At 66.1% G+C, this 55,435-nt stretch carries 55 protein-coding genes and 1 tRNA gene (2 of these 56 only partly in view); 26 read left to right on the top strand and 30 right to left on the bottom strand.

Going from position 1 to position 55,435, the window contains the following annotated elements:
• Positions 1-278, bottom strand: partial view of a winged helix-turn-helix transcriptional regulator gene (locus tag HLA98_RS13605; RefSeq protein WP_057500577.1) — the 5' portion only. Its footprint begins 70 nt before the window's first position; only the first 278 of its 348 coding nucleotides appear in the window; the start codon lies at positions 276-278; its stop codon lies beyond the left edge, outside the window.
• Between the two features lie 103 nt (positions 279-381).
• Between HLA98_RS13605 and acuI the strand changes: the two genes are divergently transcribed.
• Entirely contained in the window at positions 382-1,371 is a 990-nt protein-coding gene (gene acuI, locus HLA98_RS13600; RefSeq protein ID WP_057500578.1) for an acrylyl-CoA reductase (NADPH), read from the top strand.
• A gap of 116 nt (positions 1,372-1,487) precedes the next feature.
• A complete protein-coding gene (locus HLA98_RS13595; protein ID WP_232015505.1) occupies positions 1,488-1,820 on the top strand; it encodes a hypothetical protein in 333 nt (110 codons plus the stop codon).
• A 69-nt stretch (positions 1,821-1,889) separates the two neighbouring features.
• Here the strand turns inward: HLA98_RS13595 and HLA98_RS13590 are convergent, their stop codons facing one another.
• Positions 1,890-2,099: a hypothetical protein gene (locus tag HLA98_RS13590; RefSeq protein ID WP_232015504.1), complete on the bottom strand. Its 210-nt coding sequence runs from the start codon at positions 2,097-2,099 to the stop codon at positions 1,890-1,892.
• Between the two features lie 178 nt (positions 2,100-2,277).
• Between HLA98_RS13590 and HLA98_RS13585 the strand changes: the two genes are divergently transcribed.
• Both HLA98_RS13585 and HLA98_RS13580 read left to right on the top strand, forming a co-directional pair.
• On the top strand, positions 2,278-5,031 hold the full coding sequence (locus HLA98_RS13585) for a UvrD-helicase domain-containing protein (protein ID WP_057500580.1): 2,754 nt from the start codon (positions 2,278-2,280) through the stop codon (positions 5,029-5,031).
• A gap of 188 nt (positions 5,032-5,219) precedes the next feature.
• Complete coding sequence (locus HLA98_RS13580) at positions 5,220-5,585, top strand: DUF6713 family protein (RefSeq protein WP_057500581.1); 366 nt, start codon at positions 5,220-5,222, stop codon at positions 5,583-5,585.
• Here HLA98_RS13580 and HLA98_RS13575 read toward each other — a convergent pair.
• On the bottom strand, positions 5,579-5,923 hold the full coding sequence (locus HLA98_RS13575) for a hypothetical protein (RefSeq protein ID WP_331852468.1): 345 nt from the start codon (positions 5,921-5,923) through the stop codon (positions 5,579-5,581). The two genes, HLA98_RS13580 and HLA98_RS13575, sit on opposite strands and share 7 nt — an antisense overlap.
• A gap of 377 nt (positions 5,924-6,300) precedes the next feature.
• Between HLA98_RS13575 and HLA98_RS13570 the strand changes: the two genes are divergently transcribed.
• Positions 6,301-6,522 (top strand): hypothetical protein, encoded by a 222-nt coding sequence (locus tag HLA98_RS13570; RefSeq protein WP_129550508.1) that lies wholly within the window; start codon positions 6,301-6,303, stop codon positions 6,520-6,522.
• 665 nt (positions 6,523-7,187) lie between these two features.
• Here HLA98_RS13570 and HLA98_RS13565 read toward each other — a convergent pair.
• On the bottom strand, positions 7,188-7,793 hold the full coding sequence (locus HLA98_RS13565) for a hypothetical protein (protein ID WP_057500644.1): 606 nt from the start codon (positions 7,791-7,793) through the stop codon (positions 7,188-7,190).
• A 13-nt stretch (positions 7,794-7,806) separates the two neighbouring features.
• Here HLA98_RS13565 and HLA98_RS13560 point away from each other — a divergent pair, with 13 nt between their 5' ends.
• Positions 7,807-8,022: a helix-turn-helix transcriptional regulator gene (locus HLA98_RS13560; protein ID WP_057500583.1), complete on the top strand. Its 216-nt coding sequence runs from the start codon at positions 7,807-7,809 to the stop codon at positions 8,020-8,022.
• A gap of 65 nt (positions 8,023-8,087) precedes the next feature.
• Here the strand turns inward: HLA98_RS13560 and HLA98_RS13555 are convergent.
• A tRNA-Ser gene (locus HLA98_RS13555) sits at positions 8,088-8,177 on the bottom strand.
• Positions 8,178-8,301: 124 nt separating this feature from the next.
• On the opposite strand from HLA98_RS13555, the gene HLA98_RS13550 reads away from it, so the two are divergent.
• The gene (locus HLA98_RS13550) at positions 8,302-9,372 is read left to right on the top strand and encodes a DUF4241 domain-containing protein (RefSeq protein ID WP_057500584.1); all 1,071 of its coding nucleotides are present in this window, start codon (positions 8,302-8,304) and stop codon (positions 9,370-9,372) included.
• Between the two features lie 55 nt (positions 9,373-9,427).
• On the opposite strand, the gene HLA98_RS13545 is transcribed toward HLA98_RS13550, so the two are convergent.
• Positions 9,428-10,420 (bottom strand): LysR family transcriptional regulator, encoded by a 993-nt coding sequence (locus HLA98_RS13545; protein WP_005410175.1) that lies wholly within the window; start codon positions 10,418-10,420, stop codon positions 9,428-9,430.
• Between the two features lie 126 nt (positions 10,421-10,546).
• Between HLA98_RS13545 and HLA98_RS13540 the strand changes: the two genes are divergently transcribed.
• Entirely contained in the window at positions 10,547-11,134 is a 588-nt protein-coding gene (locus HLA98_RS13540; protein ID WP_057500585.1) for an FMN-dependent NADH-azoreductase, read from the top strand.
• Between the two features lie 215 nt (positions 11,135-11,349).
• The gene (locus HLA98_RS13535; RefSeq protein ID WP_057500586.1) at positions 11,350-11,700 is read left to right on the top strand and encodes a hypothetical protein; all 351 of its coding nucleotides are present in this window, start codon (positions 11,350-11,352) and stop codon (positions 11,698-11,700) included.
• A 195-nt stretch (positions 11,701-11,895) separates the two neighbouring features.
• Here HLA98_RS13535 and serS read toward each other — a convergent pair whose 3' ends face one another.
• Positions 11,896-13,176, bottom strand: a complete 1,281-nt coding sequence (gene serS / locus HLA98_RS13530) for a serine--tRNA ligase (protein ID WP_057500587.1) — start codon at positions 13,174-13,176, stop codon at positions 11,896-11,898.
• A 113-nt stretch (positions 13,177-13,289) separates the two neighbouring features.
• Here serS and HLA98_RS13525 point away from each other — a divergent pair, with 113 nt between their 5' ends.
• Positions 13,290-13,928, top strand: coding sequence for an energy transducer TonB (locus HLA98_RS13525; protein ID WP_057500588.1), 639 nt, complete (start codon positions 13,290-13,292; stop codon positions 13,926-13,928).
• Positions 13,929-14,047: 119 nt separating this feature from the next.
• Positions 14,048-14,620, top strand: coding sequence for an energy transducer TonB (locus tag HLA98_RS13520; RefSeq protein WP_057500589.1), 573 nt, complete (start codon positions 14,048-14,050; stop codon positions 14,618-14,620).
• Between the two features lie 212 nt (positions 14,621-14,832).
• Here the strand turns inward: HLA98_RS13520 and aroA are convergent, their stop codons facing one another.
• The 4 genes from aroA to HLA98_RS13500 all read right to left on the bottom strand — a co-directional run bounded on the left by aroA (position 14,833) and on the right by HLA98_RS13500 (position 19,641).
• A complete protein-coding gene (gene aroA / locus HLA98_RS13515) occupies positions 14,833-16,140 on the bottom strand; it encodes a 3-phosphoshikimate 1-carboxyvinyltransferase (RefSeq protein WP_057500590.1) in 1,308 nt (435 codons plus the stop codon).
• A gap of 76 nt (positions 16,141-16,216) precedes the next feature.
• On the bottom strand, positions 16,217-17,416 hold the full coding sequence (gene pheA, locus HLA98_RS13510) for a prephenate dehydratase (protein WP_057500591.1): 1,200 nt from the start codon (positions 17,414-17,416) through the stop codon (positions 16,217-16,219).
• A gap of 51 nt (positions 17,417-17,467) precedes the next feature.
• Positions 17,468-18,553: a 3-phosphoserine/phosphohydroxythreonine transaminase gene (serC, locus tag HLA98_RS13505; protein ID WP_057500592.1), complete on the bottom strand. Its 1,086-nt coding sequence runs from the start codon at positions 18,551-18,553 to the stop codon at positions 17,468-17,470.
• A 281-nt stretch (positions 18,554-18,834) separates the two neighbouring features.
• On the bottom strand, positions 18,835-19,641 hold the full coding sequence (locus HLA98_RS13500; protein ID WP_049448556.1) for an FHA domain-containing protein: 807 nt from the start codon (positions 19,639-19,641) through the stop codon (positions 18,835-18,837).
• Between the two features lie 125 nt (positions 19,642-19,766).
• On the opposite strand from HLA98_RS13500, the gene HLA98_RS13495 reads away from it, so the two are divergent.
• The 3 genes from HLA98_RS13495 (at position 19,767) to HLA98_RS13485 (ending at position 21,863) form a co-directional block, all read left to right on the top strand.
• Positions 19,767-20,042, top strand: coding sequence for a polyhydroxyalkanoic acid system family protein (locus HLA98_RS13495; protein ID WP_005417302.1), 276 nt, complete (start codon positions 19,767-19,769; stop codon positions 20,040-20,042).
• A gap of 80 nt (positions 20,043-20,122) precedes the next feature.
• Positions 20,123-20,614, top strand: a complete 492-nt coding sequence (locus HLA98_RS13490) for a phasin family protein (RefSeq protein ID WP_049448558.1) — start codon at positions 20,123-20,125, stop codon at positions 20,612-20,614.
• 238 nt (positions 20,615-20,852) lie between these two features.
• Positions 20,853-21,863 (top strand): restriction endonuclease, encoded by a 1,011-nt coding sequence (locus HLA98_RS13485; RefSeq protein WP_057500593.1) that lies wholly within the window; start codon positions 20,853-20,855, stop codon positions 21,861-21,863.
• A 146-nt stretch (positions 21,864-22,009) separates the two neighbouring features.
• Here the strand turns inward: HLA98_RS13485 and HLA98_RS13480 are convergent, their stop codons facing one another.
• The 4 genes from HLA98_RS13480 to HLA98_RS13465 all read right to left on the bottom strand — a co-directional run bounded on the left by HLA98_RS13480 (position 22,010) and on the right by HLA98_RS13465 (position 24,815).
• Positions 22,010-22,402 (bottom strand): type II toxin-antitoxin system HicB family antitoxin, encoded by a 393-nt coding sequence (locus HLA98_RS13480; protein WP_057500594.1) that lies wholly within the window; start codon positions 22,400-22,402, stop codon positions 22,010-22,012.
• A gap of 8 nt (positions 22,403-22,410) precedes the next feature.
• On the bottom strand, positions 22,411-22,593 hold the full coding sequence (locus tag HLA98_RS13475) for a type II toxin-antitoxin system HicA family toxin (RefSeq protein WP_080392887.1): 183 nt from the start codon (positions 22,591-22,593) through the stop codon (positions 22,411-22,413).
• Positions 22,594-22,687: 94 nt separating this feature from the next.
• Positions 22,688-23,416, bottom strand: a complete 729-nt coding sequence (hutC, locus tag HLA98_RS13470) for a histidine utilization transcriptional repressor HutC (RefSeq protein WP_057500595.1) — start codon at positions 23,414-23,416, stop codon at positions 22,688-22,690.
• 28 nt (positions 23,417-23,444) lie between these two features.
• Positions 23,445-24,815, bottom strand: coding sequence for a formimidoylglutamate deiminase (locus HLA98_RS13465; RefSeq protein ID WP_057500596.1), 1,371 nt, complete (start codon positions 24,813-24,815; stop codon positions 23,445-23,447).
• Between the two features lie 67 nt (positions 24,816-24,882).
• On the opposite strand from HLA98_RS13465, the gene hutI reads away from it, so the two are divergent.
• The 6 genes from hutI (at position 24,883) to HLA98_RS13435 (ending at position 34,085) form a co-directional block, all read left to right on the top strand.
• Positions 24,883-26,106: an imidazolonepropionase gene (gene hutI / locus HLA98_RS13460; protein WP_057500597.1), complete on the top strand. Its 1,224-nt coding sequence runs from the start codon at positions 24,883-24,885 to the stop codon at positions 26,104-26,106.
• Positions 26,103-27,644: a histidine ammonia-lyase gene (gene hutH / locus HLA98_RS13455; protein WP_057500598.1), complete on the top strand. Its 1,542-nt coding sequence runs from the start codon at positions 26,103-26,105 to the stop codon at positions 27,642-27,644. The genes hutI and hutH overlap by 4 nt, the downstream gene beginning before the upstream one ends.
• Positions 27,641-28,495 carry an N-formylglutamate deformylase gene (gene hutG, locus HLA98_RS13450; protein ID WP_057500599.1) on the top strand — a complete coding sequence of 285 codons (855 nt, stop codon included), beginning with the start codon at positions 27,641-27,643 and terminating at the stop codon, positions 28,493-28,495. Before hutH ends, hutG begins: the two co-directional genes overlap by 4 nt.
• Positions 28,492-30,159 carry a urocanate hydratase gene (hutU, locus tag HLA98_RS13445; RefSeq protein WP_057500600.1) on the top strand — a complete coding sequence of 556 codons (1,668 nt, stop codon included), beginning with the start codon at positions 28,492-28,494 and terminating at the stop codon, positions 30,157-30,159. The genes hutG and hutU overlap by 4 nt, the downstream gene beginning before the upstream one ends.
• 188 nt (positions 30,160-30,347) lie before the next feature.
• Positions 30,348-31,784, top strand: a complete 1,437-nt coding sequence (locus HLA98_RS13440) for a serine hydrolase domain-containing protein (protein ID WP_057500601.1) — start codon at positions 30,348-30,350, stop codon at positions 31,782-31,784.
• Between the two features lie 189 nt (positions 31,785-31,973).
• Positions 31,974-34,085 carry a TonB-dependent receptor family protein gene (locus HLA98_RS13435; RefSeq protein ID WP_057500602.1) on the top strand — a complete coding sequence of 704 codons (2,112 nt, stop codon included), beginning with the start codon at positions 31,974-31,976 and terminating at the stop codon, positions 34,083-34,085.
• Between the two features lie 46 nt (positions 34,086-34,131).
• On the opposite strand, the gene HLA98_RS13430 is transcribed toward HLA98_RS13435, so the two are convergent.
• The 3 genes from HLA98_RS13430 to HLA98_RS13420 all read right to left on the bottom strand — a co-directional run bounded on the left by HLA98_RS13430 (position 34,132) and on the right by HLA98_RS13420 (position 35,916).
• A complete protein-coding gene (locus HLA98_RS13430) occupies positions 34,132-34,650 on the bottom strand; it encodes a hypothetical protein (RefSeq protein ID WP_057500645.1) in 519 nt (172 codons plus the stop codon).
• Between the two features lie 254 nt (positions 34,651-34,904).
• On the bottom strand, positions 34,905-35,288 hold the full coding sequence (locus HLA98_RS13425; protein ID WP_057500603.1) for a nuclear transport factor 2 family protein: 384 nt from the start codon (positions 35,286-35,288) through the stop codon (positions 34,905-34,907).
• Positions 35,289-35,340: 52 nt separating this feature from the next.
• Positions 35,341-35,916 (bottom strand): TetR/AcrR family transcriptional regulator, encoded by a 576-nt coding sequence (locus HLA98_RS13420; RefSeq protein ID WP_057500604.1) that lies wholly within the window; start codon positions 35,914-35,916, stop codon positions 35,341-35,343.
• Positions 35,917-35,985: 69 nt separating this feature from the next.
• On the opposite strand from HLA98_RS13420, the gene HLA98_RS13415 reads away from it, so the two are divergent.
• Positions 35,986-36,531 (top strand): thioesterase family protein, encoded by a 546-nt coding sequence (locus HLA98_RS13415; protein WP_057500605.1) that lies wholly within the window; start codon positions 35,986-35,988, stop codon positions 36,529-36,531.
• Between the two features lie 6 nt (positions 36,532-36,537).
• Here HLA98_RS13415 and HLA98_RS13410 read toward each other — a convergent pair whose 3' ends face one another.
• Entirely contained in the window at positions 36,538-37,671 is a 1,134-nt protein-coding gene (locus HLA98_RS13410; RefSeq protein ID WP_057500606.1) for an agmatine deiminase family protein, read from the bottom strand.
• A gap of 103 nt (positions 37,672-37,774) precedes the next feature.
• Here HLA98_RS13410 and HLA98_RS13405 point away from each other — a divergent pair, with 103 nt between their 5' ends.
• Positions 37,775-38,659, top strand: coding sequence for a LysR family transcriptional regulator (locus tag HLA98_RS13405; RefSeq protein ID WP_049445581.1), 885 nt, complete (start codon positions 37,775-37,777; stop codon positions 38,657-38,659).
• Here HLA98_RS13405 and HLA98_RS13400 read toward each other — a convergent pair.
• The gene (locus tag HLA98_RS13400; RefSeq protein WP_057500607.1) at positions 38,634-39,422 is read right to left on the bottom strand and encodes an SGNH/GDSL hydrolase family protein; all 789 of its coding nucleotides are present in this window, start codon (positions 39,420-39,422) and stop codon (positions 38,634-38,636) included. The genes HLA98_RS13405 and HLA98_RS13400 overlap by 26 nt on opposite strands.
• A gap of 49 nt (positions 39,423-39,471) precedes the next feature.
• Positions 39,472-40,437, bottom strand: coding sequence for a DUF2268 domain-containing putative Zn-dependent protease (locus HLA98_RS13395; RefSeq protein WP_057500608.1), 966 nt, complete (start codon positions 40,435-40,437; stop codon positions 39,472-39,474).
• A 138-nt stretch (positions 40,438-40,575) separates the two neighbouring features.
• On the opposite strand from HLA98_RS13395, the gene HLA98_RS13390 reads away from it, so the two are divergent.
• Positions 40,576-41,559 carry a hypothetical protein gene (locus HLA98_RS13390; protein WP_057500609.1) on the top strand — a complete coding sequence of 328 codons (984 nt, stop codon included), beginning with the start codon at positions 40,576-40,578 and terminating at the stop codon, positions 41,557-41,559.
• A 13-nt stretch (positions 41,560-41,572) separates the two neighbouring features.
• On the opposite strand, the gene HLA98_RS13385 is transcribed toward HLA98_RS13390, so the two are convergent.
• The 4 genes from HLA98_RS13385 to HLA98_RS13370 all read right to left on the bottom strand — a co-directional run bounded on the left by HLA98_RS13385 (position 41,573) and on the right by HLA98_RS13370 (position 45,848).
• The gene (locus HLA98_RS13385) at positions 41,573-41,893 is read right to left on the bottom strand and encodes a hypothetical protein (RefSeq protein ID WP_057500610.1); all 321 of its coding nucleotides are present in this window, start codon (positions 41,891-41,893) and stop codon (positions 41,573-41,575) included.
• Positions 41,894-42,011: 118 nt separating this feature from the next.
• Positions 42,012-42,767, bottom strand: coding sequence for a hypothetical protein (locus HLA98_RS13380; protein ID WP_232015503.1), 756 nt, complete (start codon positions 42,765-42,767; stop codon positions 42,012-42,014).
• A 121-nt stretch (positions 42,768-42,888) separates the two neighbouring features.
• Positions 42,889-45,351, bottom strand: a complete 2,463-nt coding sequence (locus tag HLA98_RS13375) for a S9 family peptidase (RefSeq protein WP_057500612.1) — start codon at positions 45,349-45,351, stop codon at positions 42,889-42,891.
• A 167-nt stretch (positions 45,352-45,518) separates the two neighbouring features.
• Entirely contained in the window at positions 45,519-45,848 is a 330-nt protein-coding gene (locus HLA98_RS13370; protein ID WP_005413891.1) for a hypothetical protein, read from the bottom strand.
• Positions 45,849-46,087: 239 nt separating this feature from the next.
• Here HLA98_RS13370 and HLA98_RS13365 point away from each other — a divergent pair, with 239 nt between their 5' ends.
• Positions 46,088-46,864: a HipA family kinase gene (locus HLA98_RS13365; RefSeq protein WP_057500613.1), complete on the top strand. Its 777-nt coding sequence runs from the start codon at positions 46,088-46,090 to the stop codon at positions 46,862-46,864.
• Positions 46,842-47,234, top strand: coding sequence for a DUF3037 domain-containing protein (locus tag HLA98_RS13360; protein WP_049445598.1), 393 nt, complete (start codon positions 46,842-46,844; stop codon positions 47,232-47,234). Before HLA98_RS13365 ends, HLA98_RS13360 begins: the two co-directional genes overlap by 23 nt.
• A 16-nt stretch (positions 47,235-47,250) precedes the next feature.
• On the opposite strand, the gene HLA98_RS13355 is transcribed toward HLA98_RS13360, so the two are convergent.
• The 3 genes from HLA98_RS13355 to HLA98_RS13345 all read right to left on the bottom strand — a co-directional run bounded on the left by HLA98_RS13355 (position 47,251) and on the right by HLA98_RS13345 (position 50,203).
• A complete protein-coding gene (locus HLA98_RS13355; protein ID WP_057500614.1) occupies positions 47,251-48,681 on the bottom strand; it encodes a serine hydrolase domain-containing protein in 1,431 nt (476 codons plus the stop codon).
• A gap of 64 nt (positions 48,682-48,745) precedes the next feature.
• The gene (locus tag HLA98_RS13350; protein WP_226053544.1) at positions 48,746-49,234 is read right to left on the bottom strand and encodes a DUF4952 domain-containing protein; all 489 of its coding nucleotides are present in this window, start codon (positions 49,232-49,234) and stop codon (positions 48,746-48,748) included.
• 63 nt (positions 49,235-49,297) lie between these two features.
• Positions 49,298-50,203 carry a LysR family transcriptional regulator gene (locus tag HLA98_RS13345; RefSeq protein ID WP_057500615.1) on the bottom strand — a complete coding sequence of 302 codons (906 nt, stop codon included), beginning with the start codon at positions 50,201-50,203 and terminating at the stop codon, positions 49,298-49,300.
• A gap of 119 nt (positions 50,204-50,322) precedes the next feature.
• Between HLA98_RS13345 and HLA98_RS13340 the strand changes: the two genes are divergently transcribed.
• Positions 50,323-51,312 (top strand): zinc-dependent alcohol dehydrogenase family protein, encoded by a 990-nt coding sequence (locus HLA98_RS13340; protein ID WP_049445603.1) that lies wholly within the window; start codon positions 50,323-50,325, stop codon positions 51,310-51,312.
• Between the two features lie 43 nt (positions 51,313-51,355).
• Here the strand turns inward: HLA98_RS13340 and HLA98_RS13335 are convergent, their stop codons facing one another.
• Complete coding sequence (locus HLA98_RS13335; protein ID WP_057500616.1) at positions 51,356-53,884, bottom strand: membrane-bound PQQ-dependent dehydrogenase, glucose/quinate/shikimate family; 2,529 nt, start codon at positions 53,882-53,884, stop codon at positions 51,356-51,358.
• A gap of 131 nt (positions 53,885-54,015) precedes the next feature.
• Positions 54,016-55,435, bottom strand: partial view of a DNA gyrase subunit A gene (gene gyrA / locus HLA98_RS13330; protein WP_057500617.1) — the 3' portion only. Its footprint extends 1,295 nt past the window's final position; 1,420 of the gene's 2,715 nt are visible here — the last part of the coding sequence; its start codon lies off the right edge, out of view; the stop codon is at positions 54,016-54,018.

Here is a 55,435-nt window from a genome sequence, read left to right as displayed (position 1 = left end):
GGCACCAGCGTGCGGCCGAACTCGGAAAGCTCGTACTCCACCTTCGGCGGCACTTCCGGGTACACGTGGCGGATCACCACGCCATCGGCTTCCAGTTCACGCAACTGGCTGGTGAGCATGGACTGGGTGGCATTGGGCACCCGCCGCGTCAGTTCCATGAAACGCCGCTTGCCCATCATCAGGTGGAAGAGGATGACGGGCTTCCACACGCCCCCTATCACCGACAGCGTGACCTCCACGGCGCACCCGCTCTTGCCGTCCCAACGCTTGCTACGCATGAATACTCCGGAAAACCATAGTACCTACGGAAAATCATCGTTCTTGTTGCGATAACGGTGCGAGCCTAGCATGGGCTCATCCACTGAACGTGAGCCCCCCACCATGAGTTTCAAGGCACTGCTGACCCGCAAAACGAACGACGGCGTATCCACGGAACTGGTCGATTTCGATGATGCCAACCTGATGGACGGCGACGTGCTGGTGCAGGTCGAGTACTCCACACTCAACTACAAGGATGCGCTTGCCCTCACCGGCAAGAGTCCGGTCATCCGTAAGTTCCCGCTCATTCCCGGCATCGATCTGGCAGGCGTGGTGCTGGAATCCAGCACGCCCGACTTCAAGCCTGGCGACCGCGTTGTACTCAATGGCTGGGACCTGAGCATGGGCCACCATGGCGGCCTGGCACAGCGCGCCCGCGTGCGAGGCGAATGGCTCAACAGGATTCCCGGCAACCTGACCACCCGCGATGCCATGGCCATCGGTACCGCCGGCTACACCGCCATGCTGTGCGTGCTGGCCCTGGAACATGCCGGGGTGACGCCCGACAAGGGCGATGTGCTGGTGACCGGCGCCAACGGTGGCGTCGGTTCGATCGCGGTGGCAATCCTTTCCAAGCTGGGTTATCGCGTGGTGGCTGCCACCGGCCGCCCGGAACACGCCGAGTATCTGCACAGCCTGGGCGCGGCCGAGATCATCGATCGCGCACAGCTTTCAGAGCCGCGCGACCGGCCGGTGAGCGCCGAGCGCTGGGCCGGCGTGGTGGATGTGGCGGGTGGCCCTACCCTTGTCAACGCGATTGCCGAGACGAAATACCGCGGTGCCGTCGCCGCCTGTGGACTGGCGCAAAGCGATGCACTGCACGGCTCGGTGCTGCCCTTCATTCTTCGCAACGTGACCCTTGCGGGCGTAGATTCGGTGAATGCGCCGCAGGACGTTCGCCAACGTGCGTGGGACCGGCTTGCCACCGACCTGGATCCGCAGAAGCTGGAAAGCACGGTGCAGCTGATTGGGCTTGCCGACGTGCTTGAGGTCTACGAGCAGATCATTCCGGGCAGGGTGCGCGGGCGGATTGTCGTGGATGTGAATGCTTGAGGAAGTTTCCCCAGCGCATTCCATCCGGCGACGAATGGTGAACACGTCATGAAACCATGCGGGCGGCGGTGGTCGCTTGCCACTGCCGCTCGCATACGCTCAGGTTTCCGCCGACTGTGGACACCGCCATGTCAATGACTGCACTCGCACTTGCGACCGCTCTTTCCGGCCTGCCCGACATTGCCTGGGAGCGCGAGCGCGGTGAAGACGCACACCAGCTGATGCTCTGCCAGATCCATCGCGATGAGTTGATGCAGGATGACGCGAAGAACGATGCCTACCAGCGCGCCAAGGCGGTCTGCGATCTTCTGGGGCGTGAGTACAGGAACAAATGGGATTTCGATGCGCAGGAGGCATTGGCAGCATCGGCCGTGGATCTGGATGAGCTGATCCGGCGGGGAGACCTGGTTGAGGTGCCTCCCACAAGGCGGGACCGCGCCTACGAGTGATTCCGTGCTGGCAGGTGCTGGCACCCGGAGTTGCCGCAGGCTAACCGGGTCCAGCGCCAATCGGTGCGGCTAGCGGATGCGACTCCGCGCCAATGCCAGGCGCCTGATCTCGTCTGGCAGAAGGACGACGCCGTCTTCCATCTCGATGCGCATCTGCGAGACATCACCCTCGTGCCCCTGCATTGCAGCGGTCACCAGACTCTTCAGTGCATCCGTGCGGATATCGTAGCCGCCGGCGGTGTGCTTCAAGGTACCCACACGGTTCCAGTCGATTTCCATTATCGGCGTCCACATCCACAGGCTTCATGCTGGCAACGGCTTTCGCCCACGTCAATGAAGCCGGTCGCACGGCCTACCGTGAAACGAAAGGCCACGCGCGTCGTCAAGGCCCCTTATCATGGAGGCGTAAGGGTCCTGCAAGCCCAGTTGACGTACGCAAGGCAATATCTGGATGTCTATGGAATGGCGCCCCTCTGGCTGGGGCCTACGTGTGACCCGCTCGCCGGACTGGCAGCTGTGGCTTGACGGCGAACATGTTGAACTTTTGATTGAAGGCCGCCAGTACCGGCAGCTGGTGGCTGACGACGAGCGCGTGCAGGTCGTTCCTGGGCTCTTCTGGGCCAAGGTCATGCTGCAGACCCGGGGCGACGGCGTTCTGACCATGGATGGACTGCCCAACGGCCAGGCCTCCCGGCTTGAGACAGCGCTGCAGCAGGTACGCTTTGCGAGTACCACGCGAGGGCGCAGGGCACTGTTCGACACAATTCTGGAGCAGATCCAGTCGTGGCTGGCCGAAGCAGATGCCCTCACCGACCGATGCGCTACCGGCCGCCGCTGGATCAGCCACGAACAGCAGCAAGCGCTGCTGGCCGACCGCCCCGCCCTGCCCCTTCAGCCAGACGAACTGGAACGGCTGTTCCTCGATGAGAACGTGCACGAGGACCTGCATTCGCCCGTCCACCGCGCCGCACTGGACGCCCTGCACGACTGGCAGTTGGACTGGCCCGCCGTGTGGGCCGACGCCAACGCGACCATGGCCACACGCGAACTGGAGCTTGCCAGGGACTTCCTGGACCGGGTCGAGAGCAAGCCCCTGACCGAAGAACAGGCCCGCGCCGTCATCTGCTTCGACAACCGCGTGCAGGTCGTCGCCTCCGCCGGCTCTGGCAAGACCTCCACGATGGTCGCCAAGGCCGCTTATGCCATCGATCGCGGCTTTGTCGAACCCGAACGGATCGTGATGCTCGCCTTCAACAAGGACGCCGCGAAGGAGCTGGAAGAGCGCGCGCAGCGATGCTTCGACCGGCTCGGCATGGGCAACACCGTAGTGGAGGCCCGGACCTTCCACGCCCTGGGCCTGGCCATCATCGCCAAAGCCACAGGGCGCAAGCCCGACATCCCGGAATGGGCGGTCGACGCGACGCTGGGCTTCAACAAGCTGGCCGAACTGGTGGACGACCTGAAGGATCGCTCGACCCACTTCCGCACCCAATGGGACATGTTCCGCCTGGTGTTCGGGCGCGATCTGCCGCCATTCGGTGCGGAAATGGATGCCGATGGTTACGACCGCGATGGCTCGCCCTATATCCGCACGCTGCAGGGTGAGCGGGTAAAGAGCCTGGAAGAATGCGTGATCGCCGACTGGCTCTTCTACAACGGCGTGACGTACGACTACGAGCGACGCTACGAGTTCGATACCGCGACAGACACCCACCGCCAGTATCGCCCCGACTTCTATTATCCGGACGCCGGGCTGTATCACGAGCACTTTGCACTGGATGCCGATGGCCAACCGCCGAAGCACTTTTCGAACTACGCCGAAGGCATGCACTGGAAGCGCCAGCAGCATGTGGCGCGCGGCACGGCCCTTGTCGAGACGACCTCGTTTGGCCTGCGTAGCGGACATGCCCTACTGGACCTCGCAGAGAAGCTTGGCGAGTTTGACATCGAACTCGACCCGAACCCGGATCGTGAGCTGCCCGATCAGGGCGCCAAGCCGATGCCGGACGCGGACCTGATCGGCCTGATGCGCACCTTCATTGCCCATGCCAAGAGCAACTGCCTGACGCTGGACGATATGGCCGCACGCCTGCGGCAGATGCCCGAGGATCAGTTCAAGGAGCGACACCGTCGCTTCCTGGAAATCGCAGGGCCGGTTTTCCAGGCCTGGGACAACGCACTGGCTGACGAGCGCAGCATCGACTTCGAAGACATGCTCAACATGGCGGCCGGGCTGCTGGAACAGGGCCACTATGAATCACCCTACGAACTGGTGATGGCCGACGAGTTCCAGGACGCATCGCGCGCCCGTGCGCGCCTCTGCCGCGCCTTGGTCAGCCAACCGGGCCGCCATCTGTTCGCGGTGGGCGATGACTGGCAATCGATCAATCGCTTCGCCGGTGCCGACGTTTCGGTGATGACCGGATTCCGCGAGTGGATGGGGCATGGCCAGGTGCTGAAACTGGAACAGACGTTCCGCTGCCCGCAGGCACTGTGCGATGTGTCCAGCCGCTTCATCAGCCGCAATCCCGCGCAGATCACCAAGGAAGTTCGCTCTGCTGCGCCCGCAATGGGCCCGGTGCTGCAGGCGTTCCAGATGCACCGGCGTGAGGAGGTGCAGGATGGCGTTCGCCAATACCTCGCCACGTTGCATCAGCAGCTGCTGTCCGGTGCCGTTCCACAGGGCCGCAACGGGCGCGTGACGGTCTTTGTTCTGGGGCGCTACCGCGCGGATCGGGGTGCAGTGCCTTCGGATTGGAAGACGGCCTTCGGCAGCATGATGGACGTCGAGTTCCTCACGGTCCATCGGTCGAAGGGACGCGAGGCGGACTACGTTGTTCTGCCGGGCATGGTCAACCGCAGCTTTCCGAGCCTGCGCGCGGATGACCCGGTGCTTTCGCTGGCGATGCCGGATGGGGATACCTACCCATTGAGCGAAGAGCGGCGGTTGTTCTATGTCGCGCTGACGCGTGCGCGACGCTCGGTTGCGATGTTCACCCTGCAGGGGAAGCACTCGCCATTCCTGGATGAGCTGGTGCGGGACGGCGCGGTGGAAGTGACCGCGATTTCGGGCGCGGCCATTCACGAAGAGCGCTGCCCGGTGTGCAAGGTGGGCGTGTTCGTGGACCGGAATGGGCCGCATGGGGCTTTCCGGTCGTGCTCCAGCTATCCGTTGTGCCATAACAAGCCAAAGGGTGTGCGGCGCGGGTAGCCGGGTCGGCGGCAGGGGTGTTGGGGTGCCGGTTGGATCGAAGCGCTATCGATCATCTTGGCAACGGCGCCACGCAGATGAAAGTCAGGATAGAACCTGGCCGCGCACCTGGGCCCGGCATAACGCTTGCCCTGCTCTTCAGCGGAACCCGGCTGCTAGACTTCGCACACTTTTGGATGGAACTCCCCATGGAACGGTGGTATCTGGCAACACTGCTAGCCTTGATCCTGCACCAGATCGACGCCGCCTTCTGGCATGAATGGGACATGTTCAGTGTCCCGGGCGGGATCCAAGGGTTCCTGGTCTTCAACCTGGCCGCTGTGGGCGCCCTGCTGCGCGGGTATCGCCAGGTCGCGCTGGCCAAGCCGTCCGCGCGAGCGTATGCCCGCCTATGCGGGTTGGTGGGTGCCGGCACTGCGGCAATCCACGTCGCATTTGCAATTGCTGGGCGTGAGGAATTCCATCTCCCTCTGTCCATCGCAGTCCTAGCAGCATGTCTCATCGCCGGCGCCGGCCTGCTGCTTAGCAGCCGGAAGCCGGCCACTGGTCAGTAGCCACGGCGGAGCTGGGCCTGCGCCGCCCCGACCCACGCCTTCATGGGATCCTTTGCCTTGGGCTTGGTCTCCCTCGGCGGTCGGCGCGGTTCCAGCGCCGCCTTGATCCGCTCGACCTCCTTCGCTCCGGCCTCGGCCAAGCGCCGAGCCTGTTGCTGCTGCTCGCGGGTCGGTGGCAGACCGGGCGGCGGCGGCGGCTGGATCGGGCTGCTGTCGGTCAGCCGGGCAACGGCCTCACGCAGAGGCAGCTCGGGATACGGCCTGGCGGCGCACCAGCGCCCCGCATGACGCTTCGCCTGCCGGACGTTGGCAGCGCGCGCTTCCTTGGTGTGCCACATCTTCTGGCCTTCCATCCATAGCCGGACCCCAGGACCGCCATCAGGCGTGACGCTGGCCGTCTCGCGGCGTTGTGCCAGAGCGCCCAGCGCTCACCCGTCTGGACCCAGCCAGAGGAGGGAATCGGGGCGGTTCGGAAGCCTTGGTAGCCCTTCGAGGGAAGCATGGCCGGAAGGATACAGTTGGCCGCCTCAATCGCTGCGATTCGCTCAGTAGTCGGCCCTAACTGCTCAGCCCCCCCCCAAAAAATGCCCTTCCCAGCGGCCCTGTCGGCAATTCCCTACAGAGTCGTGAGCAATTTTCCTATTGCCAGCATCCAAGTCGGTTGAGACCTTCCGGTTGCCCACCGGGCATTCATCAACTTGACAATGGAGTGATCATGAAGATCCAAAGTGTCTTGCTTGGTTTGGTCGTTGCTGCCGCTGGAGCGGCCGGTGCTGTAGGCGTAGTTCCCGCAGCTAACGCTGCCTCTTTCCACACGTCGTGCGTGCCTGCCGGCGGCGGCATGGCCCGATGCACGCAGACGTTCTGCCACGAGGGAACCTGCTGGGTGACCGACACCTGGACACAACCGATGCGTGAAGTCATCGAGTTCCAGTGACGTTCAGGCGCAGCTGCATTTGCCGCTGCGCTCTTCAACGAAGTGCTGCATCCAGCCCTACGACAATGCCACAGGGCTCAATTTGCCGACATGGAGGTTCCAGAGCGAGGACGATTTGCTGAACACGCGCGAGTGAACCTTCCATGCAGCCTAGTCGATGCGTGCAATTTCTACATATGGAGGTGTATCAGTGAAAGCAGTGAATTTGTTTCTACTGGCTTTGTCGCTCACAGCCATCAGCACCAGCGCAAGCGCTGCTCGCTACAAGGCGAGCAACTACATCTACTTTGACGCCAACGGCTCACCAATAGGGCAGACCGCCACATACTGCAATGGTGTGCAATGGTCGGGAGGCAACACGACGTCTTCCATTTTCCTAAAGATCACTACGGGATGCGGAGCCACCGAATTCTGCCCGCCTGAAGACGATCAGTGTCACGTGGGCGTAGACAACACTCTATCCATCATCCTGGCAGGCAACCCGCCTTTCACACGACAAGAAGCATGCACCCTCATCGGCTCCTTCCCGTGTCAATCGATGGCGCCGGAACTCCTATGGAACTACGGATGGACGCCCGTAAGAACCAAGTAACAGATTGACTGATGTGCGCTGCGGTCTACCCAAGGACCGCAGCGCACAGCTCGACCTTGATAGGCCAATGCACTCAGATGCTGCCAAGGTCCTTCACCACCGCCTGCCCCTGCTGAAGCAACCCGATCAGCAGGCGGCCACCTGCGAATTGCCGGCCCATCTTCTCGTTGAGGTAGTTCGCCTGAAGCCTCGCCGCAGCCAAGACGTCCTGCGACGCAAAACTGTCCGGGCGGCCTCTCAGTGGTTCACTTGGCGAAGCCAGCCCCCCGGCTAGCGGTTGCACAATCGCGGGAACAGCACTGTCGCTCTTGGCGTAGGCCGTCGCCTCCATCCGCCCACGTTCCGGCGGCCAGCCGCCAAGCACAAGTTCCGTGCCCAAGCTCTGCTTCGGAAGGCCCGCGTCGACCGCAGCACGCTCATAGCTCGGCCATACCTTCTCGATCACAAGCCCCAGTTCCTTTGTCAGCTGCTCGAAGTCTGTCCGGAAGCTTGCCTGGAGGGCGAGCTCATAGATGCGGAGAAAGAACTGAGTGGACCCGCGTGCCGCCAACACCCCGTTGTACTGCGGGATCAGCAGCATCTTTGCGCCGGACGAATGCGCTCTGGTGCGGGCGTCCTCCGCGAGAGTATCGACCGCGACCAGGAGCTGAGGGCGTAACAGAACGTTGAGGATGCTCATACCGGACTCACCCATGGGCGCGGCTGAAAAACTGGAAGAGCTCCTATCGCTCGATCGCGTGCGCCAGATGACCGGAATGGGCACGACCTTCATCTATGGCGAGATCAAGGCCGGTCGGTTCCCGCGCTCTATCCGCATCGGTCGCCGCGCACTCTGGATGCAATCTGAGGTGCAAGGCTGGGTTCGGCAGCAAATCGCGCAGAATCGACCTTTGCAGGTGGATGGGTAGGCGGGCGGTTAGCAAAGGCTATAGAAACGAAAAAGCCCCTATTTCTAGGAGCTTTTTGCAAAGGCTGGCGGAGAGAGTGGGATTCGAACCCACGGAAGGTTTAACCCTTCGCCGGTTTTCAAGACCGGTGCCTTAAACCGCTCGGCCATCTCTCCAATCGGGTCCCGGTCGCCCGGGCAGCGGCGTATTCTCGCACGTGAAGGGCATTTGCCCAAGACCACCCTTGCCCCCGCCCTTCGCATCCGGCACGGTGGGGCCTTCACTGCAATCGGAGCCGCCATGGCCCACCTCGATCTGGCCAACCTGCGCACCACCCTGCTGGACGACACCCAGCTGGCCGCAGTGGCCCTGCACCGCACGTTCGCCGGGCACCTGCCGGTCAGCAGTGGGCATCTGGTGGTCTGCGATCCGCTGGTCCAGGCTGAGGCGCCTGCGCTGGCCGACTACACCGCCCCGCTGGGCCGGCATCCGGTTGAGATCATCGTGCACAGCGGCCGCCCGGCACTGGCCGTGGTCTGGTTCAAGCCCCGCGAAGCCCTCACTGCGACCGCCCTGCACTGGCAGATGGCGCGCTGGACCACGCAGGACCTGACCGGCCTGGATGAGGACAGCTTCATCGGCTATCCGGTCGACGCCGGCATCGGCTGCTTCATGGACACCGACACCCAGCAGGCACTGCTGGCCCTGATCGAACAGGCCGATGGCGACGAAGACAGCGAGTGGTCGGATGCGCTGATCGACCACGATGGCCTGGATGAAGGCGCCGAGTACCGTCCCTGGGGCGAGGACTCACCGCATGGACTGGTCGTATTCACCAGCGGCTGGGGCGACGGCGTCTATCCCAGCTACTGGGCGCTGGATACGTCCGGCATTCCGGTCGCCTTGGTCACCGATTTCCTGTGCATCCAGGGCGGCGATGGGCGCGACGAGCGCGAGATTGCCGACCAGGCCTATCGCGAAAGCCTTCCACCCGAAGAAGCCGAAGCGTTGGCACGGTTGGTGGCCGCCGTGGAGCGCGATGACGGGGATGCACTGCGTGACCTGCTGAAGGATGCGCCACAGCGCGCCAACCAGATTGAGCCCGGATGCGGCGGCACCGCGCTGTTCGAGGCGATCCGCCTGGATCGTCCGCAGGCATTGCGGGTGCTGTTGCAGGGCGGCACATTGCCGGCGATGCCCGAGCGCCTGCACATGAGCAAGGTGACCAGCTATCTGGACTATGCGCGCTTCCTGAAGAAACCACGCAGCGCGGAGCTGATAGCGGTGCTGGAAGCACCGGTCATTGCCGAGCCCGCACCGGCCGCACCGCCGCGGCGCAGCTTCTGGGACCGGCTGTTCGGCCGGAACTGACCGGGGCCGGAAAGCAGAAACGCCGGGCATGGCCCGGCGCTACCTTCCTGCATTCTCAGCCCGCATCCACCGCCAGCGCACCCAGCGCACTGGCCTTGATCCGCTCCTTGGCCTTTTCACAGGCACCACCGCAATCCAGGCGCGAGGCCTCCAGCTGCGGCGGCAGGTGCTCGGCCAGAAAGTCGATGAACACGCGCACCGCCGGCAGCAGGCCGCGGCGCGAGGCGAACACAGCGTGGCACACCCCCTGCGGCAGCGACCAGTCGGGCAGCACCACTTCCAGCTCGCCGTTGCGCACGGCGTCGGCGCAGACGGTTTCCGGCAGCATGGTGATGCCGAAACCGTCCTTCACCATGCTCTGCAGCAGCGGGAAGTCGAAGCCGGCCACGCGCGGCTGCAGGTCGACCCGGCGCACTTCACCTTCCGGGCCGTGCAGTTCCCAGCGCTGGCGCGCTTCGTCTTCGCTGATGCTGAGGGTGACGTGCTGGGTCAGCTCTTCCGGGTCCTTCGGGCGGCCGGCGCGATCCAGGTACTTCGGGCTGGCCACCAGCAGTTCCTGCACCTGGCCGAAACTGCGCATCACCAGGCTGCCATCGTCGTCCAGGCGCGAACGCACGCGCAGGGCCACGTCGTAGCCTTCGTTGATGATGTCCACGCGGCGGTTGCTGATGTTCAACTGCAGGCGCACCTTCGGGTACTGCTCAAGGAACTTGGGCAGCAGTTTGGGCAGCTGCATCTGCGCCAGCGACACCGGCACGCTGGCGCGCACCACGCCGCGCGGTTCCGCACTGAGGCGGTCCACCACTTCGCGGGCGGCCTGGGCCTCGGCCAGCATCGTCTGCGCATGGCGGTGCACGCTGGTGCCGACGTCGGTGACCGCGAAACGACGGGTGGAGCGCTGCAGCAGGCGCACACCCAGGTCGGTTTCCAGCTGGCTGATGCGGCGGCTCAGGCGCGACTTGGGAATACCCAGTGCACGCTCGGCGGCGGCGAACCCGCCGTGGTCGACCACCATCGCGAAGTAGTACAGATCATTCAGGTCATGCATGCCCGAGTTCCATATCTAGAACAATACGTGGCATTCAATCACCTTTATTCCGCCTTTGCAACAACCTATCGTTCTCTCCGTCGGCGGGGCACCCCGCCCCTTCCTCCCAGAACATAGGTGACTGCCATGAAGCTTCTGCATCTCGACGCCAGCGTGCTTGGCGACAACTCCGTGTCCCGCCAGCTGTCGGCCGCCGTGGTCGCCCGCTTCACCGGCCAGATCGACGGCCTGCAGGTCGATTATCGCGATCTTGACGCAGATCCGGTACCGCATCTGCGCAGCAGCTCGCTGGCCAGGACCGACGCCGCCGAGGCAACCGATGCCGAACAGGTGATGCAGCAGTTCCTTGAGGCCGACATCGTGGTGATCGGCGCACCGATGTACAACTTCAGCATCCCGTCCACGCTGAAGGCCTGGATCGACCGCGTGGCCGTGGCCGGCCGCACCTTCAAGTACACCGAGAACGGCCCGGTGGGCCTGGCCGGTGGCAAGCGGGTGATCATCGCCAGCAGCCGTGGCGGCATCTACACCGACTCGCCGGCCGACTTCCAGGAGCCATTCCTGCGCCAGGTGTTCGCCTTCATGGGCATCAATGAGGTCGAGTTCGTGCGCGCCGAAGGCATCGCCTACTCGCCGCAGCACCGTGAAGACGCCATTGCCGGTGCGCTGGCAGCACTGCCGTCGCACGAAGCGACCGAAGCCGCCGCTGCATAAGCGTTCCAGCGTTCGGTGCCCCTCTCTCCTCGTCTGGGCGCTGAACGCGGGCCGGATCCCCTCCCCCATCCCGGCCCACCCTGGCGGCCCCGCTTTGCGGGGCCGTTTTTTTGTGTCTGGTCAGAGGGCCCCAGCCACGCATGGCGAGGATCTGCTGCACGTGTGCGTGGATTCGCTGCCATGCACGGCGCTCACCAGAACGTTAGGCTGGGGCCATGAACTACATCGTGACCACTGCACACCGCAGCGAGTTTCCGCACCCGATCACCCTGCGCCGTGGCCAGGCACTGGTGGTGGGCGAACGTTATGAAGGCCCGGAGGGCTGGGACGACTGGTTCCTGTGCGAAGCCGGAGGGCAGCGGCCTGGATTCGTACCGGCGCCTGTGATCGGTCGGGATGCGCAGGGTGGCGCGTTTGCCACGGAGGATTACTGCGCGCGGGAACTGGATGTGGATCCCGGGCAGCTGCTGCGTGGGGAGCGCACGCTCAATGGCTGGGCGTGGTGCGTGCCGGCGACGGGCGAACCGGGATGGGTGCCGTTGGAGAAGCTGCGCGCTGTGGAGTGATCACGGTGGTTCATCCACGCATGGCGTAGATCTACTGGGGCATCGGTGAAATCATGCCGGGCGCGTGCAACATCCTCCAGTAGATCCACGCCATGCGTGGATTCGGTGCCATGCAAGCATGGCACCCACCACAGCCGCAGCAGTGCCATCCAAGCATGGCACCCACCCGAGCCGCAGCACCGCCCGATCAGGAAATCAGGCGATGGTTTCCAGGCCGCCCATGTACGGGCGAAGGGCCTCCGGCACGGTGATGCTGCCGTCGGCGTTCTGGTAGTTCTCCATCACCGCGATCATCGCGCGGCCAACCGCCACGCCCGAGCCGTTCAGGGTATGCGCCAGCTCCGGCTTGCCCGTGGCCGGGTTGCGCCAGCGCGCCTGCATGCGGCGGGCCTGGAAATCACCACAGTTCGAGCACGAGGAGATCTCGCGATAGGTCTCCTGCGACGGCAGCCAGACTTCCAGGTCGTAGGTCTTCACCGCCGAGAAGCCCATGTCGCCGGTGCACAGCAGCACCTTGCGGTACGGCAGGCCCAGCTTTTCCAGCACCACTTCGGCGCAACGGGTCATGCGCTGGTGTTCGGCGTCGCTGTCTTCCGGGCGGCTGATCGAGACCAGCTCGACCTTCTCGAACTGGTGCTGGCGGATCATGCCGCGTACATCGCGGCCACCGCTGCCAGCCTCGGCACGGAAGCACATCGAGTGGGCCGTCATGCGCAGCGGCAGGCGCTCGGCATCGACGATCTCGTCGCGCACGATGTTGGTCAGCGGTACTTCCGAGGTCGGGATCAGGTAACGCGTGGAATCACCCACGGCGGTCTTGAACAGGTCGTCCTCGAACTTCGGCAGCTGGCTGGTGCCGCGCAGCGAATCGGCGTTGACCAGCAGCGGCACGTTGGTTTCCTCGTAGCCGTGCTCACCGGTGTGCAGGTCGACCATGAACTGGGCCAGCGCACGGTGCAGGCGCGCGATCGGGCCACGCAGCACGGTGAAGCGCGAACCGGACAGCTTGGCCGCGGTCTCGCCGTCCAGCCAGCCATTGCGGGCGCCCAGCTCAACGTGGTCGAGCACCTTGAAGTCGAACTGGCGCGGGGTACCCCAGCGCGCCTGCTCCACGTTGTCGTTCTCGTCGGCACCGGCCGGCACGTCATCGGCCGGAAGGTTCGGAATGCCCATCGAGATCGCTTCGATCTTCTCGCGCAGCTCATCCAGGGCCACTTCCGAGGCCTTCAGCTCGTCGGCGAAGGCAGCGACCTCGGCCATGATGGCCGAAACGTCTTCGCCCTTGGCCTTGGCCTGGCCGATGGCCTTGGAACGGCTGTTGCGCAGGCTCTGCAGCTCCTGGGTCCGCACCTGGATGCGCTTGCGATCGGCCTCCAGGGACTCCAGGGCAGACACGTCGAGCTCGAAGCCGCGGCTGGTGCGCAGGCGTTCGGCGAGGTCGGCGGGCTGGTGGCGGAGCAGGGCTGGATCAAGCATGGCAGGTGTCGTGGTGGGTATCAGGGATGGGATTATCGCTTGTTATACGGATTTCTGCCGCCCGGTTCATTCTGGCCGTGGCAGAATCGAGCCATTCCGTACTGGTCCGGTCCATGTCTGCACCCCGCTCGTCGTCCGCCAAGTCGTTCACTGTGCATATCCCGCGCAACGCCCTGAAGATCGCCGGCATCGCCTTCGGCGTAGGCGTGCTGCTGTTCGTGCTGGTCTGGCTGACCGGCCGTGACAAGGAGTTCTTCCGCGCCGACCCGGCCGCACAGACTCCGCAGGAAACCGCCCAGGTCGAGCCCCTGCCGGAACCGTTGGCCGCTGCGGCCGGTTCCAGCGACATGCCGGACGCCAAGCCGGCACCGGTGGAGGAGGAAGCGCCGAAGCTGGTCGAAACCGCCCCGCCGCCGCCCGCCCCGATCACCGAGCCGGCCCCGGCCACCCCGGGCGCGGCGCCGGCCACGACCGGCAACAGCCAACCGATGCCGATTGCCGGCCAGTCGCCGCCACCGTCCTATCCCGCCGCTGCCCTGCGCGCCGGTGACACCGGCACCGTGGTGGTACGCGTGGATGTGGACGCCACCGGCTATCCCAACAACGCCACGGTGATCCAGCGAAGCGGTTCGCGCGAACTCGACCGTGCCGCCACCGACGCCGTGCGCCGCTGGCGTTTCACCCCGGCGCAGAGCAACGGCCAGGCCGTGCCCGGCAGCATTGAAGTGCCGTTCGACTTCAAGACGCAGTAACTGAACACTTCCCGGCAGGCAAACTGAACCCTGCCGGCGACGTTGACGCAACGCTGACACTTCCCGTCCATGGCTCGGGCAACACTGCCCACGACGTCCATTGACGGAAGGAGTTTGCGATGACTGCCACCACCCACGAAGACCTTCATTCGCCGCAGCTGCAGCAGGATTCAAGCGTGCAGCACAAGCCCACGTCGCCCTGGATGTGGATCGCGCTGATCGTGGCGATGTTTGCAGCCGCCCTGCTGTGGCTGCGTCATTCCAACCAGGAAGATGTGGCGCCGGCGCCGGTCGGCGAGCGCATGTTGCCAGCCCCTGAGCAGGCCGTAGTAGCCGATGCAGCAGCGCCCGCAGCGCGCCAGACGGCGCCGGCTACTGCTTCGCGGAAGGCCGCACCGGTGGTGCGCAATCGTGAGGCCCGCCCGCTGGCCAGCAACCGCATGCCCACCTACCCCGCCGCCGCGCTGCGTAGTGGCGTGCAGGGCAGCGTGATCGCCAGCCTGAATGTCGATACCCGCGGCAACGTCGCCAATGCCGCGATCGTTTCGCGCAGCGGCGAGCGCAGCCGCGACCTGGATCGTGCGGTGCTGAACACCGTGCAGAACTGGAAGTTCCAGCCGGCGATGCACGAAGGCCGTGCCGTCGCCAGCGTGGTGCGGGTCCCGGTGGATTTCCGTACCGAGCAGCGTTGATCGCGGACGAGGGGTTCGTGATGTTTAGACGGAGGCTTCGGCCTCCGTCCTTTTATGCGGAAAGGCGTGCCAACCAAGGTTGGCACCTACCGGGTGAGGTGCGCGTGCCAACCAAGGTTGGCACCTACCGGCTGATGTGAGCGTGCCGGCCAAGGTTGGCACCTGCCAGGCAGTGCGATCCGCCGGGCATGGCCCGGCGGTCGCGATGCTGATCAGGCCAGGTTGAACCCGGCGCTGCGCGCCAGGCCATCGAAATCCGGGAAGGATGTGGCGACGTTGGCGATGTCGTTGATGCGCACTTCGCCGTCACTGATCTGGCCGGCAATGGCGAACGCCATGGCAATGCGATGGTCACCGTGGCTTTCAATGGTGCCGCTGCCCAGGCGCACGCCGCCGTGCAAGGTGGCGCCGTCTTCGGTTTCGTCCACCTGCATGCCCAGCGCGCGCAGGCCGGTGGCCATCGCCGCAAGGCGGTCCGATTCCTTCACCCGCAGCTCGGCGGCACCGCTCACCACGGTCTGGCCTTCGGCCGCTGCTGCCGCAACGAACAGCGCCGGGAACTCATCGATCATGTCCGACACCAGCTCTTCCGGAATGCGCGCGCCCTTCAACGGGGCGTAGCGCACCACCAGGTCCGCCACCGGTTCACCGCCCTGCTCGGCCGGATTCTCTTCGGTGATGTCCGCACCCATCAGCCGCAGCGCGTGCAGCAGGCCGGTGCGGCGCGGATTCAGGCCGACCTGCTTCAGGCGCAGCTCGGAGCCGGGAATGATGCTGGCAGCCACCAGATAGAACGCGGCAGACGAGAAGTCGGCCGGCACCACGATGTCCGTGGCGCGCAGGCGCTGGCCACCGCGCAGGCGCGCCTTGCCCGGCGAGAATTCGATGTCCACGCCGAACGCGGACAGCATGCGTTCGGTGTAGTCGCGGGTCGGGTGCGGTTCGACAACGCTGGTTTCGCCCTGTGCGTACAGGCCTGCCAGCAACACCGCCGACTTGATCTGCGCGCTGGCCACCGGCGAGGCGAAGTCGATGCCATGCAGCGTCTGGCCGCCATGCACGTGCAGCGGCGGTGTGCCGTCGTCCTGGGTGTCGATCTTCGCGCCCATCTGCGACAGGGGGCCGGTGACACGGCGCATCGGGCGGCCGGACAACGACTCATCGCCGATCAGCGTGCAGTCGAACGCCTGGCCTGCCAGCAGGCCGGCCAGCAGGCGCATGCCGGTGCCGGCGTTGCCGCAGTCCAGCGGCGCATCCGGGGCCTGCAGGCCGTCGACACCGACGCCGTGCACGATGCGCTGCGACGGGCTGGGGGTTTCGATGCGCACGCCCAGCTGGCTGAAGATGCGCGCGGTCGCGCGGGTGTCTTCGCCTTCCAGGAAGCCTTCGATATGCGAGGTGCCGTCGGCCAACGCGGCGAACATCACCGAGCGGTGCGAGACCGACTTGTCGCCGGGAATGGTCAGGCTGCCCTGCAGCGGCTGGCCCTTGCGGGCGATCCAGTGTTGCGCGTTGCTCATCGTTCGATCATTCCGTAAACGCCGGCAGCGCCGGCGATGCATCAGGGGGCGGCGACCGAGGCCGCCACAGCAACTCTCAGGGCACGGCCACCGGATAGGAACCCAGCACCTTGATCTGCGCCGAGTGCGCTTCCAGTTCGGCCAGCGCGGCCTGCATCGGCGCGTCGTCGATGTGGCCGGCCAGGTCGATGAAGAAGCCGTACTCCCACTTGCCGTGGTGCGACGGGCGCGACTCGATGCGGTTCATGCTGATGCCGTGGCGGGCGAACGGGCTGAGCACGTCGAACAGCGCACCGGGCTTGTCATGGATGAACACCAGCACCGACGTGCGATCGTGGCCGGAGGTCGGGAAGATGTTGCGGCCCACCACCAGGAAGCGAGTGGTGTTGTCGGCATCGTTCTGGATCGGCTTGGTGACCACCTTCTTCAGGCCGTACACATGGCCGGCGCTCTCACCGCCGATGGCCGCCGCATCATCGGCGTTGCGCGCACGGCGCGCACCTTCGGCATTGCTCGAGACCGGAATCTTCTCGGCCTTCGGCAGGTTGGCGCGCAGCCACGCCGAGGTCTGCATGAACGACTGCGGATGCGCGTAGATGCGCTCGATGTCCTCGATGCGGCCGCTGCGCGACATCAGGTACTGCTGTACGCGCAGTTCCACTTCGCCACAGATCTTCAGGTTGGAGGTCAGGAACATGTCCAGGGTGATCTGGATGGTGCCCTGCCCCGAATTTTCCACCGGCACCACGCCAAAATCGGCATTGCCTGCTTCCACTTCCTGGAACACTTCTTCGATGCTGGCCATCGGCAGGCCCAGCGCCGAGCGGCCGAAGTGCTTGAGCACGGCCTGCTGGCTGAAGGTGCCTTCCGGACCGAGGTAACCGATCTTCAGCGGCTCCTGCTGGGCCAGGCAGGCCGACATGATCTCGCGGTAGACGTGCACCAGCAGCTCATCGCTGAGCGGGCCTTCGTTGCGGTCCACCACCATGCGCAGCACCTGCGCTTCGCGCTCGGGGCGGTAGTAGTCGACGGCGGCGGCGAGCTTGCCCTTGGCCTTGCCGACCTGGTGGGCGAAGCGCGCGCGCTCGGCGATCAGGCTCTGGATGTCGCGGTCGATCTGGTCGATCTTCGAGCGCACATCGGCCAGTGCCAGCGGCGCCTGGGTCGGTGCCGGGTTCGAGGCGGCCTTGGCCTTGCCCTTCGCCTTGGTGGACGCGCTGTCCTTGGCCGGTTCCGCCTTCTTCGGCGCCGTCTTGCTGGATTTGCTGCTTGCCATCGGAATTCCTTGTTGCGGGGCCCGCACCCGACGGTGCGCGCCGTTCATTGCTCAGCCGTGACGCTGCTGGAAATCGGCCATGAAGGCGACCAGCGCCTCGGCCCCGGCCAGCGGCATGGCGTTGTACAGCGAGGCGCGGATGCCCCCGACCACCTTGTGCCCCTTCAGCGCCAGCAGGCCAGCGGCCTTGGCTTCGGCGACGAAGCGGGCGTCGAGTTCGGCATCGGGCAGGAAGAACGGGATGTTCATGCGCGAACGGGCCGCATGTGCGACCTCGTTGCGGTAGAAGCCGCCAGAGCCGTCGATGGCGCCGTACACCAGCGCGGCCTTTGCGGCGTTGCGCTTGGCGAACTCGGCCACGCCGCCTTCGGCCAGCATCCACTTGAACACCAGGCCAGCCAGGTACCAGTTCCAGGTCGGCGGGGTGTTGAGCATCGAATCGCGGGCGACGTGCGAGCGGTAATCGAAGATGTCCGCACGCGGCTGGCCACTGCGCTCGAGCAGGTCGCGGCGGATGATCATCACCGCGATGCCGACCGGGCCCAGATTCTTCTGCGCGCCAGCATAGATCACGCCATAACGGCGCACGTCCAGCGGCTCACTGGCGATGGACGAGCTGAAATCAGCGATCAGCGGAACGTTGCCGGTGTCGGGCACATCACGAAACTCGACGCCGTGGATGGTCTCGTTGGCGGTGATGTGCACGTAGGCGGCATCGGGTGACAGCTGCCAGTCGGCACGCGCCGGCAGCTCGCGGTAGCCGTTGGCCTCGCTGCTGGCGGCGATGTTGACGTCGACGTAGACACCGGCCTGCTTGACCGCCGTCTTGCCCCAGTGGCCACTGACCACGTAATCGGCACGCTGGCCGGGGGCGGCGAAGTTGAGCGGGATCAGCGCCTGCTGGGTGGTGGCACCACCGGACAGGAACAGCACCGCATAGTCGTCGGGGATATCGAGCAGGCGACGCAGGTCGGCCTCGGCCTCGGCAGCAACGGACATGAATTCCGCACCGCGATGGCTCATTTCCACGATCGAGGCACCGGTACCGTGCCAGTCCAGCATTTCCGCCTGCGCCTGGCGCAGGACCGATTCCGGCAAGGTTGCAGGGCCGGCACTGAAGTTGAACGCGCGCGTCATGTCACACCTGTGGGGCAAGACCCCTAGTATGCCGCAGTGCACCAGCCTTGCGGCCTTGTGGCGCAAGGGAAATTTGGTTTCATTGGAATCCATTGGCCGGGCGCACAGCACCGGTAGCCGCCAACCTTGGTTGGCGTACGCCGTCAGGCGTCATGGCCACCGAAGGAGCGTGCCGACCAAGGTCGGCACCTACCAAAGCCGTGTGCTGCCAGGCGTCATGAGCCCTGATGCAACGTGCGACCCAGGTCGGCATCTACCAAAGCAGCCCCAGCGGAAGCAGATCAGCGCGCGCCGAACCAGAGCAGCAGGCTGAGCAGCGCGGCCAGCAGCAGCGCACTGACCAGCAGCCACGGCCAGCGCCGGACCCTGCGCGGCACGGCCGGCAGCACCGGCGCCTGCTCGGCGTCCTGGCTGGACTCGTCTTCATCCGGCAGCGGGCGTCGGCGTGGGTCATGCGGTACTTCCAGCACGAACCGGTGCTGGCCATCGAACACCACCTGGTCGCCCGCCTGCAGCCAGCAGTGGCGCACGGCCACACCGTTGACCCGGGTGCCGTCGGCACTGCCCAGATCGCGCAGCAGCACGCGCTCGCCATGCACTTCCACACGGGCGTGCTGTTCGGCGAAGGCCGGCTCATTGATCTCGATGTCGGCGTCGCCGCCGCGACCGACCAAGCGGGTTCGCGACAGCGTGAAGCTGCGGCCATGGTGCAGGCCGCCGACGCCGCGCAGCAGGCGCTGCTGCTCATCGGAGCCGTCGTCGTTCTTCGGCGCAGGCGCCTGCAGCAGGCTCTCTACCTCGCCCTGCAGGACCATCTCCACACCATCCACGTACACCGCATCGCCCGCACGCAGCAGCGCCATGCGCCGCACCGGACGGCCGTTCACGTGGATGCCGCGGATGCCGTTGCCGACCTGCAACCAGAGGCCGCGATCGTCCATGCAGAACTGCGCCAGCAGCAGGGCGCCGTTGCCGGCATCGCCGAGCCGCACACTGCCGTTGGCCTGGCGCACGATGCGTTGCACCCCGGGCCTCAGCGGCTGGTCGGGCTGTTGTTGTTGACTGAAGTGAACAAGCAGGTTCTGCACGCGGCGCAGCCTAGCAGGTTGGCCGCCAACGAAGAAGAACCCACGATGAGTGCTTGGCGCGGAGGCCCTCGATGCGCACAATGCTCGCCCTCATTGATCATCCCCGCCCTGCGCCAGGAGCCTGCATGTCCACCATCGATGTCCGCCACGCCCACGCCCTGCCCGACGCACAGGCGCGCGCCGCGATCGAACAGGTTGCCGCCAAGTTGTCCGAGCGCTTCGGCCTGAAGTCGTCCTGGACCGCCGACGTACTGAATTTCTCCGGCAGCGGCGTGGACGGTGCGATCGAACTGCAGCCGGGCGCCGTGCGCGTGACCGCCAAGCTCGGCTTCCTGCTGTCGGCAATGAAGGGCATGGTCGAAGGCGAGATCCAGCGCGTGCTGAAGGAAAAGCTGGGCTGAACCCCGGCGGCGGCCGTCACGGCCGTGCAACGCCAACGCGCGCTACTCTCGGGACAGGCCCAACTCCCACGGGAAGTGCGATGAACCACTACGAAAACGATGACCGCCGCAACGACGACGCCTCGTTCGGTGACCAGGCCGAGCGCTTCTCGCGCAAGCTGAGTGACTCGGCGCAGCAGGTCTGGCTGGCCGGCCTGGGCGCTCTTGGCCGTGCACAGGCTGAAGGCAGCCGCTTCTTTGATGGTCTGGTGAAGGAAGGCGAAGCCTGGGAGGCCCGCCGCCGTGAACGCCACGGCGAACAGGGTCCGGGCTGGCGCGACAACGTCGAGACCTCGCTGGACGAGGCCCGCGAAAGGGCCTCCGGCACCTGGACCAAGGTTGAGAAGGCCTTTGATGACCAGGTGCAGGGCGTGCTCAAGCGCCTGCACGTACCCACTGCCGACGAGGTGACTGCGCTGGAGGCCCGGATCGACGCGCTGCACGCGCGGCTGGCCAAGCTGGAAAACCGTGCGGCCTCGGGCGCCGATGCCCCCGCACCTGGCAGCCACCAGTCACCCGGCGGCGTGCCCTGACCGGGCGCATGTTGCAATGCAATAAAATTTGATTGACAATCGCGAGCAACCCGCCAATCGCTTCGGCTGCCGTTTGTTCCCTCCCCTCACGGCTTCAGGATTGGCGGGTTTTTCGTGTCCGCCGTATACCGATCTGCGCGCTCCATCACGCTTCCTGTCAGGAACATCCTGACCCAGCCGGGCATCGCGACCTTTACACTGTCGCTCTCCGCTTTCGCCCCTTCCGCCCTACTCCTGCATGCTCCCCTGGATCCTGGCCCTGCTGTCGGCCCTGCTTACCTGTTCCCTGGCCGTTGTCTATCTGTGGTGGATCAAGCGGCGGCAGAAGGAGATGCAACTCGGCCTGCAGGCCTTGGCCGGCATGCACTGGCGCGAATTCTCGGTACTGGTCAAGCGCATGCTGCGCGAGCAGCGCGGCCTGCGAGAGCTGAATGACCCGGGCGAGGAATCCCGTGAGCCGAGCAGCGATTTCCTGCTCAGTGACGGCCCCAACAGCTGGCTGGTGTCGTGCAAGCACGGCCTGGCGTACCGCATCGGCACCGCCGCAGTGAACGAACTGGGTGCGGCCGCGCGCCTGGCCGGCGCCAAGGGCGGCGTGCTGCTGACCGAAGGCCGGATGGAACGCGACGGCCGCAGCGCCGCCGAGAAGCAGGCGGTCGAGGTGCTGGACGGCCCGCGCCTGTGGCCGTTGCTGCAGCCCTATCTGCCGGCGGAAATCGAAACCCGTGTGCGCGCCAGCGCCCGCCATGAAGCCCTGCGCCGGATCGCCATTGCTGCTCTGGGTTCGGCCACGCTGGGCCTGCTGGTCGGCTTGGGCCTGCAAGGGCTGCATGTGCAGGACGCCCCGCCCGTTGCCGAGGTGGCGGTCGTCCCCGCCCCGGTCGCGCCTGCGGTTGAGGTGGCGTCCGAACCGGCGCCGGCGCCCGCCAGCATGCCAACGGCCGCCGCGCCTGCACCGGCCACGCCCTCTACCGACGCACGCAGCAACCCCAACCCGGATGCCGCGACCCTGGAGCGCTTCCAGTCCGATCTGTCCCGCGCCTTGGCCGGCAAGCCTGGGATCGCCAGCGGCGTCTGGCTGACCCGGCAGACGCTGGCCATCAACCGCACCGGCGAGCTGGACGCGGTGTGGCCACAGGTCTGCGAGGAAGTGCTGCACTACCCCGCCCTGCGCAACGTGCGCATCCAGCTCAACGCCCGCCCCGGCGTGGATGAGCCGGTGCGCTGGCGGCAGTGCGCTACGTATTGATGGGGCAGCATCCACGCATGGCGTGGATCTACTGAATCCCGATGCGCGACCCCTTGGTAGATCCACGCCACGCGTGGATGCCTTTGCAGAGTTGAGCCACGCGCGAACAGCAGCCGAGCATCGGCTCGGCTGCACATGGCGCCTGCTCAGCCCAATGCCGCGAGATGGGCAATGTAACTGGAGCGCGATTCACCCGCCGCTCTGGCCTGCGCATCCAGCCTCGCCAGGATCCGGCGTGGCAGGCTGATATTGACCCGCTCAATGGTGTCGTCCAGCAGAGCTGGATCAATGCAGATGTACGCAAGAATCCAACGGATGTCCTTGGATGCCTCGGCCGCGATCTTCTGCGGCGCGGAAGGTGTCGGAATCGAACGCCCCTCATCGAGGGCCACATCAATCCAGGCGAGCGCCGCCTCTTCCGCCGCAGTGAGCGCATCGTCAAGCGTGTCGGCCGCCGAGAAGCACCCCGGCAGATCTGGAACGACCACACCCCACGCGGTGCGTTCATCGCCTGCCTCGATCAAGACTGGATATCGCATGGGCCCTCCTACGTCAGTCCCGCGAGCTTCCGCAACGCCTGCACCAGCCCCTTCCCCAGATCCTTCCTTGGGTGAGGAACGGTGATGATGTGAGGGTGCTGCGGGTGCACGAATACATGATGGGATCCGCGGATCCGGCGACAGATCCAACCTGCCGCTTCCAGTTCCCGGATGAGGTCCCTGCTCTCCATGCAGGGACGATACACATCGTACACACGCTCCGACAGAGTTCAAGGCGACAGCCGTTTCGGCCCAGTAGATCCACGCCATGCGTGGATGGAATCCCTATCGCGCGCCCGGCGCGAAGCGCGCCACCAGGTCCCAGGCATCCCCCAGGAACACCTGACGCACGCGGGTGATCGGTTGCTCACCGCGCCAGGTCAGGCGCTCGATCACCAGGCAGGCGGTGCCGGGCTTCACGTCCAGCAGCTTGGCGGTGGCAGGATCCGCGCCCCAGGCACTGATGCGGTGCTGGGCACGGGTCCACGAGACATTCTGCAGCAGCCAGCTACCCGGCGCGGTGGTACTGAAATCGACCTCCAGCACCTCGGGCACGCCCACCGGACTGATCAGGCGGTGCTCCAGCGCCAACGGACGGCCATCGGCCAGGTGCAGGCAACGCATCGCCAGCAGCGTCTCCTGGCCGGCCAGCTCCACTTCACCGGCATTGCCAGCGTCGGCAAGGCGCAGCTCGCGCTGCAGCAGACGATAGGCGTACTGATGGCCGCGCGAGCCGACCTCCATCGCGATATCGGGAATCTCCAGCGCCACCTGCTCCAGGTGCGGCGGCTGCCGCGCCACGAACGAACCCGCGCGGCGGCGACGCTCGATCATGCCGCTCTCGGCCAGTGCGGTCAGCACCTTGTTCACCGTCATCCGCGAGCAGCCGTACTGCTCCATCAGCTCGTGTTCGTACGGAATACGAAAGCCCGGCGCCCATTCTCCGCTGAGGATGCGGCTTTCCAGATCGCTGCGGATACGCTGGTTGAGCGTGGCGGACTTGCTGGCCTTCACGTAATGGGGTCTCTGTGGCGGGAGGCGATCAGCCCAGCACGCCCTTCAGCGCAGCGGCGAAGGCGGTGGTGATCGCCTCGCGTTGCAGGTGGCGGCCCTCGGCCACGCATTGGCGGCCATGGCGCCAGACCGATCGCAGCGCGCCATTACGTGCGGCGAACACCCAGCTGTCAAGCCATGCGTCATCCTGCCGCGCCTGCAACGCCGGGTGTGCGGCATCCAGTTCGACCAGATCGGCACTGGCACCGACCTGCAGGCGAGCGGCCACGCCCAGCGCCTGTGCACCACCGTGCAGTGCGCCTTCGAACAGGAAGCGACCGGTGCTGCGGGTGGCATCCGGCGCCAGCACGTTGCGACCGCGCAGGGTCAGCCGCTGGCCGTATTCAAGCAGGCGCAGTTCTTCAGCTGCATCGATCAGCACATTGGAATCGGAACCGACACCGAAGCGCCCGCCCTCGCGCGCGAACGCCTGCATCGGGAACAGGCCGTCGCCCAGATTGGCCTCGGTGATCGGGCACAGGCCGGCCACGGCCTGGCTGGCCACGATGGCCGCGCGCTCGTCATCGGTGATGTGGGTGGCATGCACCAGGCACCAGCGCGCATCGACCGGCGCATGGTCGTACAACCACTGCACCGGGCGCTGGCCACTCCAGGCCTGGCAGGCCTCGACTTCACGCACCTGCTCGGCGATATGGATGTGTACCGGGCCATCCGTCAGCGGCAGCAGGGCGCTCAGTTCCTCGCCGGTGACCGCACGCAGGCTGTGCGGTGCGATGCCGAGCACCGCGTCGGGCAGCGCGGCCAATGCCGGCTTCGCGGCATCCAGCAGCTGCGCGAAACCGTCCACGTCGTGGATCAGGCGACGCTGCGCTGGATTCGGCGGCGCCCCGCCGAAATCGGCATGTGCATAGAACACCGGCAGCAGGGTCAGGCCGATACCGGTCTGGTCGGCGGCGGCGGCAATCCGCGCACTCATCTCGGCGCGGTTGGCGTAGGCGCAACCATCGGCATCGTGGTGCAGGTAATGGAATTCGCCGACGCGGGTGAAGCCGCTTTCCAGCATTTCCATGTAGGCCTGGGCGGCGATGGCCTGCACCGCGTCGGGGCGCAGATGGGCCAGGAAGCGATACATCAGCTCGCGCCAGCTCCAGAAGCTGTCACCGTCACCGCCGCCGATCTCGGTCAGCCCGGCCATGCCGCGCTGGAAGGCGTGGCTGTGCAGATTGGGCAGGCCCGGCACCAGGATGCCGACCCGGGTGTCGCCGTGCTGGGCGCCCTGCCCCGCGCTGATCGCCGAGATGCGGCCGTCCTGCACCTGCAGGCGGACATCGCGGGCCCAGCCGTGGGCCAGCAGGGCGTGGGCGGCATGGAAACAGTGCGGGGAACGCGAATCGGACATGGCTGGACAACCCGAAATGGACGCCTATATTGTATAGACATATAAGCACAGCCGCGTTGTGGATGCCATGCACGTCGATACCCTCTGGTCCAACGTTCACCTGATCACCCTCGATGGCGAAGGGCTGGGTGTCATCCGCGATGGCGTGCTGGCCTGCGCCGGCGGCCGCATCGTCCATGTCGGGCCAGCCGGCAGCGACGCCCACCTGCAGCCGACCACCCGCATCGACGGCGAAGGCCGCTGGATCTCGCCGGGCCTGATCGACTGCCACACCCACCTGGTCTACGCCGGCAACCGCGCCAACGAGTTCGAGCAGCGCCTGCAGGGCGTCAGCTATGCCGACATCGCCCGAGCCGGCGGTGGCATCGTATCCACCGTGCGCGCCACTCGCGCTGCCACCCCGGAACAGCTCGCCCGCGAAAGCCGGCCGCGCCTGCTGGCGATGCGCGCCGAGGGCGTGACCACCCTCGAGATCAAGTCCGGCTACGGCCTGACGCTGCCCGACGAACGCAAGCAGCTGCAGGTCGCGCGCGCGCTGGGCGAAGAATGCCGGGTCAACGTGGTGACCACCTTCCTCGGTGCGCACGCGATTCCGCCGGGCCGCGAAGCACAGGAGTACACCGAGGAGGTGTCCAACGTGATGATCCCGGCCATCGCTGCCGAAGGCCTGGCCGAAGCGGTGGATGTGTTCTGCGAGAACATCGCCTTCTCGCCGGCGCAGGCGCGGCAGGTCTTCGAAGCGGCACGCGCCAACGGGCTGGCAGTGAAGATCCACGCCGAGCAGCTGAGCAACCAGCATGGTGCTGAACTGGCCGCCAGCTTCGGTGCCCTCTCGGCCGACCATATCGAACACCTGGACGATGCCGGCATCGCCGCGATGGCCGCCGCCGGCACCGTGGCCGTGCTGTTGCCCGGTGCCTTCTATTTCACCCGCGATACCACCCTGCCGCCGATCGCTGCGCTGCGTGCGGCCGGCGTGCCACTGGCGCTGGCCACCGACAGCAACCCGGGCACTTCGCCGCTGACCAGCCCGCTGCTGGCGATGAACATGGGCGCCACCCTGTTCCGCCTGACGGTGGACGAGTGCATCGCCGGCTTCACCCGTGAAGCGGCGCGCGCGCTGGGCCATGGCGAGCGCATCGGCCGCCTGGCCGTAGGCCTGGACTGCGACCTGGCGATCTGGGACATCGACGCGCCCGCCGACCTGGTCTATCGCATTGGATTCAACCCGCTGCACGCGCGCGTGGTGCGCGGACAGCCCGACCTGCCTGCCTCCTGGAGCAACACATGAGCAACACCCTGGTTCTTCGCCCCGGCCATGTCACTCTTGCCCAGTGGCGGCAGGTCTATCGCGGTGCGCCGCTTGCACTGGACCCGGCCGCGCTGCCGGTGGTGCGCGCCAGTGCTGCGACGGTCGCCGCTATCGTCGCCAAGGGCGCGCCGGTGTATGGCATCAACACCGGCTTCGGCAAGCTGGCCAGCGTGCGCATCGAGCGCGAAGACCTGGCCACCCTGCAGCGGAACATCGTGCTCTCGCATGCCGCCGGCGTAGGCGAGCCGATGCCGGCCAGCGTGGTGCGGTTGATGATGGCGCTGAAGCTGGTCAGCCTGGCGCAGGGGGCTTCGGGCATCCGCGAGGAAACCCTGCTGCTGCTCGAAGCGATGCTGGTCAAGGGCGTGCTGCCGGTGGTGCCCGCGCAGGGCTCGGTGGGTGCCTCGGGTGACCTGGCCCCGCTTTCGCACCTGGCCAGCGTGATGCTGGGCGTGGGCGAAGCCTTCATCGGCGGCGAGCGCCTGCCCGCAACCGACGCACTGGCACGTGCCGGCCTGCAGCCGATCGAACTGGGCGCGAAGGAAGGCCTGGCGCTGCTCAACGGCACCCAGTTCTCCACCGCCTATGCGTTGGCCGGCCTGTTCGAGATCGAGACCGTGTTCCAGGCCGCGCTGGTCACCGGCGCGCTGTCGGTGGAAGCTGCCAAGGGCTCGGATACCCCGTTCGATCCGCGCATCCATGCCATCCGCGGCCAGCGCGGGCAGATCGCCACTGCGGCCACGCTGCGCACGCTGATGCAGGGGTCGGACATCCGCGAATCGCACCGCGACAACGATGTGCGCGTGCAGGACCCGTACTGCCTGCGCTGCCAGCCGCAGGTGATGGGCGCGGCGCTGGACATCCTGCGCCAGGCCGCGACCACGCTGGAAATCGAAGCCAACGGCGTCTCCGACAATCCGCTGGTGTTCACCGACACCGGCGAAGCACTGTCCGGCGGCAACTTCCACGCCGAGCCGGTGGCCTTCGCCGCCGACATGCTGGCGATGGCGGTGTGCGAGATCGGCTCGATCAGCGAGCGCCGCCTGGCGATGCTGGTGGACCCGGCGCTGTCCGGCCTGCCGGCGTTCCTGACCCCGCGCCCGGGCCTGAATTCCGGCTTCATGATTCCGCAGGTGACCGCGGCTGCACTGGTCTCGGAAAACAAGCAGCGCGCCTACCCGGCCAGCGTTGATTCAATCCCGACCTCGGCCAACCAGGAAGACCATGTGTCGATGGCCGCGCACGGCGCACGCCGCCTGATGCAGATGGCCGAGAACGCCGCCAACGTGATCGGTATCGAACTGCTGGCCGCAGCACAGGGCTGCGACTTCCACGCCCCGCTGCGCTCCAGTGCCGCGCTGGAAAGCGTGCGCGCCACCCTGCGTGCGCAGGTGCCGACACTGGAAGAAGACCGCTACTTCCATCCGGACATGGTGACCGCCACGAATCTGGTGCGCAGCGGCGCGCTGGCGCAGGGCCTGGCGGAGCTGCTGCCAACCGTGGAGCCGCAGGCATGAATGCCCACCCCGAATGGCTGACGGTGCATGAGGGCGATGCCCCGTTGATCGTCAGCTTCCCGCATACCGGCAGCGAGCTGCCGCATGAGCTGATGGGCGACTACCACTCGCCGTGGCTGGCCCGTCGTGACGCCGATTGGTGGGTACACGATCTGTACGACTTCGTGCGCGGCATGGGGGCGACCACGGTGCGCTCGGCGATCTCGCGTTCGGTGATCGACCTCAACCGCGATCCCAGCGGCGTGTCGCTGTATCCGGGCCAGAACACCACCGGCCTGTGCCCACTGACCACCTTCGACAACCAGCCGCTGTACCACGCCGGGCGCGAACCGGATGACGCCGAGATCGCGCGGCGTCGCGACACGTATTTCCTGCCTTACCACGATGCGCTGACCGCGCAGATCACCCGCCTGCGCGCCAAGTTCGGCACGGTGGTGGTGTACGACGCACATTCGATCCGCTCACATATTCCGCACCTGTTCGACGGCGAACTGCCGCAGTTCAACCTGGGTACCGCCGGCCCGTCTGGCGCGCCGGACACGTCCTGCGACAACGCCTTGAGCGATGTGGTGGAGAACCTGCTGAAGATCAGTGGCATGAGCCAAGTGCGCAACGGCCGCTTCAAGGGCGGCTGGATCACCCGCCACTACAGCAACATCGCCGGCGGCGTGCACAGCCTGCAGATGGAGCTGGCCTGCCGCGGCTACATGCACGAACCCCTGCCAGACCAGGTGGACGAGCACAGCTGGCCCACGCCGCTCGACCCCGACCACGCCGCACCGCTGCGCCACACCCTGGCGCAGGTGCTCAATGCCTGCCTTGAATTCGCTACGAACCGGAGCGCCGCATGACCCGCAACGACCCGTCCCGCACCATCGCCGCGCCGACCGGCACCACGCTGAACGCCAAGAGCTGGCTGACCGAAGCGCCGCTGCGCATGCTGATGAACAACCTGCACCCGGATGTGGCCGAGCGGCCGCAGGAACTGGTGGTGTACGGCGGCATCGGCCGCGCCGCGCGTGACTGGGAGAGCTTCGATGCGATCGTCGAAACGCTCAAGCGCCTGGACGACGACCAGACCCTGCTGGTGCAGTCGGGCAAGCCGGTGGGCGTGTTCCGCACCCACGCCGATGCGCCGCGCGTGCTGATCGCCAATTCCAACCTGGTGCCGCGCTGGGCCAACTGGGACCACTTCAACGAGCTGGATAAGAAGGGCCTGGCCATGTACGGCCAGATGACCGCCGGCAGCTGGATCTACATTGGCGCGCAGGGCATCGTGCAGGGCACCTACGAAACCTTCGTGGAAATGGGTCGCCAGCATTTCGGTGGCGACCTGACCGGCAAGTGGCTGTTTACCGGCGGCCTCGGCGGCATGGGCGGCGCACAGCCGCTGGCTGCCGTGATGGCCGGCGCCTCCTGCCTGGCCGTCGAGTGCCGCAAGAGCAGCATCGATATGCGCCTGCGCACCGGTTACCTGGATACCTGGACCGACAATCTGGACGAAGCGCTGCGCCTGATCGACGACGCCTGCAAGGCCGGTACGCCGACGTCGGTGGGCCTCCTCGGCAACGTCGCCGATGTGCTGGCTGAGTTGCTGGCGCGCGGCATCAAGCCGGACCTGCTGACCGACCAGACTTCCGCGCACGACCCGGTGAACGGCTACCTGCCGCAGGGCTGGACCGTCGAGCAGTGGGATGAGAAGCGCGTTTCCGCCCCCAAGGAAGTGGAGAAGGCTGCGCGCGCGTCGATGGCCAACCACATCCGCGCCATGCTCGGCTTCCACGCACTGGGCGTGCCGACCGTGGACTACGGCAACAACCTGCGGCAGATGGCGCTGGAGGAAGGCGTGGCCAATGCCTTCGACTTCCCCGGTTTCGTGCCGGCCTACATCCGCCCGTTGTTCTGCCGCGGCATCGGCCCGTTCCGCTGGGCCGCGCTGAGCGGCGATCCGGAAGACATCGCCAAGACCGATGCCAAGGTGAAGGAACTGATTCCGGACAACCCGCACCTGCACCGCTGGCTGGACATGGCCGCCGAGAAGATCAAGTTCCAGGGCCTGCCAGCGCGCATCTGCTGGGTCGGCCTGGGTGATCGTGATCGACTTGGCCTGGCGTTCAACGAGATGGTCGCCAACGGTGAACTGAAGGCGCCGGTGGTGATCGGCCGCGACCATCTGGACAGCGGCAGCGTCGCCTCGCCGAACCGCGAAACCGAGGCGATGGCCGATGGTTCCGATGCGGTGTCCGACTGGCCGCTGTTGAACGCCCTGCTCAATACCGCCAGCGGCGCGACCTGGGTGTCGCTGCATCACGGTGGTGGCGTGGGCATGGGCTTCTCGCAGCACGCCGGCATGGTGATCGTCTGCGACGGCACCGAGGCGGCAGCCAAGCGGATTGGGCGTGTGCTGTGGAACGACCCGGCCACCGGCGTGATGCGCCATGCCGATGCGGGGTATGAGATCGCGGTGGAGTGTGCGAAGGAGAAGGGGCTGGATCTGCCGGGAATTCTCGGCTGATCACAGAGGTGCCGGCCAGGGGCCGGCACTACCGCAAGGCACCTGTAGAGCCGAGCCATGCTCGGCTCAATGCTTCCGGGGTCACGACGCCTGACCGGAAGGCTGCCGAGCATGGGCTCGGCTCTGCATGCTTGACCCAGTCTCCGACGCTGACCAACATGCGCCATCACCGCTGATGGATCACCGCGATGTACCGCACGTTCGCTGCCGCATTGCTCTGCACGCTATTGGTGATTCCGTCCGCTTCGGCGCGTGACGTCCCCGTCGCTCTCTCTACCCAGCTCGACACCCAGCTGCAGACCAACCGTAAACGCTACGGCATCGCCGGCCAGGCGGTACTGGTCGCACACAACGACCAGGTGCTCTATCAGGGCGCCAGCGGTGAACGTGATCCCGCTACCCATGCACCGGTCACCGTCGATACTATCTTCGCCGCGCAGTCGATGGCCAAGCTGCTGACCAGCACGCTGGTGATGCAATTGGTGGATCAGGGCAAAGTAGATCTGGATGCACCAGCCAGCCGCTATGTGCCGGACCTGCCCACAGCATGGCAGGCGATCCACGTGCGCGATTTCCTCAACCACAGCTCAGGTATCGGTGAGTACTACGGCCGCGTGAACAACCGCTGGGTGAGCAAGGGCTACCTCGGTGTAGCGCCTGACCTTGGCGCTGCGCTGAAGGTGGCCGGCGCGACACCGATGCAGTTCGCCACCGGCAGCCGCGTGCAGTACACCCAGGCCAACTACCTGGTGCTGACCGCGTTGCTGGAAGCGCATTACCGCAAGCCCTACCCGGCCATCGCGCGCGAACGCATCCTGCAGCCGCTGAAGATGACCAGCACCTCATGGGGCGTTACCAGCGTGCCAGCCACGCGCGCGGCGGTGCCTTACATCGGCAAGGACGGCCAGCTGCAGCCGGCCAATGAAGATCCCTGGCCAGACTACGGTTGGGGCCATGCCGATCTGCAGACCACCGTGGGTGACATGAACCGTTTCCTGCAGGCGCTGGCGACTGGCAGGCTGCTGCGCACGGCGACCCTGGAAACACTCTGGCAGCCGCAGAAACTGGCCGGTGGCGGCAGCAATTTCTTCTCCACCGGCTGGGACACCACCCGAAGCGACGGCTACACCCAGGTCGGTCACGATGGTGGCACCCGTGTACGTGCGCGATTGGCCTACAAGGGCACGCTGGCCAGTGGCTACTGGGTATTCGTGTACCTGACCAACGGCAGCGCCCGCAATGCCTGGTCCAGCACGCTGGTGGAGAGCGCGATGGCGGTGGCCGCGCCACAGGAGTTTCCGCACGCTGTGCTGTCCGAGCGGTTGATCGGCTACGCGCTGGATGACAGCGCCGATGCGAAACCGCTGATGCATAGCTGGCTGCGCGACAGCAATGGCGTTCCCACCGGCGAACTGGAACGCGCGATAAATGCCGATGGCTACGCCATCCGCGAAAGCCTGGGTGCACGCAAGGCACTGAAGGTGTTCGCGCTCAACGCCGAGCTGTATCCGGATTCGGCCAACGCGTGGGACAGCCTGGCCGAATGCCATGCGGCGCTGGGCGATGCAGATATTGCCAAGGCGCTGTACGCGAAGGCCAAGGCGCTGGCGAAGCCTTCGCGGTAAACCGTAGAGCCGAGCCCATGCTCGGCTGCTCTTCGTGGCGATCGCAGAGAACCCGCGCTGCGCGCGATAGCCGAGCGTGGGCTCGGCTCTACAGGGCCACCACAGGTGGCCATACGCAGGTGGAGGGTGACGTGGGGGCCATCGACCTGTTAACTTGCGCACCACTTTCGTGGTTTACAGCATTCCCGCATGTCGCTCTCGTCGTACCGTCCCACCCGATCACTGTTGTTCCTGGCCGGTTCCCTCGGCCCAGCTTCCACCGCCGCTGCGGCCCCGCAGGCCACCACGCTGGATGCCGTGCAGGTCACCGCTGCCACCGATGCCAGCGCCCAGGCGCGCGAGGTGCTGAAGCGCGTGCCCGGCGCCAGCAACGTCATCGACGTGGCCAAGGCCGACAGCCGACTGTCCAGCAGTGCCGATGTGCTGGCCTACCAGCCTGGCATCAGCGCGCAGTCTCCGGGCAACGAAGGCACCAAGATCTCGATCCGTGGCTCGGGCATCAACCGCGGTCCGGGCGCGCACGCCTCGGGCATCGCTGTGTCGATCGACGGTCTGCCACTGACCGGCCCGGGCGGCACGCCCTACGAGCTGCTGGAACCGCTGTGGCTGTCGCGCGTCGAAGTGCTGCGCGGCGCCAACGGCTTCGAGCGCGGCGCGCTCGCGCTGGGCGGTGCCATCGACTACGTCAGCCGCAGCGGTCGCGATTCGGCGGGCGTGCAGCTGCATTACGAAGCCGGTAGCCGTGGCTACCAGAAGCGCGGCGTCAGCTGGGGCGGCGTCAGTGGTGATGCCGACTACTTCCTGGCCTACACCGATACCGAATTCGACGGTTACCAGCGTCATGCACGCGGCGACGGCAAGGGTGCGATGGCCAACATCGGCTGGCAGATCACGCCCGACCTGCAGACGCGCTTCTTCGTGCGCTACCGCGAAACCAATCACGAAACACCCGGTCGCCTCACCCGCGATCAGATCCGCAACGATCCACATGCCGCGAACGCGGCCAACCTGGCCATCGATGCGCGTCGCCCGCAGCCGGGCAGCACCTGGGTGGGCAACGTCACCACGCTGCAGATCGATGAGGACTCCTCATTGCAGGCCGGGCTGGTCTATCACACGTACCCGATGGACTTGAACGAGAGCCTGTACCGGCAGCAGCTGGACTACGCCAACCTCAACGCCACGCTGGACTATCGCCGCCGCCACCGGCTGTTCGGCCTGGACAGCGAGACCACGGTCGGCCTGCGCGTCACCCACGATCTGGACGCCGATGTACGCGAGTCGCTGCGTTTTGCCAGCAACGGCTACGCTGCCGGCACGCGCACGCGTGACTTCCGCCACCACGGCACCGACAGCACGCTGCACGTCAGCAATACCCTCGCCTTCAATGACCGCCTGCGCATGCAGACCGGGCTGGCACTGATCAACACCCGCCGCGAGGTGCAGGTGACCTGGCCGAGCAGCGGCGGCCGCCTGCGCGACCATGACTGGGACTACGCGCCGCGACTGGGTTTCACCTGGCAGCACAGCGCGCAGACGCAGTGGTTCGGCAACCTCAGCCGGTCGGTGGAAGCGCCGCATCCGTGGTCGATGATCTGGGGCTCGAACCAGTACTTCGGGCCGGGCAATGGCCCGTCCACCGGCCGACAGCGCGCGCCGGTGCCGATGCAGAACCAGACAGCCACCACGCTGGAACTGGGTGCGCGCGGTGACGCGGTGCTGGGTCGCTGGGAACTGGCCGGCTACTACGCGCACGTAAACCACGAACTGCTCAGCGTCGAACTGCAACCGGTGCCGAACCTGTTCATCGCCGAGAACAACGCCAGCCCCACCGTGCACCGCGGCATCGAAGCCGGATTGGACAGCACGCTGTGGCAGGCTGCACCGGGCCGTTTGTCGCTGCGCCAGGCGTACACCTTCAGCGATTTCCGCTACCGCCACGACGCGCGTTTCGGCAGCAACCGCCTGCCCGGCCTGCCGCGCCACGCGTATCAAGCCGAGCTGCGCTTCGATCATGCATCCGGCCTGTACGCCGCGCTCAATACCGAATACGTCTCGCGCATCGCAGTGGACTACGCCAACAGCTACTGGGCCGACAGCCACGTGATCTTCGGCAGCCGCATCGGCTACGACGCACCCGGTGGCCGCTGGCAGGCCTGGGCGGAGATGCGCAACCTCGGCAACCGCCACTACGCCGCCACGGTCACGCCGGGCTACGACGACGCCGGCAAGGATGTCGCGCGCTCGACCCCGGGCGATGGGCGTGGCGTCTATGCGGGCGTGCGCTGGCGCTTTGACTGATGACCGCAGGCGGCGCCGGGTGTGATCCGGCGCCGTCGTTCCAGGATCAGCCGATACGCCAGGCCGGCAGGCGCTCGCTGCGCTTCCAGATGGAAGGTGCGAAACCAATCAACGCCAGCGCCGCCAGCCACTTCGGTGAGGTGTTGAGCAGTGTCGAGGTAAGCGAACCATCGACAGGGGCGGCCATTTCCTGCCACGGGTTGTAGCCCAGGTAGACGACGCTGCCAGCCCACCACAGCAATGCCACACCGACCCCCACCAGCAACAGAGCCAGCGTGCGGCAGGTCCAGCGCTGCGAGGTGGTGCCCCACTCGCGGGACGCCGCTACCAGCAGGCCCACCACCAGCAGCGACACCAGTGCAACCAGCCCGATATCGACCTTGTGCCCGATACGCTCATAGCTGCAGGCGCGGCATTGCGCCTCTTCCGCGGCAGTGGCGGCTTCGGCGCCATCGGCCTGCCCGGCTGCGGGCTGCGCCAGTGCCGCAAACGGCATCAGTACTGCCAGCAGCGTCACCATGATCCAACGAAACAACATCCTGTTGCGGTGTGTAGCGACGTCCATGCGCTTTTCCTCATTCGTGGTGGTTGACAGCCGGCCACATACCTTGGCCTTGGCGCGGATCATAGCGCAGGGCAGGCCAGGAACGAAAAACCGAGCTCGGCCATCCACATGCGCCGCTACAGCCCGTGGAGCCTGGAAGCTCAAGAACCTGATACAGCATGCGGACATCCTTGCCGGGCACGCGTGGGCGGTGTTGCGCGGATTCTACCGCGGTCGGGGCCGCTGTCCAGACGCCGGGCCGAGGCCATCGATCATCAGCTGCGGTCGACGATCCGCACGATGCGACCATCCTCAAAAGCGAACTCGCTGTGTCCCTGCAGTGCCAGTTCCGTGCCCGCGCTGGGACCCTCGGGAATGTCCTGCGCGAACACGCCACGCCAGCCGATGCTGGCCAGCGCCACGCCATCCTTGAAGGTCAGCTCGAGCAACCGCTGCTCGCGCTCGCGGAACAACGGCGCCGATTGCCGTGCCAGTTCGCCGAAGGCATCGATGCCTTCGGTGACCATCGTCAGCTGGCTGCCGCTGTGGTTCTCGAAACGCACGTTATGCGCCAGCACCGCCAGCATGGCGTCGATGTCGAAGCGGTTGTAGGCCTGCAGGTAGTGCTCGATCAGGTAGCGGCAGTGCGATTCGTCCATGGCGGCGTCCGGTCAGGGCCTGCGCCGAGTCTCCCGCGAGCGTGCCGCCGGATCAAGGAGGCGCGGTGGCCTTCAGCAACTGCGCGGCCACCTGGTCGAACGGAGCGATGTCCTGCAGTGCGCGGCTCATCGCCACCGCACCCTCCACGCTGGCAATCACCAGACTGGCCAGCCCGCCCGCGGCGGCCGGGTCGTGGCCATCGGCGACGAACGCTGCGGCCAGATGGCCCTGCCAACGCACGAACACCTCCGCAGCGGCCGCCCGCGGTTGGCTGGGCACCGCCTCCACCGGTTCCTCCACGGCAGCAGCCAGCACCGGGCAGCCGGCACGAAACCCGGAGCGCAGCAAACGCTCGCGCCACATCGCCAGGAACTGCTGCAGGCCCTGCACTGCGCCGCCGTCCAGCAGCTCCACCAGCAGCGCCTCCACCTTGTCGCCGGCCATGTGGGTGGCGCGCGCCAGCAACTCCTGCTTGCCGCCGGGAAAGTGGTGATAGGTGGAGCCCAGCGGTGCCTCGGCCAGCTTGGTCACCTCACGGATGCTGGTGGCATTGAGACCCACGCGCGCCAGCATCTGTGCCGCAGCATCAATCACGCGTTGAGGCGCATCAGAGGGTCGCGGGCTCACGGCGGGCTCCTTGCCAGGACAGTCGTCATAGATTAGCGTACCGGCGATTCTATAACAGTCGTCATAACCATGAATCTCTGGTTCCGCCTGCTCCACCTGCTGCTGTGCAGTCTGTTCCGGCCAAAGCTGGAGTCCCCATTCGGGGTCTCGCGCCTGCAGTTCCGGGTGCTGCCCAACGACCTGGACAGCAACCTGCACATGACCAACGGCCGCTACTGGAACATCTTCGATCTGGGCCGGCTGGACCTGATCCTGCGCATGGGCCTGGGCCGGGTGGCGCTGCGCGAGAAGTGGGCACCGATCGTCGGTGCCGGCACCATCCAGTTCCGCCGCGAACTCAAGCCGTTCCAGCGCTTCACCCTGGAAACGCGCCTGGTGGGCTGGGTCGGCTCGCGCGGCATCATGGAGCAGCGCGTGCTGATCGGGCCCGAGCAGAAGATCGCCACCCGTGCGTTGCTGGTCACCGGCATCTACGACCGTCGCGCGCGCCAGTTCCTGGGCATGCCGAAGATGATGGAAGCGATCGGCGTGGTCGCCCCACCCTCGCCGCCGCTCAGTGCAGCCGCCGAGGCGCTGCTGGCCGCCGATGCGGCATTGAAGCAGGACGATGCCTGACGCGCCTCAGCCTACCTTTGGCATGTTCTTGGTCACGCAATGGATGCCGCCACCGCCGCCGGCGATCGCATCGATGTCCACCTGTTCGATCACGCGACCGGGATACAGGTCTTCCAGCAGTTCACGGCAGTAGCCATCGGCTGCGTCGTCACCAAACTGCGGCGCGACCACCGCGCCGTTGATCGGCAGGTAGTTGATATAGCCCGTCGCCAGATCATCGTTGCCGCGGGTATGCACGTTGTCGCGCCCGTCCAGTGGCGGCGGCAGTGTGTGCACCTGCAGGCGGCGGCCATCGGCATCGGTGGCTCCGCGCAGAATGTCCAGATGCTCGCGGGTCAGATCGTAGTCGTAGGACTCCGGATCGTTGTCCAAGTTGGCGATCACTACGCCGGGGCGAACGAAGCGCGCATAGAAATCCACATGCGCGTCGGTGATGTCTTCGCCGGCAATGCCGGGCAGCCAGATCACCTTGCGCAGGCCGAGGTGGTGCTTCAGCTCGGCCTCGATATCCGCGCGCGACCCGTCTGGATTGCGGTTGCGGTTCACCCAGCAGCTTTCGGTGAGGATCGCGGTGCCATGGCCATCGACTTCGATGCCACCGCCCTCGCCCACCAGATCGCTTTCCAGCAGCGTTGCGCCCGTCACCTGCGCCAGCCACGGCGCCACGGCACCATCGTTGCGCGCGCTCTGCTTGCCGCCCCAGCCATTGAAGTTGAAGTCGACCAGGCCCAGTCCGCCCTGGCCATCGGTGACGAAGCAACCGCCGTAATCGCGCACCCAGATGTCATCCAGCGGTACTTCGAGGTACTCGATGTTGTCGCGGCCGCAGCGGTCCTGCGCCTGCTTCCGCTGCGCCGGCCGGCACAGCACGCTGACCGGCTGGTGGCGGGCGATGGTGCGGGCCAGCCGGGCCACGGCGGTGTTCACCGCATCGGCCTGCGCGCCCCAGACCCGAGGCTGCGCGGCGAAGGCCAGGAAAACGCGTTCCTGCGGACCGTGCTCGTCCGGCATACGCCAGATACCCGCGCCCGGCCCCGCTGCGGAGACGCGAGCCGGCAGCCCCGCGAGGCCGAGGGCAGCCAGCCCGCCAAGGCCGGCGGCGCCCGCCAGTTGGGTGAGGAAATGACGACGGCTGCTCATGACGGGCTCCAGGGCCGGTGGGATGGAGGCCATGCTGCGCTTGCCGATCCATAAGAACAAACGATAGATTCAGCGATCAATTGAACAGATTTACTAATCCGAAATGCTCAAGCATTGGCCACCGCTGAACGCGCTACGGGGTTTCGAAGCCGCCGCCCGCCTGGGCAGCTTCCACCGGGCGGCCGAGGAACTGCACCTGACCCAGTCGGCCATCAGCCAGCAGATCCGGGGCCTGGAAGCCTCGCTGCAGCAGCCGTTGTTTTTCCGGCAGGGCCGCAGCGTCACCCTTACCGACGCCGGCATCGACCTGCTGGAAACCACCCAGTCGCTGCTGCGGCAGCTGGCCAGTGGCATCCGCCGGCTCGATCAGTACCGCAAGCCGAATCAACTGATCGTCAACACCAGCCCAGCCTTTGCCCGGCATTGGCTGGTACCGCGCCTAGCCAGCTTCCACCGCCTGCATCCCGACGCCGACCTGTGGTTGCTGACCAGCGAGGAGGCACCGGATATGACCACGCAGACGCTGGACGTGGCGGTACGCGATGACCTCGACTCACAGGCGCAGTGCCAGCATCGCGTGCTGCTGCAGGATCGCCTCTTTCCGGCCTGCCATCCAGCCCTGCTCGCCACGCCGGTGCACGAACGCCTGACCCTGCACGGCGAGCGCGAGATGGACTGGAGCCAGTGGCAGGTACAAGGTGGCGCCGATGTCGGCCAGCGCCGCGAGGGCATGAATTTCTCCGAGCCCGGCCAACTGCTGGATGCCGCGTGCGAGGGCCTGGGCATCGCGCTGGTCAGCGAGCTGCTGGCGGCAAGCGCCTGCGAAAAGGGCCTGCTGCAGCCGCTGGATGAGGCACGCGTGCGCGGCCCGCGCTGGAGCTGGCTGGTGCATGAAGACAGCGCAGCCGATCCGCTGGTGATCAGCTTCTGTGAGTGGCTGCTGGCGAGCCTGCCCGCGGGAGCTACTTCTGCTGCAGCGCGCGCTTGACCGCCGCTTCGGCCAACGGCGCCATCACCGCATAGCCCTTTGCCGTTGGATGCACGCCGTCGTCGGCCAGCTGCGGATCCAGCCCTCCAGCGGCATTGGCCATCGGCGTGTAGTAGTCCAGATAGACCAGCTGCTGCGCATCGGCATAGCGCTTCAATGCCGTGTTCAATGCGCGCACCTTGGGCGCAGGTGCCGTGCCCGGCAGCCACGGGTAATCGCTGACCGGCAGCACCGATGCCAGCACCACGGCGATGCCATGTGCACGGGCCAGGTCCACCATCGCGTGCAGATTGTCTTCGATCATCGCCTGCGTGGACGGGCCGGTGTTGCCGGCGATGTCGTTGGTGCCGGCCAGGATCACCACCACCTGTGGCTCCAGTGCCAGCACGTCCTGCGGGAAGCGCACCAGCATCTGCGCCGTGGTCTGGCCGCTGATGCCACGGTTGAGCCAGCCCTTGCCGGGGAAGAAACCGGCACTGCCTTCTCTGCCCCAGCCTTCGGTGATCGAGTCACCGAAGAACACCACGCGCGGCTGGCCAGGCACCGCCGCAGGCAGTCGCGCATTGGCGTCTCGGTAACGCTGCAGTTCCGGCCAATCGGCCAGTCGCTGCTGCATGAAGCGAACCTCGTCGGGGCGCAGCTGGTCGATGGGCGTCTGCAGCAGCGGATTGACTGCGACGGTTTCTGCGGCAGCCAGCGGAGAAGCCAACGAGAGGCCCAGCGTCACGACGATTGCAGCGGCAAGCTCAACAGGTCCACGCATGCGGGTACTCCTGAAATCATCTTCCGCAGTCTAACGCCATGCCCAGTGCTCAGCGCGCTGCCGTACGCGCCGCCACACCCGTGACTTTCGCCGGCATCCACATGCCCGGCGTCCAACCGCTGGCGGCCAGGATCGTCTTCGGGTTGTCCTGCTGGATCAGCGCACGCACCGCATCACGCTTGTCCTTGGCCTGCAGGTAATAGGCCTTGGCGATGCGGTAACCCACCCAGTACCCCAGGTCGTAAGGTTCCTGCGAGCCCGGCTTGTAGTTGTACAGCCACGGCGACAGATCGGTGCTGTCCAGATCCAGCGCGAAGGCGCTTTCGATATGCACTTCCCGGCCACGGGTCCAGGCCGCGTGGCGCCCGTTGCCGACGTTGCCGGAGATCAGCTCGGCGATGAACTCGGCGATGCCCTCGCCCAGCGATACACGCAGCACCGTCGCATGCGGGTCGCCCGGCTCGAAGTCGGTCAGGCCCGTCTGCTGGATATGCACGTACTCGTGCGCGATCACGTGGACGAAGCGATCCTGCACATTGGGATTCATGAAGTCGGCTGCGCACAGCGCTTCCAGGCCGATGATCACGCCGCTTTTCGAGGTCAGCCCGACCGGACGGCCACGGCCGACCGCGATGGTCACCGGCGGAAACGCGGCCTGCGGGTAGATGGCCTGCAGGTTGGAAAACACCTGCGTCAGGCGTTGTTTCACCGCCGGCAGTTCGGCCAGGCAGCGTCGTCCCTGCGCATACAGTTCCGGCTGGTTGGCGATGGACTCGGCAATGCGCTCGGGGGTGACCCGGCGTGCCTTCGCCAGCTCGCCCAGGCCCGTCGAACCCTCGGCCATGTATCCCCGCAACTGCGCAACGCTGGGTTTACCGCCAGCGCTGTCGTAAAGCGCGTAGAAACGACTGACATCCTCGGTGACGATCTGTGGCCCGGCCGGAACCGCTGCCGTGGCCACGCCAGCCGCCCCGGCACAGGCCAGGGCCAACAAGCCGCGCAGAATCATGGACATCGCTCCGTCCTTGGTGGAGTGCATGCGAAGCGCGCAATCTATCACTCCGCCCGGCCCACCGCAGCAGGCGGATGCGGGCGCCCCGGCGCTGTGCCAGACTCGCTTCGGCACCTGCCACGGAAGATGGAGCACCCTGCGATGATGATCGTTCCCGCCTACTGGGCCGAAGCCCGCCTGCAGGCCCGTTTCCGTGGCCGGCCGGTGGTGGTGCGCCGCTTCGGCTGGTCCGACGAGGGCCCTGCCGAGGCGCAGGTGCACGCCGACCGCCGCGCCAACGAAGCGCTCAATGCCATCCTCGCCGGACAGGCGCTGCCGCGCCGCGAAGTGCGCAGCAACTACGGCGTGGAGGGGGTGCCGATCCGCGAGCAGATCGTGCAGCGCGACGGCGACGTCGTCATTACCCGCAACAGCTATGGCGCGCTGTGCCTCAACAGCCCCGACGTGCTGTTCGCCGACATCGACCATGCGCAGCCGCCGGCTGGCTGCGTGATGCCTGCAGTCATCGCCGCAGCGCTGCTGTTCGCTGGCGCCATCGTCGGCACCCTGCTGTGGCACTGGCTGGTGGGGCTGGTACTGGGCGTGGCGGCCGTCGTGCTGGTGAATGGCGCGATGCTGATGCAGCGCAAGCGGCGGCTGGCCGCCGCCGGTGGCGCCGAAGGTGTGGCGCTGCAGCGGATCGCGACCTTCAGCGAACAGCATCCCGACTGGCATTTGCGCGCCTACCGCACGCCGGCCGGACTGCGCGTGCTGGCCATGCATGCCACGTTCTCGCCCGAGGACGGGCAGCTGCAGGCGTTCTTCAAGGCACTCGGCACCGATACCCTGTACGCGCGCATGTGCCGGCTGCAGCACTGCTTCCGTGCGCGGCTGACACCGAAGCCGTGGCGCGTCGGACTGCGTTATCGCATCCGCCCGCCGGTGGCCGCCTGGTCAGCCGAACAGGCCAACAATCCGGATCGACTGGCCTGGATTGCCGAGTACGAAAAAAAGAGTGCCGGCTTCGCCGCGTGCGCCTATCTGCGCAGTTTCGGTGATACCTCCCGGGTGCATGCCAAGGCCGAGCATGTGCGCGACCTGCATGACCGGCTGTCGCACGCGCAGGATCGCCTACCGCTGGCGTGAGTGCAGCAGACGCTTAGTCAGCGCCCTGCACGAACGGCTGCCCTGCCAGGGTAGTGCCCAGCCGCACCACGACCTGCTGCCCGCCCTTCTCGAAGGTTGTCGCGCACTGCTTTCCGCCCTTCTGGCATCCGACTTCCGGAAAGCCCTCAAGTGACTCGGGGGCGCCCTGCACCGGCTTCACCTGCCATCCCGCAGCATCCAGCAGGCGCTTGGCCTTGGCGTAAGGCATGCCGGCGACAATGCCCAATCGGGTCAGCTCAGCAGGAAACGACTGAGCATATGCCGTTGAAACCAGGGCCAACGACAACGTTGCAGCAAGGAGAATGGCTTTCATTGCACCGACCTGGAACGAGCGATCGGGTCCAGCCTAGATCATTTGCGCGGCATGCGAATGTGCCGGTAACACGTCGTTACCGAGTCTCCACAGTTGATTGCAAAGCATCCACGGATGATCAATCTGCCGTTTCATTGCGCTGGGTTCCAAAACGCAGCGCCTCCGAGGCAAGATCGCCGCGTAATCTGTTCTGAAACCAAGCGATCTTGAAGCGTTCGCGTGTGGGTTCTCCCGCAGGTAGCAGCCCCATCAATGCATCGCTCAACGCCGGACGCCACTCTTCCTGAGCACCTTCCAGATCCTGCTGATCGAAGTCCGCCGACGACAGGCGCTTCCATGGCAGCATCATCGTGTACTGGGAGGTGGAGACCAGGACGGTATCCGGGCGGCCCGGCCGGGATACGACCACGGTCATGATGGGATAGTCATCGGTCCAGAGACCGTTGAAGTGTTTTGCAACGCGCTCCTGCAGACCCTGCCCGGCCAGAGCTTGCCGTGCCCAAGCCTGCTGCTGGGCAAACGAGCATGTGGCCGCCGGGATGCTGCGCAGCTCCGGATCCAGCTTCAGTATCGCTGGCCGGTCCAGCCGCGAAGTGATCAGATCCACCGTGGCGTCCCTGGTCAACGGTGCTGCCTGCAGCGCGGCCTCGAACGCTGACAGCGCACCGATCGGCAGAAGCTCCGGCAAGCGCGGCTGGACGTCGGGCGTGTCAACCACCTGTACACGGGTGGTCAACCCATAGGCATCGCGCCGGATGATCCAGCGCTCAGATACAGAACCCCAGCCAGACCAGTCGTACGTCACGTGCACGCTCATCCGTGGCTGGACCGCCATTGCCACGGGAGAAATCAACAACATGGCCAGCGCCAACATCCTTGCCTTCATGAGACTTTCCTATCTCTGTCGAACAGCAGCCGAACTTGGCCCGGCTCCGCAGGATGCAGGAAGGCCGCCCGAAGGCGGCCTTGTGCAAAGCAGTCGAGCAAGCTCGACGCTACTTGGCGTTCTTCACGTAGGTATCGAACCAGTTCAGCATTTCCGCCACCAGCTGCTCGTTGGACTCCAGCGCGGTGTACCAGTGCGGTTCGTTCGGCAGCATCACCAGGCGGGTGGTGCCGCCGTTACCGCGGATCGCCTGGTACAGCTTGCGCGACTGGAACGGCTCGGTGCCCGGGTTGGCATCGTCCTCGCCGTGGACCAGCAGCAGCGGCAGCTTGATCTTGTCGGCATAGAAGAACGGCGACGCCTTCAGGTACACATCCTGCGCCTGCCACACCGAGCGGCGTTCGTTCTGGAAGCCGAACGGGGTAAAGGTCTTGTTATACGAACCGCTGGTCGCCACGCCGGCCTTGAACAGCTTCGTGTGCGCGATCAGGTTGGCGGTCATCAGGCCACCGTGGCTGTGACCGGTCACGCCGATGCGGTTGCGGTCGACCACACCCATGTCCACCGCCTTGTCCACCGCTGCCTTGGCGTCGGCTTCCAGTTGCTCCAGGTAGGTGTCATAGGCGTTCTTCGGGTCGCCCACGATCGGGAATGACGCGTTGTCGATGATCGCGTAGCCGGCCAGCAGCATCAGGCGGTACGGCTGCAGACGGGTGAAGGTCTGCTGCGAACCGGACACCTGACCGGCCTGCGCGGCGTTGGCGAAGTCGGCCGGGTACGCATACAGGATCGCCGGCACACGCTGGCCTTCCTTGTAGCCCGGCGGCGTGTACAGGGTGAACGACAGGTCCACGCCGTCGGCACGCTTGTAGGTCACCAGCTGCTTCTTGATCTGGCGCACTTCCGGGGTCGGGTCGACCAGCTTGGTCAACGCGGTCGTGGTGGAGGCGAACTGTGCCTCGCCGGTCTTCGCGTCAGCCACCGCCTCACCCTGCTGGCGGACGAAGGCATTCGGCGGATCGATCACCGACTGGTGCCAGGTCAGGTAGCGGCCCGGCGTGCTGCTGAAACCGAGGAACTGCTCGTAGGCGTCGGCGCTGCTGCGGAACAGGCGCTCGCTCTTCAGCGTGCCCAGATCCAGGCGGTCCAGGAACGGACGGTCGCCCTGCGGCGAGGCACCACGGCCGCTGAGGAACACATGGTCGCCCTCACGGCGCACGACCTGGGCACCATTCGGCAGGCGGGTAAAGACCAGGTTGCCGGGGTTGGCGTACAGCTCATCGCTGGACATGTCCCACAGCAGGCGACCTTCCTTCTTCGGCTGGTCCACATCGACGATGCGGGTCTGCATCCAGTGGCGGTTCTCGTCATTCTCGTACTGGAACGCCACGGCCGGATCGGCGGTCCACGCGAAGCCTTCGAAACGCTGCGCGGTGCGGGTAATTTCGGTCGGCTTGCCGTTGAACGGCGCCTTCAGCATCAGCACGCGATCACGATGCGGCACGCTGACCTTCCAGTCGCCCTTGTCCAGCGCTTCGGCATAGACCAGGGTGGCCGGATCAGTGGCACGCCAGTCGAAACCACGCGGGCCTTCCGGCACGCCGTGCACCGGCACGCGGTCGGCCAGAGGCAGGCTGGCGATCGGCGTGCTGCGGCCATTGCTGATGTCCAGCACGGCCACGTCGTTGGCGAAGCGCTGGTAGGTCACCGCATGCGAATACGGTGCTTTGATCGACTCGGTCAGTACATGCACGCCATCGGGTGCAGCGCTGACGTCGTTGAACAACGCCGGCTGCCCCACCGGACGCACGCTGCCGGCGGCAGTATCGACCACGGCCAGCTGCGAGGCACCGTAATAAGCGAACAGCTTCTCGTCATGCGCGCTGGTCAGCGTGTCGCGGGCTTCGTAGGTGCTGCTCTCGCCACTGCTGCCCAACGACTCCTGCGCATCCGGGCCGGTTGGCACACCGCCATTGGACGGCGCCGGGCCCTGGTTGGCTGGCACCAGCTTCACCAGCAGGTTCTGGCTGCCGCCCAGCCACTGCACGGTGTTGCCGAAGATCGGATTCAACTGCACGTTCGGAATCTGCTTCACCTGGCCGGTGGCCGCATCGCCCACCCACAGCTGCACGCTGGTATCGACCGCATTCTGGAAGGCGAAGTGGCTGCCATCGGCCGACCACAGCGCACCGGTGGCGCAGCCCTGCGGCAGGTTGACCTTGGTCTCCTTGCCACTGCCGATGTCGACCAGGGTGAAGTCGGCCACGCAGGCCGGAATGCCGTAGCCGCCTGGGGTGTCATGGCGGCTGCGGTTCTTCGGCTCCAGGCGCACACCCGCCAGCTTCAGGTACGGCTGGGCAACGCGGCTGATCGACGGATAGGTCTGCGCGGTGGTCAGCAGCAAGCGCTGGCCACCCGGGGCCACGTTCGGCGCCGGCGGCGGCGGCGCCTTCAGCACCTTGAGCAGGTGTTCCGGCGGCTTCGCGTAATCAGCGAAAGCCGGTCCAGCGGCCAGCAGGCCGACGGTGGCAACGGCAACAGCCGCCGCCAGAGAGGTTCGACGGATCAGCATCCTTATCCCCTGAGTGTGAATGGGTACCCGGCATCGGGCATGGACCGAATCTAGCACCGCAGGGGTTGTCGTGAATGGGCCGGAAGGACTAGTGGCCGGATGGGGCAACGTGTGCCGCGCCAAGAGGTGCCGCTGGTGGGGCAGCACCTGCCAGGCCTGGACTGGCACTACTGCTGCGCGTGCAGGTCCCAGGTGGCCAGATAGTCGGGGTCGACCACGATCATGCCACTGGTGCGCATGCGGTACTCCCCGGGCTCGGCTGGCTGGTACTGGTCCAGCATCGGCGGCAGATAGCGCTCGTGGCCATCATTCTCGTCGGCCAGCACCACGCCCTCGTCGGCGCTGATGCGCAACACCGTGCCGGCGTACTGCTCCAGCCCCTTCACCTGCCCGTCGCCGCCATAGCGGGTGACCCCGACCAGGACGACCTTGCCGATCATTTCTTCCGCCTTGGCATCGTCCAAGGTCGGCAGAATGGGAGTGAATTCGTCGCTCATCGGTGCACCTCCGTAGCCTGCAGGACATCGTGGATGAGGTTTCCGCTTCGCAGTGCGCGTCGCTGGCAGCCGAGCAGGTACCCAGCCTGGAGCCTCTGCATCGAGAGTGCCAGTACGCTCATGAACCCAAGGGTTCCTGTAGCAGGATGCTGCCATCGCAGGCGGAAGGGACAGGTGAAGGCCGAAATCGGTCCACGCCGATCAGAGGGTTGCACCTGCACCCACGCTAGAATGCATGCATGCGCACCGTACATGCCCTCCGCTACATCACCCCCTTGCGGGAAGGTGGCTCCCTGCCGGCCGTGGTCGAGACCGACGACGACGGCATGGCCGTGCTGAAGTTCCGTGGCGCCGGCCAAGGCCCGAAGGCGCTGATCGCCGAGCTGATCGCCGGCGAGATGGCGCGCTCGCTGGGCCTGCCGATTCCGGAAATCCTGTTCGTCGAGCTGGACCGCGAGTTCGCCCGCACCGAGCCGGACCCGGAAATCCAGGAGTTGATCCGCGCCAGCGAGGGCCTGAACCTGGGCCTGGACTACCTGCCCGGCGCGATCAACTACGACCCAGCGGCGATGCCGGTGGATGCCGACCTGGCCTCGCGCATCGTCTGGTTCGATGCGTTCACCAGCAATGTCGATCGCACCACCCGCAACCCCAACTTGATGGTGTGGCATCGAAAGCTGTACCTGATCGATCACGGTGCGGCCATGTACTTCCATCACGACTGGACCAACGCAGGGGATGCCTGCGAAAAGCCGTTTGTGCTGATCCGCGATCATGTGCTGCTGTCGTTCGCCAGCCGCATCGCCGAGGTGGATGCCGAGCTGGCCGCGCGCCTGACCGATGCCGAGATCGAGCGCATCGTCGGCCTCGTGCCGGACAGCTGGCTGGTCAATGAGCCGGCATTCGACAGTCCCCAAGCCTACCGCCAGGGTTACATCGATTATCTCAAGCACCGCCTGAAAGTGCGTGCGGTGTTCGTGCAGGAGGCCATCCGTGCCCACGCTGCACACGTATGACTATGCGGTCATCCGCGTGGTACCGCGGGTGGAACGCGAGGAGTTCATCAACGTCGGGGTGATCGTCTCCTGTCCTGGCGCGCGTCATCTGGAGGCGGCCATCGAGATCGATCCTGCGCGCCTCCAGGCGTTCGCGCCGGCGTTGGATCAGGAGGCGCTGCAACCGTGGCTGGATGCGATCGTAGCCATCTGCCGTGGCGACGCCAGCGCCGGACCGATCGCACAGCTGCCTGCGCGCGCCCGCTTCCATTTCCTCACCGCCAAGCGCAGTTCGGTCGTGCAGATGTCGAGCACGCATGTGGGCCGCACGGCCGACCCGGCGGGTGTGGTGGAACACTTGATGACGAAGATGGTGCGGGTGCCGGAATGACCGGCACCTGCCGCGTTCACAGCGGCACTCTACGCGCGATGTAGTTGACCACGTTGCCGATCGCATCCGGATCGACATTGGCCAGGCCAACGATCACATAGCCCTGTGCAGGCATCACCACGATGGCACTGTTCGATCCGGGCGCACCGCCTTCATGGCCATACTGGTGTTCCCTGCCCTCGCCCTGCACCACGAAGCCGAATCCATACCAGCCCTTGTGGTTCTGCGCGGTGGTGGCCTGCTTCAGCAATGCGGGCGAGACCAGCTTTCCGCTTTGCAGTGCCCCGGCGAATTTCACCATGTCGGCCACCGTGCTGTAGCCACCACCGGCTGACATGCCGCGCCAGGGCAGCGACTTCGTTTCACGGACCCATTGCCCATTCTTCTTCGTGTAGGCGACGGCTCGCTGCGGGACGTTCACTGTTTCCGGCTCGAAGCCGGTGCCGGTCATGCCCGCCGGGCGCAGGATGTGCTCGTCCACATAGGCGTAGTACGACTGCCCCGAAACCGCTTCGATGATGCGCCCCAATACGATGAAGCCATAGTTGGAGTAGCTGTCCTGGCTGCCCGGCGTGAACTGCGGCGCATCCTTGGCAAAGCGCTGCACGTAGTCATCCAGCGTCTTCAACGACGCGGAATACTGCTCGAAATCGTCGCCGAAGAAATCACCCAGACCGCTGGTATGTGACAGCAGATGGCGTACGGTCACGCTGTTGGCGACCACCCTGTTCGGATAGTCCGGCAGGAACTTGCCTATCGTGTCATCAAGGCTGAGCTTGCCCTCCTGCATCAGTTGCAGGAGGGCCACTGCAGTGAACATCTTGTTGGAGGACGCAAGGCGGAACTGCGTATCCACGCCCACTGGAATGCCGGCGGTACGATCGGCCTCGCCACCGCGCCAGTCCAGCAGCACCTTGCCGTTCCGTGCCACCTGCAATGCACCCGACAGCGCGTCCTGCGCCCGCAGCGCCTCCAGTTTTGCTGTGGCATCGGCCATCAGCGCGGGCAAAGCAACCCGTTCCGGCTTGTACGTGTCCGGCGTATCAGTGCCCTCGATCTGGAACAGCTTCACGTGCGACGGGTTAGCCGGGTCCATGACCGCCGTCACCCACATCGCACGTTCGCTCAGCTGGCCCATTACCAGCAGCTTCGCCTGGCTGGGCGCGCGCTCGAGTGTTTCCAGCACGTTCAGCGGGCCGGTGCTCTCGCGGAACTCGAGATAGTCCTTGGGAGTGCTGCCCTCCTGCTTCGCATATCTGTCGGCAAATGCCTGCAACCCCTCGAGGCTGCCTGCATTGAAGGCCGCAAGCCAGTCATCGATGGCATCCTGCGCACGTGGATGTTCGCGCTCGGAAGATGCTGCGCCAACTGCCGGAAACGCCGATGTGGCAACCAGGATCAAACAGGCCAACGCATTGCAGAGAAACAGGCGTCCAACAGCCTTCATGGCAATTCCTTTGCGGGCATCCCTGGGCGCATCCTAGACGATGGATCGGCCCGCCGCATCCACGCTAGGGACTCTGCCGCAACACCTCGACGGTGACGTTGAATGCCTCGATGCGCGGCCATTCGTCCCGTTCGTACGGCAGCGACTCCACCCCCATGCCGATCTGATACCGCACCGTATCCGGGCCGTCACGCCAGTAGTACGGCGCGCCATTGCTCCAGCCGCAACAGACGTAGCGCAATGCAGGCATGCCAAATGTCTCGCGCAGATAGGCTTCCACCTGCGCCGCCTGGGCACCTGAAACACGATAGTGGGCTTCCATGGGTTTGATGTAGGACGCGTCATCCTGGCTGCAACCTACATACTGCAGTCCCGGAGGCTTCCGGCCCATCGCCTGCAGGAAATCCTGGCATTCGATATCAGGTCGCGCCAGGCCATCCGTGCGCCCTTGCACCTCCCACTCGGCCAACGCCTGCGCAGGTGTCTGCTGCGCAAGCACGCTGGCGCTGGAAAAGGACGCCAGCAGCAGGAAGCGGGTGGCATGCTGCGGCAACGGGAGAGAGATCACGGGGCGAGTCCTTCGCATGGGAACACGGGAATACTGATCGATGCCACGCTATCGCCGTGCCATCGACTGCTCAGTGAAACGCGCCACGCAGAAGTCCAGGAAGCTGCGCAGCTTGGGGGTCAGCTGGCGGTCGCGCGGATACACCAGGTTGATCCAGGTCGATACCGGCACATGGTCCGGCAGCACTTCCACCAGTTCACCACGTGCCAGCGCAGCGGCAAGCATTTCGTAGGGCTGCAGGATCAAGCCCAGACCACCCACGGCTGCTGTCAGCAGCGGCTCGGCCTGGTTGACCATGAAGCGGCTGGACACCGGGACGGTAAGCACGCTGCCATCGGCATCGCGGAAACTCCAGCGCGTGCGGATGATCGAATGCGCGAAGCCCAGGCACTCGTGCCGGCTCAGATCATTGGGATGGGTGATGGCCGGGCGCGAAGCCAGATAGTCCGGCGAGGCACACAGGACCAGCGGATACGGCCCCAGCCGCCGTGCCACCAGCCCGCTGTCGGCCAGGTCACCGGTACGGAACACCAGGTCGTAGCCGTCCTCGACGATGTCCATCAGGCTGTTGGACAGGTTCAGATCGACCTGCACATCCGGGTACTGCTGCATGTAAGCCACCACCGCCGGGCCGAGCGCGTGCACGCCGAAGGTGACCGGCGCGCTGATGCGCAGGCGCCCCATCGGCCGTCCACGCGCCACTTCCGCCAATTCCTCGGCGCCCTCCACTTCCTCCAGGATCACCCGCGCCCGCGCCAGGTAGGCCTGGCCGAAGTCGGTCAGGCTCTGCTTTCGCGTGGTGCGGTTGAGCAGGCGCACGCCCAGATGCTGCTCCAGCGCCTGGATGTGCTTGCCGACCAGCTGCGGCGAGAGATCCAACGCGTCTGCGGCGGCGGCGAAGGAGCCGACCTCGGCCACCTTGGCGAAGGTTCGCAGGGGAACGATCAGGTCCATTGCAAACAAATGTTTTCCAATGAAACACCAGATTACCCCTTATTCTGGTTGCAGACTACGCGCACAGTAGCGCTCACCCTTTCGCCGGCGCCCTCGTCGGCCCTTCCTCGGAGTCCCCCATGAGCCAGGTTGTCCGCATCCACGAATATGGCACCGCCGATGTGCTGCGCATCGACGATATCGACGTTCCCGCCCCCGCCCCTGACGAAGTCCAGATCCGGGTGAGGGCGATCGGCCTGAACCGCGCCGAGGTGATGTTCCGCAACGGCGCCTATCTGCAGGAAGCGCAGTTCCCCAGCCGGCTGGGCTACGAAGCGGCCGGCATTGTCGAAGCGGTCGGCAGTGCGGTGAGCGGCTTCGCAGCAGGCGATGCGGTCAGCGTGGTACCGCCGCTGGACATCGCGCGCTGGGGCACCTACGGCGAGCTGGCCAATGTGCCGGCTCGACTGGCGGTCAAGCACCCGCAGGCGCTGGACTTTGAAACGGCTGCTGCGGTGTGGATGCAGTACGTCACCGCCTGGGGCGCGCTGCTGGAGCAGGCGCACCTGTCCGCCGGGGATTTCGTCATCATCACCGCTGCCAGCAGCAGCGTTGGCCTGGCCGCGATCCAGATCGCCAATGCGGTGGGCGCCACGCCGATCGCGGTCACCCGCGGCCCGGGCAAGCGCCAGGCCCTGCTCGATGCCGGTGCCGCCCACGTCATCGCCACCCAGGAGCAGGATCTGGTGGCCGAAGTGGCGCGCATCACCCGTGGCGCCGGCGCCCGCGTGGTGTTCGATCCGATCGGTGGCCCGCAGTTCGTGCCACTGACCGAAGCGATGGCACGTGGCGGCATCCTGCTGGAATACGGCGCGCTGAGCAGCGAACCCACGCCGTTCCCGTTGTTCAATGTGCTGGGCAAGTCGCTGACGCTGAAGGGCTATCTGTACTCGGAAATCGTCTCCGACGATGCCGCGTTGGCCCGTGCCAAGGCATTCATCGTCGATGGCCTGGACAAGGGCACGCTGGCGCCGAAAATTGCCAAGGTGTTCCCGTTTGCGCAGATCCAGGAAGCACACCGTTACCTGGAATCGAACGAGCAGATCGGCAAGGTGGTGGTCACGGTGTGATCCCGTGTCGTGCAATGGAGGCGGCGCACCGCCCCCATTGCGGTTACCTCGGCAACGCAAACGCCATCACGTAATCGCCGTTCGGGGTTTCCATGAAATGATGGCCGCCAGCCATGATCACCACGTACTGGCGCCCGCCCTGCTCGTACACCATCGGATTGGCCTGGCCGCCCGCGGGCAGCTTGGCATGCCACAGTTCCTTGCCGGTCTTCAGATCGATGGCACGCAGCAGGTCATCGGTGGCGGCGGCGATGAAGATCAGGCCGCTGGCGGTCACCACCGAACCGCCGTTGTTCGGCGTGCCGATCTCGATCGGCAGGCCGGAGCGGATGCCGAACGGTCCGTTGCCGCGCGCACTGCCGAACGGACGGTCCCACAGCAACTTGCCGGTGCGCAGATCGATGGCACGGATGCCGCCATAGGGCGGCTGCTTGCACAGCAGGCCGGTGAACGGCAGCCGCCAACCGGCGTTGACCTGGATGCCATACGGCGTGCCCACCTGCGGGTCGCCCGCGCCTTCGGCACCGCCCTTGTCGAACCGGATCTTCTCGCGTGGCAGCCAGCCCAGCCGGTCAGCCTCGGCACGTGGCACCAGCCGGTTGTAGTTGGGCATGTCGTTGTAGTTGGCCACGATCACGCCGCGGCGCGTATCGATGGACACGCTGCCCCAGTCCGAGCCACCGTTGTAGCCGGGGTACTCGATGGAATGGCGCTCGCTGCTCGGCGGCGTGTAGAACCCTTCGTAGTACGCCTTGCGGAACTGGATGCGGCAGACCACCTGGTCGATCGGGGTGATGCCCCACATGTCACGCTCGGTCAGGTCATGTTCGCGACGCAGCGTGTGGTACAGCGAGAACAGCTGGGTGGGAGAACGCTGCTCGGGTTCGACGCCGCCGACCGGTACCTTGCGCTCTTCGGCGGCGGTCAGGAGCTGGCCGTTGCGGCGATCAAGGATGTACATGTCGCCCTGCTTGGTCGGCAGCAGGATCGCCGGCACCTTGCCCGCCGCCGTCGGGTAGTCGATCAGGCTGGCCTGCGACCCCAGGTCGTAGTCCCACACATCCTTGCGCACTGCCTGGAAATGCCAGACCGGCTTGCCGGTGGCCACGTCGATCGCCACCAGCGAGGTCGCGTAGCGGTTCTGGTTCTCCGTGCGCGAGCCACTCCAGTAATCGCCCGCGGAATTGCCCAGCGGCAGGTAGACCAGGCCCAGCGCCTCATCACCGGTGGCCGTGGTCCACATGTTGGGCGTGCCCCGCGTGTAGGTCTGGTCGCGCGGAGGCAGACCGCTGCGCTCGGGCTGGTCCATGTCCCACGCCCAGCGCAGCTTGCCGGTGATCGCGTCGTAGGCCTGGATCACGCCTGAGGGCGCATCGCGGCGCTGCCCGTCCAGCACCTGATGACCGGTCACGATCACGCCGCGCACGATGGCCGGCGGCGAGTTGATCGACACGTAACCCGGTGGCACCTCGCCCATGCCCAGGGTGATGTCGACCTGGCCGTTGTTGCCGAAGTTGGCGCAGGGGCGGCCGCTGTCCGCGTCCACCGCGATGATGCGACCGTCCAGCGTGCCTTCAATGATGCGCGCCCAGCACGTTGGACGACTGCCCGGCGCAGCGCTGCGGGTGACGCTGGGCGGCGGTTCCGGCAGCGCCAGATCAGCGGCGACATCGGCCAATGCCGCGTCGGCAAGGGTCGGCATGCTGGGCTGCTCGTAATAGCTCACACCACGACAGGCAGCGGTATAGGGAATCGAGGCGTCCTTCACCTTTGGATCGAACCGCCACAGTTCCTTGCCGCTGGCAGCATCAAGCGCGATCAGGCGGTTGCGCGCGGTGCACAGGTACAGCCGATCGCCGATCTTCAGCGGCGTGGTTTCCGCGCCCCAGCGCTTCTTCGGCATATCGCCGGTACGGAACTGCCAGGCCGGCTGCAGCGTGGCCACATTGGCCGGGGTGATCTGCTGCAGCGGCGAATAGCGGGTACCCGCATTGCTGCGGCCCCACGCCGGCCAGTCGCCCTCGGCGGGTTGGTCGGCCGGCTGCAGGCCGGTGGTGTCACGGGTCGGCTCCAGACCGGCACTGACTGCGCCTTCCGGGAACGGCAGGTGCCCGTCCACTTCACCATGCGGCGCGAACGCCAATCCGAAGGCGGCCACGAACACCAGCATCAGCACGCCCGCCGTGCTGCGCGACAGGCGTTTTGAAACCGGCTCGCGCAGGGTCGGCGCCAGCAGCGCCAGCACGATGCCAAGCGCGGTCACCAGCCCGAGCCGCGGAACCCAGCGCCAGTAGTCGCTGCCCGATTCCCACCAGGTCCACAGCAGCGTGCCGATGAACACCAGCGCGTACAGCAGCGCGCCGCTGCGGCGGTTGCCGAACAACAGGATGCCGCTGACCAGCAGGCCGAGCCCGGCAATGGCGTAGTACGCCGATCCACCGAGGCTGAGCAGCCACGCACCCAGGCCGCCGATGGCCAGGCCGAGCATGACCAGCAGCAGCGACAGCACGGTAACGAGGGGATGCCGGGAAGCGCGGACGGGGGCAGGAGCGGACTGCGGCGTGGCGGACATCGTCGATCTCCGGGGGCAGCATGCGCCGTTATCCCACCGCCGACGTGAAGCGCGCGCGTATATGCGGCACCCGGATACGACGACGCCGGCACAGGGCCGGCGTCGTCGGGTACCTCAACCTGATGGCAGGATCACTCCTGCGCGGCGTCCTCGCTGCTGGCAGCAGCCGGTGCGCCGTCGGTCGTGGCCGGGGCGGCGGCAGCCACCTCGTCCTCGTCCTCGTCGATCGAGGCATCCATGCGCTCCACCGCCTGCAGCTTCTCGTCCTTGGACAGGCGGATCAGGGTCACGCCCTGGGTGTTGCGGCCGACGCGGCTGATTTCCGAGCCACGCGTACGCACCAGGGTGCCACCATCGGAGATCAGCAGGACTTCGTCGCTGGAGCCCATCAGCACCGCGGCGACCAGCTTGCCATTGCGCTCGGTGGTCTGGATGCCGATCACGCCCTGCGTACCACGGCCCTTGCGCGGGTAGTCCGGCAGCGGGGTGCGCTTGCCGTAGCCGTTCTCGGTGGCGGTGAGGATGTACTGCACGCTGGCGTCATCGGCGCCGTCGATCACCGCATCGCCCGTGGCGGCGGCTTCCTCGACACCGTTGTCGTCCTCGTTCTCGTCCTCGATGCCACCGGCACTTTCGGCCACGATCAGGCTGACCACTTCCTCGCCGGCCGGCATCTTGATGCCACGCACGCCGGTGGCGGTACGGCCCATCGAGCGGACCTTGTCCTCACCGAAGCGCACGGTCTTGCCGTTGGAGGCGAACAGCAGGATGTCACGCTGGCCGTCGGTCAGGCCAACGCCAACCAGGGCATCGCCCTCGTCCAGGTTGATCGCGATCTTGCCGCGGGCCAGACGGAAGGCAAACTCGCCCAGCGGGGTCTTCTTGACCGTACCGTTCTTGGTGGCGAAGAACACGAACTGGCCATCGGCGTATTCACGTACCGGCAGCACGGCCTGCACGCGTTCGCCCGGCTCCAGCGGGATCCAGTTGATGATCGGACGGCCGCGGGCATTCGAACCGGCTTCGGGCAGCTGGTAGACCGGCAGCCAGAACACCTTGCCCGAACTGGTGAAGGTCAGCAGCGTGTCGTGCGTGTTGACCAGCCACAGCTGTTCGATGAAATCCTCTTCCTTGGTGGACGCTGCACTGCGGCCACGGCCACCACGGCGCTGGGCGCGGTACACGCTCACCGGCTGGCGCTTCACGTAGCCGGCATGCGACACGGTGACCACCACGTCTTCCGGCGCGATCAGGTCGAGGATGTCCAGGTCTTCTTCGCTGTGGCGGATTTCGGTACGACGTTCGTCGCCGAACTCGGCCCTGACACTGATCAGCTCTTCACGGATCACCTGCAGCAGGCGATCGGGATCTTCCAGGATGTGGATCAGCCCGGCGATCACTTCCAGCAGCTGCTTGTATTCCTCGGTCAGGCGGTCCTGCTCCAGCCCGGTCAGGCGGTGCAGGCGCATTTCCAGGATCTGGGTGGCCTGGATCTCGGTCAGCTGGTAGCCGCCTTCGATCAGGCCCACGCCCTTGGGCAGGTCATCCGGA

It is taken from the genome of Stenotrophomonas africana (genome assembly GCF_013004645.1).
Lineage (GTDB): Bacteria > Pseudomonadota > Gammaproteobacteria > Xanthomonadales > Xanthomonadaceae > Stenotrophomonas > Stenotrophomonas africana.
The sequence above is the reverse complement of the archived record's forward strand: the minus strand, read 5'-3'. Positions and strand labels throughout refer to the sequence as shown.

Coding starts and splice junctions, on each gene's coding strand:
- acuI (WP_057500578.1), top strand. CDS start 382: ATGAGTTTCAAGGCACTGCTGACCCGCAAAACGAACGACGGCGTATCC.
- HLA98_RS13590 (WP_232015504.1), bottom strand. CDS start 2,099: ATGGAAATCGACTGGAACCGTGTGGGTACCTTGAAGCACACCGCCGGC.
- HLA98_RS13585 (WP_057500580.1), top strand. CDS start 2,278: ATGGAATGGCGCCCCTCTGGCTGGGGCCTACGTGTGACCCGCTCGCCG.
- HLA98_RS13580 (WP_057500581.1), top strand. CDS start 5,220: ATGGAACGGTGGTATCTGGCAACACTGCTAGCCTTGATCCTGCACCAG.
- HLA98_RS13575 (WP_331852468.1), bottom strand. CDS start 5,923: ATGTGGCACACCAAGGAAGCGCGCGCTGCCAACGTCCGGCAGGCGAAG.
- HLA98_RS13570 (WP_129550508.1), top strand. CDS start 6,301: ATGAAGATCCAAAGTGTCTTGCTTGGTTTGGTCGTTGCTGCCGCTGGA.
- HLA98_RS13565 (WP_057500644.1), bottom strand. CDS start 7,793: ATGAGCATCCTCAACGTTCTGTTACGCCCTCAGCTCCTGGTCGCGGTC.
- HLA98_RS13560 (WP_057500583.1), top strand. CDS start 7,807: ATGGGCGCGGCTGAAAAACTGGAAGAGCTCCTATCGCTCGATCGCGTG.
- HLA98_RS13550 (WP_057500584.1), top strand. CDS start 8,302: ATGGCCCACCTCGATCTGGCCAACCTGCGCACCACCCTGCTGGACGAC.
- HLA98_RS13545 (WP_005410175.1), bottom strand. CDS start 10,420: ATGCATGACCTGAATGATCTGTACTACTTCGCGATGGTGGTCGACCAC.
- HLA98_RS13540 (WP_057500585.1), top strand. CDS start 10,547: ATGAAGCTTCTGCATCTCGACGCCAGCGTGCTTGGCGACAACTCCGTG.
- HLA98_RS13535 (WP_057500586.1), top strand. CDS start 11,350: ATGAACTACATCGTGACCACTGCACACCGCAGCGAGTTTCCGCACCCG.
- serS (WP_057500587.1), bottom strand. CDS start 13,176: ATGCTTGATCCAGCCCTGCTCCGCCACCAGCCCGCCGACCTCGCCGAA.
- HLA98_RS13525 (WP_057500588.1), top strand. CDS start 13,290: ATGTCTGCACCCCGCTCGTCGTCCGCCAAGTCGTTCACTGTGCATATC.
- HLA98_RS13520 (WP_057500589.1), top strand. CDS start 14,048: ATGACTGCCACCACCCACGAAGACCTTCATTCGCCGCAGCTGCAGCAG.
- aroA (WP_057500590.1), bottom strand. CDS start 16,140: ATGAGCAACGCGCAACACTGGATCGCCCGCAAGGGCCAGCCGCTGCAG.
- pheA (WP_057500591.1), bottom strand. CDS start 17,416: ATGGCAAGCAGCAAATCCAGCAAGACGGCGCCGAAGAAGGCGGAACCG.
- serC (WP_057500592.1), bottom strand. CDS start 18,553: ATGACGCGCGCGTTCAACTTCAGTGCCGGCCCTGCAACCTTGCCGGAA.
- HLA98_RS13495 (WP_005417302.1), top strand. CDS start 19,767: ATGTCCACCATCGATGTCCGCCACGCCCACGCCCTGCCCGACGCACAG.
- HLA98_RS13490 (WP_049448558.1), top strand. CDS start 20,123: ATGAACCACTACGAAAACGATGACCGCCGCAACGACGACGCCTCGTTC.
- HLA98_RS13485 (WP_057500593.1), top strand. CDS start 20,853: ATGCTCCCCTGGATCCTGGCCCTGCTGTCGGCCCTGCTTACCTGTTCC.
- HLA98_RS13480 (WP_057500594.1), bottom strand. CDS start 22,402: ATGCGATATCCAGTCTTGATCGAGGCAGGCGATGAACGCACCGCGTGG.
- HLA98_RS13475 (WP_080392887.1), bottom strand. CDS start 22,593: ATGGAGAGCAGGGACCTCATCCGGGAACTGGAAGCGGCAGGTTGGATC.
- HLA98_RS13465 (WP_057500596.1), bottom strand. CDS start 24,815: ATGTCCGATTCGCGTTCCCCGCACTGTTTCCATGCCGCCCACGCCCTG.
- hutI (WP_057500597.1), top strand. CDS start 24,883: ATGCACGTCGATACCCTCTGGTCCAACGTTCACCTGATCACCCTCGAT.
- hutH (WP_057500598.1), top strand. CDS start 26,103: ATGAGCAACACCCTGGTTCTTCGCCCCGGCCATGTCACTCTTGCCCAG.
- hutG (WP_057500599.1), top strand. CDS start 27,641: ATGAATGCCCACCCCGAATGGCTGACGGTGCATGAGGGCGATGCCCCG.
- hutU (WP_057500600.1), top strand. CDS start 28,492: ATGACCCGCAACGACCCGTCCCGCACCATCGCCGCGCCGACCGGCACC.
- HLA98_RS13440 (WP_057500601.1), top strand. CDS start 30,348: ATGTACCGCACGTTCGCTGCCGCATTGCTCTGCACGCTATTGGTGATT.
- HLA98_RS13435 (WP_057500602.1), top strand. CDS start 31,974: ATGTCGCTCTCGTCGTACCGTCCCACCCGATCACTGTTGTTCCTGGCC.
- HLA98_RS13430 (WP_057500645.1), bottom strand. CDS start 34,650: ATGGACGTCGCTACACACCGCAACAGGATGTTGTTTCGTTGGATCATG.
- HLA98_RS13425 (WP_057500603.1), bottom strand. CDS start 35,288: ATGGACGAATCGCACTGCCGCTACCTGATCGAGCACTACCTGCAGGCC.
- HLA98_RS13415 (WP_057500605.1), top strand. CDS start 35,986: ATGAATCTCTGGTTCCGCCTGCTCCACCTGCTGCTGTGCAGTCTGTTC.
- HLA98_RS13410 (WP_057500606.1), bottom strand. CDS start 37,671: ATGAGCAGCCGTCGTCATTTCCTCACCCAACTGGCGGGCGCCGCCGGC.
- HLA98_RS13405 (WP_049445581.1), top strand. CDS start 37,775: ATGCTCAAGCATTGGCCACCGCTGAACGCGCTACGGGGTTTCGAAGCC.
- HLA98_RS13400 (WP_057500607.1), bottom strand. CDS start 39,422: ATGCGTGGACCTGTTGAGCTTGCCGCTGCAATCGTCGTGACGCTGGGC.
- HLA98_RS13395 (WP_057500608.1), bottom strand. CDS start 40,437: ATGTCCATGATTCTGCGCGGCTTGTTGGCCCTGGCCTGTGCCGGGGCG.
- HLA98_RS13390 (WP_057500609.1), top strand. CDS start 40,576: ATGATGATCGTTCCCGCCTACTGGGCCGAAGCCCGCCTGCAGGCCCGT.
- HLA98_RS13385 (WP_057500610.1), bottom strand. CDS start 41,893: ATGAAAGCCATTCTCCTTGCTGCAACGTTGTCGTTGGCCCTGGTTTCA.
- HLA98_RS13380 (WP_232015503.1), bottom strand. CDS start 42,767: ATGTTGGCGCTGGCCATGTTGTTGATTTCTCCCGTGGCAATGGCGGTC.
- HLA98_RS13375 (WP_057500612.1), bottom strand. CDS start 45,351: ATGCTGATCCGTCGAACCTCTCTGGCGGCGGCTGTTGCCGTTGCCACC.
- HLA98_RS13370 (WP_005413891.1), bottom strand. CDS start 45,848: ATGAGCGACGAATTCACTCCCATTCTGCCGACCTTGGACGATGCCAAG.
- HLA98_RS13365 (WP_057500613.1), top strand. CDS start 46,088: ATGCGCACCGTACATGCCCTCCGCTACATCACCCCCTTGCGGGAAGGT.
- HLA98_RS13355 (WP_057500614.1), bottom strand. CDS start 48,681: ATGAAGGCTGTTGGACGCCTGTTTCTCTGCAATGCGTTGGCCTGTTTG.
- HLA98_RS13345 (WP_057500615.1), bottom strand. CDS start 50,203: ATGGACCTGATCGTTCCCCTGCGAACCTTCGCCAAGGTGGCCGAGGTC.
- HLA98_RS13340 (WP_049445603.1), top strand. CDS start 50,323: ATGAGCCAGGTTGTCCGCATCCACGAATATGGCACCGCCGATGTGCTG.
- HLA98_RS13335 (WP_057500616.1), bottom strand. CDS start 53,884: ATGTCCGCCACGCCGCAGTCCGCTCCTGCCCCCGTCCGCGCTTCCCGG.